Origin of the sequence: Klebsiella grimontii (assembly GCF_042137965.1) — a bacterium.
Classification (GTDB): Bacteria; Pseudomonadota; Gammaproteobacteria; order Enterobacterales; family Enterobacteriaceae; genus Klebsiella; species Klebsiella grimontii.
On record NZ_CP169721.1, the window covers coordinates 566,623 to 622,319 of the forward strand.

58 protein-coding genes and 2 tRNA genes (2 of these 60 only partly in view) are annotated in these 55,697 nt (G+C 55.3%); 27 read left to right on the forward strand and 33 right to left on the reverse strand.

Annotated elements, in window-relative coordinates:
• Positions 1 to 283, reverse strand: the beginning of a protein-coding gene (gene dacB / locus ACE3MN_RS02715) for a serine-type D-Ala-D-Ala carboxypeptidase (RefSeq protein WP_024358753.1). The gene continues 1,151 nt to the left of window position 1, outside the view; the window shows 283 of its 1,434 coding nt (coding positions 1-283); it begins with the start codon at positions 281 to 283; its stop codon lies off the left edge, out of view.
• A 233-nt stretch (positions 284 to 516) separates the two neighbouring features.
• Between dacB and greA the strand changes: the two genes are divergently transcribed.
• Positions 517 to 993 carry a transcription elongation factor GreA gene (greA, locus tag ACE3MN_RS02720; protein WP_004125674.1) on the forward strand — a complete coding sequence of 159 codons (477 nt, stop codon included), beginning with the start codon at positions 517 to 519 and terminating at the stop codon, positions 991 to 993.
• A 152-nt stretch (positions 994 to 1,145) separates the two neighbouring features.
• Here the strand turns inward: greA and yhbY are convergent, their stop codons facing one another.
• Positions 1,146 to 1,439: a ribosome assembly RNA-binding protein YhbY gene (gene yhbY / locus ACE3MN_RS02725; RefSeq protein ID WP_004139797.1), complete on the reverse strand. Its 294-nt coding sequence runs from the start codon at positions 1,437 to 1,439 to the stop codon at positions 1,146 to 1,148.
• A gap of 124 nt (positions 1,440 to 1,563) precedes the next feature.
• Between yhbY and rlmE the strand changes: the two genes are divergently transcribed.
• From rlmE to ACE3MN_RS02755, 6 genes are all read left to right on the forward strand, one after another.
• Entirely contained in the window at positions 1,564 to 2,193 is a 630-nt protein-coding gene (gene rlmE, locus ACE3MN_RS02730) for a 23S rRNA (uridine(2552)-2'-O)-methyltransferase RlmE (protein ID WP_004106110.1), read from the forward strand.
• A gap of 99 nt (positions 2,194 to 2,292) precedes the next feature.
• Positions 2,293 to 4,227 carry an ATP-dependent zinc metalloprotease FtsH gene (gene ftsH / locus ACE3MN_RS02735; protein WP_004139802.1) on the forward strand — a complete coding sequence of 645 codons (1,935 nt, stop codon included), beginning with the start codon at positions 2,293 to 2,295 and terminating at the stop codon, positions 4,225 to 4,227.
• Between the two features lie 97 nt (positions 4,228 to 4,324).
• Positions 4,325 to 5,173, forward strand: a complete 849-nt coding sequence (gene folP, locus ACE3MN_RS02740; protein ID WP_004125673.1) for a dihydropteroate synthase — start codon at positions 4,325 to 4,327, stop codon at positions 5,171 to 5,173.
• On the forward strand, positions 5,166 to 6,503 hold the full coding sequence (gene glmM, locus ACE3MN_RS02745; RefSeq protein WP_024358752.1) for a phosphoglucosamine mutase: 1,338 nt from the start codon (positions 5,166 to 5,168) through the stop codon (positions 6,501 to 6,503). The genes folP and glmM overlap by 8 nt, the downstream gene beginning before the upstream one ends.
• Before the next feature lie 229 nt (positions 6,504 to 6,732).
• Positions 6,733 to 7,062, forward strand: a complete 330-nt coding sequence (secG, locus tag ACE3MN_RS02750; protein WP_004106103.1) for a preprotein translocase subunit SecG — start codon at positions 6,733 to 6,735, stop codon at positions 7,060 to 7,062.
• A 14-nt stretch (positions 7,063 to 7,076) separates the two neighbouring features.
• Positions 7,077 to 7,163: transfer RNA gene (locus ACE3MN_RS02755), tRNA-Leu, on the forward strand.
• A 152-nt stretch (positions 7,164 to 7,315) separates the two neighbouring features.
• Here ACE3MN_RS02755 and argG read toward each other — a convergent pair.
• Positions 7,316 to 8,659, reverse strand: coding sequence for an argininosuccinate synthase (gene argG / locus ACE3MN_RS02760; protein WP_004139807.1), 1,344 nt, complete (start codon positions 8,657 to 8,659; stop codon positions 7,316 to 7,318).
• A 307-nt stretch (positions 8,660 to 8,966) separates the two neighbouring features.
• Between argG and ACE3MN_RS02765 the strand changes: the two genes are divergently transcribed.
• The 13 genes from ACE3MN_RS02765 to ACE3MN_RS02825 all read left to right on the forward strand — a co-directional run bounded on the left by ACE3MN_RS02765 (position 8,967) and on the right by ACE3MN_RS02825 (position 23,722).
• A tRNA-Met gene (locus ACE3MN_RS02765) sits at positions 8,967 to 9,043 on the forward strand.
• Between the two features lie 206 nt (positions 9,044 to 9,249).
• Positions 9,250 to 9,702, forward strand: a complete 453-nt coding sequence (gene rimP / locus ACE3MN_RS02770) for a ribosome maturation factor RimP (RefSeq protein WP_004139810.1) — start codon at positions 9,250 to 9,252, stop codon at positions 9,700 to 9,702.
• Between the two features lie 27 nt (positions 9,703 to 9,729).
• Positions 9,730 to 11,217 (forward strand): transcription termination factor NusA, encoded by a 1,488-nt coding sequence (nusA, locus tag ACE3MN_RS02775; protein ID WP_004125657.1) that lies wholly within the window; start codon positions 9,730 to 9,732, stop codon positions 11,215 to 11,217.
• Positions 11,218 to 11,241: 24 nt separating this feature from the next.
• A complete protein-coding gene (gene infB / locus ACE3MN_RS02780) occupies positions 11,242 to 13,932 on the forward strand; it encodes a translation initiation factor IF-2 (protein WP_004125655.1) in 2,691 nt (896 codons plus the stop codon).
• 91 nt (positions 13,933 to 14,023) lie between these two features.
• Positions 14,024 to 14,425, forward strand: a complete 402-nt coding sequence (gene rbfA / locus ACE3MN_RS02785) for a 30S ribosome-binding factor RbfA (protein ID WP_004106092.1) — start codon at positions 14,024 to 14,026, stop codon at positions 14,423 to 14,425.
• Complete coding sequence (gene truB / locus ACE3MN_RS02790) at positions 14,425 to 15,369, forward strand: tRNA pseudouridine(55) synthase TruB (protein WP_024358750.1); 945 nt, start codon at positions 14,425 to 14,427, stop codon at positions 15,367 to 15,369. Before rbfA ends, truB begins: the two co-directional genes overlap by 1 nt.
• A gap of 147 nt (positions 15,370 to 15,516) precedes the next feature.
• Positions 15,517 to 15,786: a 30S ribosomal protein S15 gene (rpsO, locus tag ACE3MN_RS02795; protein WP_002918244.1), complete on the forward strand. Its 270-nt coding sequence runs from the start codon at positions 15,517 to 15,519 to the stop codon at positions 15,784 to 15,786.
• 241 nt (positions 15,787 to 16,027) lie between these two features.
• The gene (gene pnp, locus ACE3MN_RS02800) at positions 16,028 to 18,166 is read left to right on the forward strand and encodes a polyribonucleotide nucleotidyltransferase (RefSeq protein ID WP_004139819.1); all 2,139 of its coding nucleotides are present in this window, start codon (positions 16,028 to 16,030) and stop codon (positions 18,164 to 18,166) included.
• Positions 18,167 to 18,273: 107 nt separating this feature from the next.
• Positions 18,274 to 19,158, forward strand: a complete 885-nt coding sequence (nlpI, locus tag ACE3MN_RS02805; RefSeq protein WP_004139820.1) for a lipoprotein NlpI — start codon at positions 18,274 to 18,276, stop codon at positions 19,156 to 19,158.
• A 100-nt stretch (positions 19,159 to 19,258) separates the two neighbouring features.
• The gene (gene yrbN / locus ACE3MN_RS02810; protein ID WP_085903200.1) at positions 19,259 to 19,339 is read left to right on the forward strand and encodes a protein YrbN; all 81 of its coding nucleotides are present in this window, start codon (positions 19,259 to 19,261) and stop codon (positions 19,337 to 19,339) included.
• Entirely contained in the window at positions 19,332 to 21,293 is a 1,962-nt protein-coding gene (locus tag ACE3MN_RS02815) for a DEAD/DEAH family ATP-dependent RNA helicase (RefSeq protein WP_024358749.1), read from the forward strand. The genes yrbN and ACE3MN_RS02815 overlap by 8 nt, the downstream gene beginning before the upstream one ends.
• A gap of 144 nt (positions 21,294 to 21,437) precedes the next feature.
• On the forward strand, positions 21,438 to 22,682 hold the full coding sequence (mtr, locus tag ACE3MN_RS02820; RefSeq protein ID WP_004139822.1) for a tryptophan permease: 1,245 nt from the start codon (positions 21,438 to 21,440) through the stop codon (positions 22,680 to 22,682).
• Between the two features lie 98 nt (positions 22,683 to 22,780).
• On the forward strand, positions 22,781 to 23,722 hold the full coding sequence (locus tag ACE3MN_RS02825) for a LysR family transcriptional regulator (RefSeq protein ID WP_102650352.1): 942 nt from the start codon (positions 22,781 to 22,783) through the stop codon (positions 23,720 to 23,722).
• Here ACE3MN_RS02825 and ACE3MN_RS02830 read toward each other — a convergent pair.
• The 15 genes from ACE3MN_RS02830 to ACE3MN_RS02900 all read right to left on the reverse strand — a co-directional run bounded on the left by ACE3MN_RS02830 (position 23,685) and on the right by ACE3MN_RS02900 (position 36,955).
• Positions 23,685 to 24,116, reverse strand: coding sequence for a HutP family protein (locus ACE3MN_RS02830; protein ID WP_098363486.1), 432 nt, complete (start codon positions 24,114 to 24,116; stop codon positions 23,685 to 23,687). The two genes, ACE3MN_RS02825 and ACE3MN_RS02830, sit on opposite strands and share 38 nt — an antisense overlap.
• Positions 24,117 to 24,159: 43 nt before the next feature.
• Complete coding sequence (gene madM / locus ACE3MN_RS02835) at positions 24,160 to 24,930, reverse strand: malonate transporter subunit MadM (RefSeq protein WP_004139827.1); 771 nt, start codon at positions 24,928 to 24,930, stop codon at positions 24,160 to 24,162.
• Entirely contained in the window at positions 24,930 to 25,325 is a 396-nt protein-coding gene (gene madL / locus ACE3MN_RS02840; RefSeq protein WP_024358747.1) for a malonate transporter subunit MadL, read from the reverse strand. The genes madM and madL overlap by 1 nt, the downstream gene beginning before the upstream one ends.
• Before the next feature lie 267 nt (positions 25,326 to 25,592).
• A complete protein-coding gene (locus ACE3MN_RS02845; protein WP_004139836.1) occupies positions 25,593 to 25,811 on the reverse strand; it encodes an acetyl-CoA carboxylase biotin carboxyl carrier protein subunit in 219 nt (72 codons plus the stop codon).
• A gap of 22 nt (positions 25,812 to 25,833) precedes the next feature.
• A complete protein-coding gene (gene mdcG / locus ACE3MN_RS02850; protein WP_024358746.1) occupies positions 25,834 to 26,520 on the reverse strand; it encodes a malonate decarboxylase holo-[acyl-carrier-protein] synthase in 687 nt (228 codons plus the stop codon).
• Positions 26,517 to 27,620 (reverse strand): acyl carrier protein, encoded by a 1,104-nt coding sequence (locus tag ACE3MN_RS02855; protein ID WP_102650353.1) that lies wholly within the window; start codon positions 27,618 to 27,620, stop codon positions 26,517 to 26,519. The genes mdcG and ACE3MN_RS02855 overlap by 4 nt, the downstream gene beginning before the upstream one ends.
• Positions 27,621 to 27,637: 17 nt before the next feature.
• On the reverse strand, positions 27,638 to 28,519 hold the full coding sequence (gene mdcE / locus ACE3MN_RS02860; RefSeq protein WP_102650354.1) for a biotin-independent malonate decarboxylase subunit gamma: 882 nt from the start codon (positions 28,517 to 28,519) through the stop codon (positions 27,638 to 27,640).
• The gene (locus ACE3MN_RS02865) at positions 28,519 to 29,448 is read right to left on the reverse strand and encodes a biotin-independent malonate decarboxylase subunit beta (protein ID WP_102650355.1); all 930 of its coding nucleotides are present in this window, start codon (positions 29,446 to 29,448) and stop codon (positions 28,519 to 28,521) included. Before ACE3MN_RS02865 ends, mdcE begins: the two co-directional genes overlap by 1 nt.
• Entirely contained in the window at positions 29,441 to 29,773 is a 333-nt protein-coding gene (gene mdcC, locus ACE3MN_RS02870) for a malonate decarboxylase acyl carrier protein (RefSeq protein ID WP_024358743.1), read from the reverse strand. The genes ACE3MN_RS02865 and mdcC overlap by 8 nt, the downstream gene beginning before the upstream one ends.
• Before the next feature lie 11 nt (positions 29,774 to 29,784).
• The gene (mdcA, locus tag ACE3MN_RS02875) at positions 29,785 to 31,452 is read right to left on the reverse strand and encodes a malonate decarboxylase subunit alpha (RefSeq protein WP_102650356.1); all 1,668 of its coding nucleotides are present in this window, start codon (positions 31,450 to 31,452) and stop codon (positions 29,785 to 29,787) included.
• 12 nt (positions 31,453 to 31,464) lie between these two features.
• A complete protein-coding gene (madB, locus tag ACE3MN_RS02880) occupies positions 31,465 to 32,673 on the reverse strand; it encodes a Na+-transporting malonate decarboxylase, carboxybiotin decarboxylase subunit (RefSeq protein ID WP_024358741.1) in 1,209 nt (402 codons plus the stop codon).
• Between the two features lie 155 nt (positions 32,674 to 32,828).
• Positions 32,829 to 33,719: a triphosphoribosyl-dephospho-CoA synthase gene (locus tag ACE3MN_RS02885; protein WP_102650357.1), complete on the reverse strand. Its 891-nt coding sequence runs from the start codon at positions 33,717 to 33,719 to the stop codon at positions 32,829 to 32,831.
• A gap of 202 nt (positions 33,720 to 33,921) precedes the next feature.
• The gene (locus tag ACE3MN_RS02890) at positions 33,922 to 34,929 is read right to left on the reverse strand and encodes an LLM class flavin-dependent oxidoreductase (protein WP_004139862.1); all 1,008 of its coding nucleotides are present in this window, start codon (positions 34,927 to 34,929) and stop codon (positions 33,922 to 33,924) included.
• Positions 34,930 to 35,072: 143 nt separating this feature from the next.
• A complete protein-coding gene (locus tag ACE3MN_RS02895) occupies positions 35,073 to 35,951 on the reverse strand; it encodes a U32 family peptidase (protein WP_024358738.1) in 879 nt (292 codons plus the stop codon).
• An 8-nt stretch (positions 35,952 to 35,959) separates the two neighbouring features.
• On the reverse strand, positions 35,960 to 36,955 hold the full coding sequence (locus ACE3MN_RS02900; RefSeq protein WP_004106058.1) for a peptidase U32 family protein: 996 nt from the start codon (positions 36,953 to 36,955) through the stop codon (positions 35,960 to 35,962).
• A gap of 221 nt (positions 36,956 to 37,176) precedes the next feature.
• Here ACE3MN_RS02900 and ACE3MN_RS02905 point away from each other — a divergent pair, with 221 nt between their 5' ends.
• Entirely contained in the window at positions 37,177 to 37,701 is a 525-nt protein-coding gene (locus ACE3MN_RS02905) for an SCP2 domain-containing protein (RefSeq protein WP_004125595.1), read from the forward strand.
• The gene (locus ACE3MN_RS02910) at positions 37,695 to 38,198 is read left to right on the forward strand and encodes a GNAT family N-acetyltransferase (RefSeq protein ID WP_102650358.1); all 504 of its coding nucleotides are present in this window, start codon (positions 37,695 to 37,697) and stop codon (positions 38,196 to 38,198) included. Before ACE3MN_RS02905 ends, ACE3MN_RS02910 begins: the two co-directional genes overlap by 7 nt.
• Here ACE3MN_RS02910 and ACE3MN_RS02915 read toward each other — a convergent pair.
• Complete coding sequence (locus ACE3MN_RS02915; protein WP_004139877.1) at positions 38,185 to 38,469, reverse strand: GIY-YIG nuclease family protein; 285 nt, start codon at positions 38,467 to 38,469, stop codon at positions 38,185 to 38,187. The genes ACE3MN_RS02910 and ACE3MN_RS02915 overlap by 14 nt on opposite strands.
• A 55-nt stretch (positions 38,470 to 38,524) precedes the next feature.
• Here ACE3MN_RS02915 and ACE3MN_RS02920 point away from each other — a divergent pair, with 55 nt between their 5' ends.
• Complete coding sequence (locus ACE3MN_RS02920) at positions 38,525 to 38,968, forward strand: YhbP family protein (RefSeq protein ID WP_102650359.1); 444 nt, start codon at positions 38,525 to 38,527, stop codon at positions 38,966 to 38,968.
• On the opposite strand, the gene ACE3MN_RS02925 is transcribed toward ACE3MN_RS02920, so the two are convergent.
• Positions 38,948 to 39,466, reverse strand: coding sequence for a type 1 glutamine amidotransferase domain-containing protein (locus ACE3MN_RS02925; RefSeq protein WP_024358735.1), 519 nt, complete (start codon positions 39,464 to 39,466; stop codon positions 38,948 to 38,950). The two genes, ACE3MN_RS02920 and ACE3MN_RS02925, sit on opposite strands and share 21 nt — an antisense overlap.
• 128 nt (positions 39,467 to 39,594) lie before the next feature.
• Here ACE3MN_RS02925 and ACE3MN_RS02930 point away from each other — a divergent pair, with 128 nt between their 5' ends.
• Positions 39,595 to 40,242, forward strand: coding sequence for an NAD(P)H-binding protein (locus tag ACE3MN_RS02930; RefSeq protein WP_024358734.1), 648 nt, complete (start codon positions 39,595 to 39,597; stop codon positions 40,240 to 40,242).
• 72 nt (positions 40,243 to 40,314) lie between these two features.
• Positions 40,315 to 41,355, forward strand: coding sequence for a permease (locus ACE3MN_RS02935; RefSeq protein WP_102650360.1), 1,041 nt, complete (start codon positions 40,315 to 40,317; stop codon positions 41,353 to 41,355).
• Between the two features lie 208 nt (positions 41,356 to 41,563).
• Here the strand turns inward: ACE3MN_RS02935 and dolP are convergent, their stop codons facing one another.
• From dolP to ACE3MN_RS02955, 4 genes are read right to left on the reverse strand one after another with little or no spacing between them, the layout of a single operon-like run.
• A complete protein-coding gene (dolP, locus tag ACE3MN_RS02940; RefSeq protein ID WP_004125578.1) occupies positions 41,564 to 42,139 on the reverse strand; it encodes a division/outer membrane stress-associated lipid-binding lipoprotein in 576 nt (191 codons plus the stop codon).
• A gap of 9 nt (positions 42,140 to 42,148) precedes the next feature.
• Positions 42,149 to 42,739, reverse strand: coding sequence for a DnaA initiator-associating protein DiaA (gene diaA / locus ACE3MN_RS02945; RefSeq protein WP_002918211.1), 591 nt, complete (start codon positions 42,737 to 42,739; stop codon positions 42,149 to 42,151).
• Between the two features lie 22 nt (positions 42,740 to 42,761).
• Positions 42,762 to 43,148 carry a YraN family protein gene (locus ACE3MN_RS02950; RefSeq protein WP_024358733.1) on the reverse strand — a complete coding sequence of 129 codons (387 nt, stop codon included), beginning with the start codon at positions 43,146 to 43,148 and terminating at the stop codon, positions 42,762 to 42,764.
• Positions 43,106 to 45,196: a penicillin-binding protein activator gene (locus ACE3MN_RS02955; RefSeq protein WP_024358732.1), complete on the reverse strand. Its 2,091-nt coding sequence runs from the start codon at positions 45,194 to 45,196 to the stop codon at positions 43,106 to 43,108. Before ACE3MN_RS02955 ends, ACE3MN_RS02950 begins: the two co-directional genes overlap by 43 nt.
• Before the next feature lie 63 nt (positions 45,197 to 45,259).
• On the opposite strand from ACE3MN_RS02955, the gene rsmI reads away from it, so the two are divergent.
• Entirely contained in the window at positions 45,260 to 46,123 is an 864-nt protein-coding gene (gene rsmI, locus ACE3MN_RS02960; protein ID WP_004135868.1) for a 16S rRNA (cytidine(1402)-2'-O)-methyltransferase, read from the forward strand.
• A 4-nt stretch (positions 46,124 to 46,127) separates the two neighbouring features.
• The gene (locus ACE3MN_RS02965) at positions 46,128 to 47,129 is read left to right on the forward strand and encodes a Fic family protein (RefSeq protein WP_004135869.1); all 1,002 of its coding nucleotides are present in this window, start codon (positions 46,128 to 46,130) and stop codon (positions 47,127 to 47,129) included.
• Between the two features lie 64 nt (positions 47,130 to 47,193).
• On the opposite strand, the gene ACE3MN_RS02970 is transcribed toward ACE3MN_RS02965, so the two are convergent.
• From ACE3MN_RS02970 to pfkB, 9 genes are all read right to left on the reverse strand, one after another.
• Positions 47,194 to 47,967 carry a DeoR/GlpR family DNA-binding transcription regulator gene (locus tag ACE3MN_RS02970; protein ID WP_024358731.1) on the reverse strand — a complete coding sequence of 258 codons (774 nt, stop codon included), beginning with the start codon at positions 47,965 to 47,967 and terminating at the stop codon, positions 47,194 to 47,196.
• 110 nt (positions 47,968 to 48,077) lie between these two features.
• A complete protein-coding gene (gatD, locus tag ACE3MN_RS02975) occupies positions 48,078 to 49,121 on the reverse strand; it encodes a galactitol-1-phosphate 5-dehydrogenase (protein ID WP_024358730.1) in 1,044 nt (347 codons plus the stop codon).
• Between the two features lie 46 nt (positions 49,122 to 49,167).
• Positions 49,168 to 50,541, reverse strand: coding sequence for a galactitol-specific PTS transporter subunit IIC (locus tag ACE3MN_RS02980; protein WP_024358729.1), 1,374 nt, complete (start codon positions 50,539 to 50,541; stop codon positions 49,168 to 49,170).
• A gap of 5 nt (positions 50,542 to 50,546) precedes the next feature.
• A complete protein-coding gene (gene gatB / locus ACE3MN_RS02985; protein WP_004135876.1) occupies positions 50,547 to 50,831 on the reverse strand; it encodes a PTS galactitol transporter subunit IIB in 285 nt (94 codons plus the stop codon).
• 26 nt (positions 50,832 to 50,857) lie between these two features.
• The gene (gene gatA / locus ACE3MN_RS02990; RefSeq protein ID WP_004135877.1) at positions 50,858 to 51,325 is read right to left on the reverse strand and encodes a PTS galactitol transporter subunit IIA; all 468 of its coding nucleotides are present in this window, start codon (positions 51,323 to 51,325) and stop codon (positions 50,858 to 50,860) included.
• Between the two features lie 13 nt (positions 51,326 to 51,338).
• Positions 51,339 to 52,610, reverse strand: coding sequence for a tagatose-bisphosphate aldolase subunit GatZ (gene gatZ, locus ACE3MN_RS02995; protein ID WP_004135878.1), 1,272 nt, complete (start codon positions 52,608 to 52,610; stop codon positions 51,339 to 51,341).
• Between the two features lie 176 nt (positions 52,611 to 52,786).
• Positions 52,787 to 53,602, reverse strand: coding sequence for an HPr family phosphocarrier protein (locus tag ACE3MN_RS03000; RefSeq protein ID WP_024358728.1), 816 nt, complete (start codon positions 53,600 to 53,602; stop codon positions 52,787 to 52,789).
• 10 nt (positions 53,603 to 53,612) lie between these two features.
• Complete coding sequence (locus ACE3MN_RS03005) at positions 53,613 to 55,025, reverse strand: PTS fructose transporter subunit IIC (protein WP_024358727.1); 1,413 nt, start codon at positions 55,023 to 55,025, stop codon at positions 53,613 to 53,615.
• A 10-nt stretch (positions 55,026 to 55,035) separates the two neighbouring features.
• Positions 55,036 to 55,697, reverse strand: partial view of a 1-phosphofructokinase gene (pfkB, locus tag ACE3MN_RS03010; protein ID WP_024358726.1) — the 3' portion only. It continues 253 nt past the right edge of the window; only the last 662 of its 915 coding nucleotides appear in the window; its start codon lies off the right edge, out of view; it ends in the stop codon at positions 55,036 to 55,038.

The window sequence follows — 55,697 nt, forward strand, 5'->3', positions numbered from 1 at the left end:
CGCCATCGAGACTGCCTTTCGTTTCCAGCGTGGTGGTGAAGCGGAAGTCCGGACCCAGCTGCAGCAGCGCAGCAAGTGCGGTTATCACCTTTTGGGTGCTGGCCGGAAGCGCCATCTGCTGGCTATGATAGTCTATCTCCGGCGTTGGGGATCCCACCTTCTGCGCCATAAAGGCAAGGTTTGCGCCCGCAGGAAGCTGGTTGATGTACTCGTCAATATTCGCCGCCTGAGCGCTAAACGCTATACCGGCGGTCAATCCGATGATAAATCTGGGAAATCGCATAATCTCGCGCTAACAGCCTGAAACCAGTCCGTCATACTACGGTGCATCGCCCTGTAAAGTAAACGATGACCCATAGTGAACTTCAGGGTAAAATACGTATCAAATTGAAAATTGCTGCTGACCTGGGGATGACTTTCCGGGTCGGTTTTCTTTTGCTCCGGCCCTGCTCAAGTCTTGACCGGCTGCGGAGCGGTGTTGTCTGCTCCATGAAGGAATGAAAAGAGGTATAACAAATGCAAGCTATTCCGATGACCTTACGTGGCGCTGAAAAACTGCGCGAAGAACTGGATTTCCTGAAGTCCGTACGTCGTCCTGAAATCATCGCGGCCATCGCTGATGCGCGCGAGCACGGCGATCTGAAAGAAAATGCTGAGTATCATGCTGCCCGCGAACAGCAGGGCTTCTGTGAAGGCCGCATTAAGGATATTGAAGCAAAGCTGTCGAACGCGCAGGTTATCGACATCACTAAAATGCCTAACAATGGCCGGGTGATTTTTGGTTCGACGGTCAGCGTTCTGAATCTCGATACGGATGAAGAGCAAACTTATCGTATCGTCGGCGATGATGAGGCCGATTTTAAGCAAAATCTGATCTCTGTTAACTCACCGATTGCACGTGGTTTAATCGGTAAAGAGCAGGATGATGTTGTGGTAATCCGTACACCGGGCGGTGAAGTCGAATTCGAAATTCTGAAGGTTGAGTACCTTTAATCCGAATTTAACGCTACGATGTTGATGGATTGTAAAGAAAGGAAAAAGGCCGCGTAGCGGCCTTTTATCAGCGTCCGGAGCATGGCATTTTGCTCGTCTACCCGCAGAAAACCCTCGATTTACACAAAGTTGTGTCGATAACCAGGATATTCTTAGCGTGGCAGCGAGATTTTACGCTCTTTAGTCGGGCGGTACAGAACCAGCGTTTTACCGATGACCTGTACATTACAGGCGCCGGTTTCGCGCACGATAGCTTCCACGATCAAGGTTTTAGTTTCGCGATCTTCCGAGGCGATCTTCACCTTGATAAGTTCATGGTGCTCTAACGCTTGTTCAATCTCGGCCAGTACCCCTTCGGTCAAACCATTGTTGCCAAGCATAACTACCGGCTTGAGCGGATGTGCCAGACCTTTCAGGTGCTGTTTTTGTTTAGTACTCAGATTCATCGTATTTTTTTGCTTACGTTGGGATTGAAAACGGTTCATTCTACCGCCATCTCCCATATATCGCCAAACTACCGCGTCGATTTTTACGTCGCGAAGTACGATGAACCCGAAATGGGAATGTTAAATGACAGGTAAAAAGCGTTCTGCCAGCTCAAGTCGTTGGCTTCAGGAACACTTTAGCGATAAATATGTTCAGCAGGCACAGAAAAAGGGGTTACGTTCCCGTGCCTGGTTTAAACTTGATGAAATACAGCAAAGTGACAAGATTTTTAAACCGGGGATGACGATAGTTGACCTCGGCGCTGCACCCGGTGGCTGGTCGCAATACGCGGTTACGCAGATCGGTAACAGCGGCCGCATCATTGCTTGCGATCTTCTACCTATGGATCCAATCGTTGGTGTGGACTTCCTTCAGGGCGACTTTCGTGATGAATTAGTCCTGAAAGCGTTACTTGAGCGTGTAGGTGACAGTAAAGTACAAGTTGTCATGTCCGATATGGCGCCAAATATGTGTGGAACACCGGCGGTGGATATTCCCCGGGCCATGTATCTGGTGGAACTGGCGCTTGGAATGGCTCGTGATGTCTTAGCGCCAGGTGGTAGTTTTGTAGTGAAGGTGTTCCAGGGCGAAGGCTTCGATGAGTATCTAAGAGAGATTCGCTCCCTGTTTACGAAGGTCAAAGTTCGTAAGCCGGACTCTTCTCGCGCCCGTTCGCGTGAAGTGTATATTGTAGCGACCGGGCGTAAACCATAACCGGCAGATTTCAAACGAAAGTTTGAAAGACGCTGGATATAGAGTATCCTGACGCTGTTTTTAACACAGTTGTAATATGAGGTTAATCCCTTGAGTGACATGGCGAAAAACCTAATACTCTGGCTGGTCATTGCCGTTGTGCTGATGTCAGTATTCCAGAGCTTTGGGCCCAGCGAGTCGAATGGCCGCAAGGTGGATTATTCTACCTTCCTGCAGGAGGTCAATCAGGACCAGGTTCGCGAAGCGCGTATCAACGGACGTGAGATAAACGTTACCAAGAAAGATAGTAACCGTTACACGACCTACATCCCGGTGAACGATCCTAAGCTGCTTGATAACCTTCTGACTAAAAACGTCAAGGTGGTTGGTGAGCCGCCAGAAGAGCCGAGCCTGCTGGCTTCTATCTTCATCTCCTGGTTCCCGATGCTGCTTCTTATCGGCGTCTGGATCTTCTTTATGCGCCAGATGCAGGGCGGCGGTGGCAAAGGTGCCATGTCGTTCGGTAAGAGTAAGGCGCGTATGCTGACGGAAGACCAGATCAAAACCACTTTTGCCGACGTCGCCGGTTGTGACGAAGCGAAAGAAGAAGTGGCTGAACTGGTTGAATACCTGCGCGAGCCGAGCCGTTTCCAGAAGCTGGGCGGTAAAATCCCGAAAGGCGTCCTGATGGTCGGCCCTCCGGGTACCGGTAAAACCTTGCTGGCAAAAGCCATCGCGGGTGAAGCTAAGGTTCCATTTTTTACGATTTCCGGTTCTGACTTCGTTGAAATGTTCGTTGGTGTCGGTGCATCCCGCGTGCGTGACATGTTCGAACAGGCCAAGAAAGCGGCTCCGTGCATCATCTTTATCGATGAAATCGACGCCGTGGGCCGCCAGCGTGGTGCGGGCTTAGGTGGCGGTCACGATGAACGTGAACAGACCCTGAACCAGATGCTGGTTGAGATGGACGGCTTTGAGGGTAACGAAGGTATCATCGTTATCGCGGCAACCAACCGCCCGGACGTTCTTGACCCTGCGCTGCTGCGTCCAGGCCGCTTTGACCGTCAGGTTGTGGTAGGTCTGCCGGACGTTCGCGGTCGCGAACAGATTCTGAAAGTGCATATGCGCCGCGTACCGCTGGCGCCGGATATCGACGCGGCAATTATTGCCCGCGGTACGCCGGGCTTCTCCGGTGCTGACCTGGCAAACCTGGTGAACGAAGCGGCGCTGTTTGCGGCTCGTGGCAACAAGCGCGTTGTATCGATGGTTGAATTCGAGAAAGCGAAAGACAAAATCATGATGGGTGCGGAACGTCGCTCCATGGTGATGACGGAAGCGCAGAAAGAGTCCACCGCATATCACGAAGCGGGCCATGCGATTATTGGCCGCCTGGTGCCGGAACACGATCCGGTGCACAAAGTGACGATTATCCCGCGCGGTCGCGCACTGGGTGTCACCTTCTTCCTGCCTGAAGGCGACGCGATCAGCGCCAGCCGTCAGAAGCTGGAAAGCCAGATTTCAACCCTGTACGGCGGTCGTCTGGCGGAAGAGATTATCTACGGCGTAGAGCATGTTTCTACCGGCGCGTCGAACGACATTAAAGTCGCGACTAACCTGGCGCGTAACATGGTCACCCAGTGGGGCTTCTCTGACAAACTCGGCCCGCTGCTGTATGCCGAAGAAGAAGGTGAAGTTTTCCTTGGCCGCAGCGTCGCGAAAGCGAAGCATATGTCCGATGAAACGGCGCGTATTATCGACCAGGAAGTGAAGTCACTGATTGAGCGTAACTACAATCGTGCACGCCAGCTCCTGAACGATAACATGGACATCCTGCACGCGATGAAAGATGCGCTCATGAAATATGAAACCATCGACGCCCCGCAGATTGATGACCTGATGGCTCGCCGCGATGTTCGCCCCCCAGCTGGCTGGGAAGAACCGGGTTCATCCAACAATTCTGACAACAATGGCACCCCTCGTGCTCCGCGTCCGGTCGATGAACCGCGTACGCCAAACCCGGGCAATACCATGTCAGAACAGCTGGGCGACAAATAAGTTAGCCGTTATTGACGCTGTTGTACTTTTTAAAACCCCTGAGCGTATGCTCCGGGGTTTTTCTTTTTCAACCTTTCTCTGACTCAGGGATTTAGCGATGAAACTTGTAGCCCAGGGCTCAACCCTCGATCTCTCTCATCCACATGTGATGGGTATTCTTAACGTTACTCCTGATTCTTTCTCTGACGGCGGGACTCACAACACGCTGGTCGAAGCCGTTAAACACGCCAATCTGATGATCAATGCCGGGGCGACTATCATTGATATCGGTGGGGAGTCGACGCGTCCGGGGGCTGCGGATGTCAGCGTCGAGGAAGAACTGGCGCGAGTCATTCCGACGGTGGAGGCGATTGCCCAGCGCTTTGAGGTCTGGATCTCCGTTGATACCTCAAAACCGGAAGTGATTCGCGAGTCGGCGCGTGTTGGCGCGCATATCATCAATGATATCCGTTCGCTGACCGAACCGGGAGCGCTGGAGGCTGCGGCTGAAACGGGCTTGCCGGTATGTCTGATGCATATGCAGGGTCAGCCGAAGACAATGCAGGACGCGCCGAAGTACGCGGACGTGTTTGCTGACGTTGAGCGCTTTTTTGTCGAACATATTGTGCGCTGCGAACGGGCCGGTATCGCAAAAGATAAATTGTTGCTCGACCCGGGATTCGGTTTCGGTAAAAATCTTTCTCATAATTATGAACTGCTTGCCCGACTTGGAGAGTTCCATCATTTTGGTCTTCCGCTGCTGGTAGGTATGTCGCGTAAGTCGATGGTAGGTCAGTTGCTTAATGTCGGGCCGACGGAGCGCCTGAGTGGCAGCCTGGCCTGTGCTGTCATTGCTGCAATGCAGGGCGCGCAGATAATTCGCGTCCATGATGTCAAAGAAACGGTAGAAGCGCTGCGCGTGGTGGAAGCTACCCTGGCCGCTAAGGAAAATAAACGTTATGAGTAACCGCAAATATTTTGGTACGGATGGTATTCGTGGCCGCGTAGGCGATGCGCCAATAACGCCAGAATTTGTGTTAAAGCTGGGCTGGGCGGCAGGTAAGGTACTGGCAAGGCACGGCTCACGGAAGATTATTATTGGTAAAGATACCCGTATTTCAGGCTATATGCTGGAGTCCGCGCTGGAGGCTGGCCTGGCCGCCGCGGGATTATCCGCTTCTTTTACCGGCCCGATGCCAACGCCGGCAATTGCCTATCTGACGCGCACCTTCCGCGCGGAAGCCGGGATTGTGATTTCCGCTTCGCATAATCCGTTCTATGACAACGGCATCAAATTCTTCTCTATCGAGGGCACGAAGCTTCCTGATGAGGTAGAGGAAGCCATTGAAGCTGAAATGGAAAAAGAACTCACCTGCGTGGATTCCGCCGAGCTGGGTAAAGCCAGCCGTATCGTCGACGCTGCCGGTCGTTATATCGAGTTTTGCAAAGGCACTTTCCCGAACGAGCTGAGCCTCAACTCTTTAAAAGTGGTGGTCGATTGCGCTCACGGGGCGACATATCACATTGCGCCGAACGTTTTCCGCGAGTTGGGCGCTCAGGTCATTGCGATGGGCTGTGAGCCTGATGGTCTCAACATCAATGAAGAAGTCGGGGCGACGGACGTTCGTGCTCTGCAGGCGCGCGTGCTGGCGGAAAAGGCCGATCTGGGCATTGCTTACGATGGCGATGGCGATCGGGTCATTATGGTGGACCATGAAGGCAACAAAGTCGACGGTGACCAGATCCTCTATATCATTGCCCGTGAGGGCCTGCGTCAGGGGCAGCTGCGGGGCGGCGCTGTCGGGACGCTGATGAGCAATATGGGTCTCGAACTGGCGCTCAAACAGCTGGGTATTCCTTTTGTTCGCGCCAAAGTGGGCGACCGCTATGTGCTGGAGAAGCTGCAGGAGAAGGGCTGGCGCATTGGCGCGGAAAACTCCGGTCATGTGATCTTACTGGATAAAACCACTACGGGTGATGGGATTGTCGCCAGCCTGCAGGTTGTGGCGGCAATGGTGCGTAACCATATGAGCCTGCACGACCTGTGCAGCGGAATGAAAATGTTCCCGCAGCTTCTGGTTAACGTTCGCTTTACGGAAGGTAGCGGTAACCCGCTGGAACATGAGCACGTCAAAGCGGTAACGGCAGAAGTGGAAGCGGCGCTGGGGAATCGGGGCCGCGTACTGCTGCGTAAATCAGGCACTGAGCCGCTGATTCGCGTTATGGTGGAAGGCGAGCATGAAGAACAGGTGCACGAATTTGCCCACCGTATCGCTGATGCGGTGAAAAGCGTTTAATCTCTCTTGCTAAGTGACTAAAAAGGCGACGCTTGCCGCCTTTTTAGTCGACAATAAATCGCTTTTTGCTGTTTTTTTCCGCACTTGATACAATGCGCTGAAATTGCCCTTGCGAAGGTCATTCGCTTTGGTTAGTATTCACACCCGCTTCAGTGGGAAACGTTGAAACGTCCCGCTTTATTGGTCGAAGCACTTGGTATGCGGCAAATCCGCAAGGAACAGGTTGATTATGTACGAAGCTCTTTTAGTTGTTTTCCTTATTGTGGCGATTGGCCTTGTTGGTCTGATTATGCTGCAGCAAGGTAAAGGCGCTGATATGGGAGCCTCCTTCGGAGCAGGCGCTTCCGGCACTCTGTTTGGATCCAGCGGTTCAGGTAATTTTATGACCCGCATGACTGGTATCCTGGCTGCGCTGTTCTTCATCATCAGTCTGGCGCTGGGCAATATCAACAGCAACAAGACCAATAAAGGAAGTGAGTGGGATAATCTGAGCGCTCCGAAAACTGAGCAAACTCAGCCGACAGCTCCGGCGCAGCCGAGCAGCGATATCCCGCACTGATAAGTAGTATCCGTACCGAGGTGGTGGAATTGGTAGACACGCTACCTTGAGGTGGTAGTGCCCTAACGGGCTTGTGGGTTCGAGTCCCATCCTCGGTACCAATTTCTTAAAAAAAGACGCTGAAAAGCGTCTTTTTTTCGTCCAGAGAAAGGTGAACGGCAGCATCAGTGCCGGATATTCCACGTCGCTTTGGCGCGGATATTTCTGCATAAAAAAGGCCGCTCGCGCGGCCTTCACTATTTTCTCTGGAACGTTACTTAGATTTACTTTCCAGATTTTCTACCTGCGGCAAGCCGGTGGCGGAAGAGGCGGTCAGCAGTCCGGACTGCGCGTAGCCAAATAGCTTATCGCGGGTATCGGTGATATCCAGGTTGCGCATCGTCAGCTGGCCGATACGGTCCTCGGCGGAGAACATCGAGTCACCTTTTTCCATCGTCAGACGCTCTGCTTTATAGGTCAGATTATCAGAGACGGTATTGAGGATGGAGTAGTCGTTGCCGCGACGCAGTTCAAGCGTCACTTCGCCGGTGATTTGGCTAGCCACCCAGCGCTGCAGTCCGTCGCGCAGCATCAGCGCCTGGGAATCGAACCAGCGCCCCTGATACAGCAGACGACCCAGCTGACGACCGTGCGCATGATATTGCTCGATGGTATCTTCATTGTGAATACCGGTCAGCAGACGCTCGTAGGCGATATGCAGCAGCGCCATGCCCGGGGCTTCATAAATGCCGCGGCTCTTCGCTTCGATGATACGGTTTTCGATCTGATCGCTCATACCCAGACCATGGCGGCCGCCGATGCGGTTAGCTTCCAGCATCAGTTCAACGTCATCGCTAAAGGTTTGTCCGTTCAGCGCAACCGGGTGGCCCTGTTCAAAGCGAACGGTGACTTCTTCCGCCGGGATTTTGACGCTTTCGTCCCAGAACTTGACGCCCATAATCGGGTTCACAATCTTGACGCTGGAGTTCAGGAACTCGAGATCTTTCGCTTCGTGTGTGGCGCCCAGCATATTGGAGTCGGTTGAGTAGGCTTTTTCTACGGACATTTTATAGTCAAATCCGCAGGAAATCATAAACTCTGACATCTCCTGACGGCCGCCCAGCTCGTCGATAAAGTCGCTATCCAGCCATGGTTTGTAAATTTTCAGCTCAGCATTGGTCAGCAGGCCGTAGCGATAGAAACGTTCAATATCGTTACCTTTATAGGTACTGCCATCGCCCCAGATATTGACGCCGTCTTCCTTCATGGCAGCGACCAGCATGGTACCGGTCACCGCGCGGCCCAGCGGGGTGGTGTTAAAGTAGGTTAATCCGCCGGTGGTGTTATGAAATGCTCCGCACTGAATCGCGGCAATGCCTTCGGCAACCAGCTGTTTACGGCAATCGATCAGACGAGCCCCTTCAGCACCATATTCTTTGGCACGACGAGGAATGGCATCGTAATCGTCTTCGTCTGGCTGTCCCAGGTTTGCAGTATATGCATAAGGGACTGCACCCTTTTTACGCATCCACAGCAGCGCGGCGCTGGTATCCAGCCCACCAGAAAAAGCAATACCAATACGTTGGCCTACCGGGAGATGCTTGAGAATCGTCGTCATAAAATAAAACCCTGCTAGATAGACTGTGGTGAGTTCAACTCAACAATCTTTATTGCATGTTTATGCATTAATTGTGAGTTTTCATTTAATCATCTTTTGCTGGCGACAGGAAGAGGCAGAGCCTATTTTTGCCAAAAAAGCCTGAAATACCAGCATGAACCGAAACCTGCAATGTGAAATTCATGTTGACAAAATATATGAAGTATCAATACAATTCACTACGATTTTATGTCCCGTCTCTCGGTACCAAATCCCAGCAGTATTTGCGTCTTTTGCTCAAAACGAGTAAAATATGCCACGTTTCAGGCGCGGGGTGGAGCAGCCTGGTAGCTCGTCGGGCTCATAACCCGAAGGTCGTCGGTTCAAATCCGGCCCCCGCAACCACTTTCCCATTAAGTACTTTTTCAAATATACTGTGAGGACCGGGTCCTTCGTAGACGAATTTGAAAGAATTCTTCTGGAAAGTGTTCCAGATCGCAGTTGCGATCTCAGGGTTCAGTTATCTAAAGCCCCGATTTATCGGGGTTTTTTGTTATCTGACTTCAGAATAACTGGGCTATACGCCCTTTTTTTATGTCTTGGGGGTGGGTTTGTCCACATTAGAGCAAAAATTAACAGAGATGCTCACTGCGCCAGTTGAAGCGCTTGGCTTTGAGCTGGTCGGCATCGAATTTATTCGCGGTCGCACGTCCACACTGCGCATCTATATTGATAGTGACGATGGCATCAATGTTGATGATTGTGCTGATGTGAGCCACCAGGTCAGTGCTGTCATGGACGTCGAAGACCCGATTACAGTCGCTTATAACCTGGAAGTCTCTTCCCCTGGTCTCGATCGTCCCATGTTCACCGCCGAGCACTATGAGCGTTTCATTGGTGAAGAAGTTTCGCTGGTTTTGCGCATGGCGGTACAGAACCGACGCAAATGGCAGGGCCTTATCAAAGCGGTAGACGGTGAGATGATCACGGTAACCGTCGAAGGCAAAGATGAAGTGTTCGCGCTGAGTAACATCCAGAAGGCGAACCTGGTTCCCCACTTTTAACAGTCTGGATTGAGGTGAAAGGCCCCGATGAACAAAGAAATTTTGGCTGTTGTTGAAGCCGTTTCCAACGAAAAGGCGCTGCCGCGTGAGAAAATTTTCGAAGCGTTGGAAAGTGCGTTAGCGACGGCTACCAAGAAAAAATATGAGCAAGAGATCGACGTGCGCGTAGAAATCGATCGCAAAAGCGGTGATTTCGATACTTTCCGTCGCTGGTTGGTAGTTGAAGAAGTCACTCAGCCGACGCGCGAAATCACGCTGGAAGCTGCGCGCTACGAAGATGAAAGCATGAATCCTGGCGATTACGTCGAAGACCAGATTGAATCTGTCACCTTTGACCGTATCACTACGCAGACCGCCAAGCAGGTTATCGTACAAAAAGTACGTGAAGCCGAACGTGCGATGGTCGTCGATCAGTTCCGTGAGCACGAAGGTGAAATCATCACGGGCGTAGTGAAGAAAGTGAACCGCGACAACATTACGCTGGATCTGGGCAACAACGCTGAAGCCGTGATCCTGCGTGAAGATATGCTGCCGCGCGAGAACTTCCGTCCGGGTGACCGTATCCGCGGCGTACTGTACGCAGTTCGTCCGGAAGCGCGCGGCGCGCAGCTGTTCGTGACTCGCTCCAAGCCGGAAATGCTGGTTGAACTGTTCCGCATTGAAGTACCGGAAATTGGTGAAGAAGTTCTCGAAATTAAAGCGGCGGCTCGCGATCCTGGCTCTCGTGCCAAAATCGCCGTTAAAACTAACGACAAGCGTATCGATCCGGTTGGCGCCTGCGTCGGTATGCGCGGCGCGCGCGTTCAGGCTGTCTCGACTGAACTGGGCGGCGAGCGTATCGATATCGTGCTGTGGGACGATAACCCGGCGCAGTTCGTGATTAACGCCATGGCTCCGGCTGACGTCGCATCTATCGTGGTAGATGAAGACAAGCACACCATGGATATCGCAGTCGAAGCGGGCAACCTGGCGCAGGCCATTGGCCGTAACGGTCAGAACGTACGTCTGGCATCTCAGCTCAGCGGCTGGGAACTCAACGTCATGACCGTTGACGACCTCCAGGCTAAGCATCAGGCCGAAGCCCATGCAGCGATTGATACCTTCACTAAATATCTTGATATTGATGAAGATTTCGCCACGCTGCTGGTTGAAGAAGGTTTCGCCACTCTGGAAGAACTGGCCTATGTGCCAATGAAGGAACTGCTGGAAATCGACGGTCTGGATGAAGCAACCGTTGAAGCACTTCGTGAGCGGGCGAAAAACGCGCTGACCACGCTGGCGCTGGCCAAAGAAGAGAGCCTGGGAGACAGCAAACCTGCCGACGATCTTTTGAATCTCGAAGGTATGGATCGCGCTCTGGCATTCACCCTGGCCGCCCGTGGTGTTTGTACGCTGGAAGATCTCGCCGAGCAGGGCATTGATGATCTGGCTGATATCGAAGGCTTGACCGACGAGAAAGCCGGAGAACTTATCATGGCCGCTCGTAATATTTGTTGGTTCGGCGACGAAGCGTAATAAACTGTAGCAGGAAGGAACAGCATGACAGATGTGACCATTAAAGCGCTGGCCTCAGAGATTCAGACCTCTGTGGATCGCCTGATACAGCAGTTTGCTGATGCAGGGATCCGCAAATCGGCTGATGATTCTGTGACCGCGCAAGAGAAGCAAACCTTGTTGACGCACCTGAACCGTGAACACGGCTCGGCGCCCGACAAGCTGACGCTGCAGCGCAAAACGCGCAGCACGTTAAATATTCCGGGTACCGGTGGAAAGAGCAAATCGGTACAAATCGAAGTCCGCAAGAAACGCACCTTTGTGAAACGCGATCCGCAAGAGGCCGAACGCCTTGCCGCGGAAGAGCAGGCGCAGCGTGAAGCGGAAGAGCAAGCCCGTCGTGAAGCTGAAGAATCAGCCAAACGCGAGGCGCAATTAAAAGCTGAACGTGAGGCCGCAGAACAAGCGAAACGTGAACTCGCCGATAAAGCGAAACGTGAAGCCGCGGAAAAAGACAAAGTGAGCAATCAACAAACCGACGATATGACCAAAACCGCCCAGGCTGAAAAGCAACGCCGCGAAAATGAAGCAGCGGAGCTCAAGCGCAAATCGGAAGAAGAAGCACGCCGCAAACTTGAAGAAGAAGCGCGCCGTGTAGCGGAAGAAGCACGCCGTATGGCTCAAGAAAATGAAAAGAACTGGACTGAAGCGCCAGAAACGCCTGAAGAGACCACTGACTATCACGTAACGACTTCTCAGCATGCTCGTCAGGCTGAAGACGACAACGATCGTGAAGTTGAAGGCGGTCGCGGCCGCGGACGTAATGCGAAAGCAGCGCGCCCGGCGAAGAAAGGCAATAAACACGCTGAATCGAAAGCCGATCGTGAAGAAGCCCGTGCGGCCGTTCGCGGCGGTAAAGGCGGTAAGCATCGTAAAGGTTCTGCTCTGCAGCAAGGTTTCCAGAAGCCGGCTCAGGCGGTTAACCGTGATGTCATTATCGGCGAAACCATCACCGTTGGCGATCTGGCCAACAAGATGGCCGTCAAAGGTTCTCAGGTCATCAAAGCGATGATGAAACTGGGCGCCATGGCGACCATCAACCAGGTCATCGACCAGGAAACCGCGCAGCTGGTTGCCGAAGAGATGGGCCACAAGGTTATCCTGCGTCGTGAAAACGAGCTGGAAGAAGCGGTAATGAGCGACCGTGACACCGGCGCAGCGGCTGAACCGCGCGCACCGGTAGTGACCATCATGGGTCACGTTGACCACGGTAAAACCTCTCTGCTGGACTACATTCGTTCAACGAAAGTGGCCTCTGGCGAAGCGGGCGGCATCACCCAGCACATCGGTGCGTACCATGTTGAAACCGACAACGGTATGATCACCTTCCTGGATACCCCGGGCCACGCCGCGTTTACCTCTATGCGTGCTCGTGGTGCGCAGGCGACGGATATCGTGGTTCTGGTTGTGGCGGCAGACGACGGCGTGATGCCGCAGACCATCGAAGCTATCCAGCACGCGAAAGCGGCGCAGGTACCTCTGGTCGTTGCGGTGAACAAAATCGATAAGCCGGAAGCTGACCTGGATCGCGTTAAAAACGAACTGTCTCAGTACGGCGTTATGCCGGAAGAGTGGGGCGGCGAAGCGCAGTTCATCCCTGTATCCGCTAAAGCCGGTACCGGTATTGACGATCTGCTGAATGCTATTCTGCTGCAGGCGGAAGTTCTGGAGCTGAAAGCGGTTCGCAACGGTATGGCGAGCGGCGCGGTGATCGAATCCTTCCTCGATAAAGGTCGTGGTCCGGTTGCAACCGTTCTGGTACGCGAAGGTACGCTGCATAAAGGCGACATCGTCCTGTGCGGTTTCGAATACGGTCGCGTTCGTGCGATGCGTAACGAACTGGGTCTGGAAGTGCTGGAAGCGGGTCCATCCATTCCGGTGGAAATCCTCGGCCTGTCTGGCGTACCGGCTGCCGGTGACGAAGTGACCGTCGTGCGTGACGAGAAGAAAGCGCGTGAAGTTGCGCTGTATCGTCAGGGCAAATTCCGTGAAGTTAAACTGGCTCGTCAGCAGAAATCTAAGCTGGAGAACATGTTCGCCAACATGACTGAAGGCGAAGTTCACGAAGTGAACATCGTCCTCAAAGCGGACGTTCAGGGTTCTGTGGAAGCGATCTCCGACTCCTTGCTGAAACTGTCTACCGACGAAGTGAAAGTGAAGATCATTGGTTCCGGCGTAGGTGGTATCACCGAAACCGACGCAACCCTGGCGGCCGCATCCAACGCGATTCTGGTTGGCTTTAACGTTCGTGCTGACGCATCTGCGCGTAAAGTTATCGACGCGGAAAGCCTGGATCTGCGCTACTACTCCGTCATCTACCATTTGATCGACGAAGTGAAAGCAGCGATGAGCGGCATGCTGTCTCCGGAACTGAAACAGCAGATCATCGGTCTGGCTGAAGTGCGTGATGTGTTCAAATCGCCGAAATTCGGCGCCATCGCGGGCTGTATGGTCACCGAAGGTACGATTAAGCGTCACAACCCAATCCGCGTTCTGCGCGACAACGTGGTTATCTATGAAGGCGAGCTGGAATCCCTGCGCCGCTTTAAAGATGACGTTAACGAAGTCCGTAACGGCATGGAATGTGGTATCGGCGTTAAGAACTACAACGACGTTCGCGTCGGCGATATGATCGAAGTGTTCGAAATCATCGAGATTCAACGTACCATCGATTAATCGTTTAGTAGGCCGGGGAAGCGCAGCGCCACCCGGTTATACAAAATTAAAGGGGGCCGCGTGGCCCCCTTATTTGTCTGGAGAATTTATTATGGCGAAAGAATTTGGTCGCCCGCAGCGTGTGGCCCAGGAGATGCAAAAAGAGATCGCAATCATCCTGCAGCGCGAAATTAAAGACCCGCGTCTGGGCATGATGACCACGGTTTCAGGTGTCGAAATGTCCCGCGATCTGGCCTATGCCAAAGTGTTTGTGACCTTCCTGAACGATAAAGACGAAGCCGCCGTGAAAGCGGGCATCAAGGCTTTGCAGGAAGCGTCTGGTTTTATTCGCTCGCTGCTGGGCAAAGCGATGCGCCTGCGTATCGTGCCTGAACTGACGTTTTTCTACGATAATTCGTTAGTCGAAGGGATGCGCATGTCGAATCTGGTCACCAGCGTGGTGAAACATGACGATGAGCGTCGTGTGAACCCGGACGACAGCAAGGAGGACTAATGAGTCGTCCTCGTCGTCGCGGCCGCGATGTGCACGGCGTTCTGTTGCTGGATAAACCGCAAGGCGCATCCAGCAACGACGTGTTGCAGAAAGTCAAACGGCTTTATAACGCCAACCGGGCAGGGCACACGGGCGCGCTGGATCCGCTGGCGACCGGTATGCTGCCGATTTGCCTCGGGGAAGCGACAAAGTTTTCCCAGTATCTGCTCGATTCTGACAAGCGCTACCGCGTGATTGCAAAGCTCGGCCAGCGCACCGATACCTCTGATGCCGATGGCCAGGTGGTGGAAGAGCGTCCGCTGGCTTTTAGCCCGGAGCAGCTGGCAGCCGCGCTTGACGGCTTCCGCGGCGAAACTCAGCAGATACCGTCGATGTATTCGGCGTTGAAATACCAGGGCAAAAAGCTGTACGAATATGCCCGCCAGGGCATTGAAGTACCGCGTGAATCCCGGCCGATTACGGTATACGAACTGCTATTTATTCGTCATGAGGGTAGCGAGCTTGAGCTGGAAATCCACTGCTCGAAAGGCACCTACATTCGCACGATTATTGATGATTTAGGCGAGAAACTAGGATGCGGCGCGCACGTCACTTTTCTCCGTCGCCTGGCGGTCAGTAAATATCCTGTCGAACGAATGGTGACGCTGGAGCAACTGCAGGCGCTGGTCGAGCAGGCCAATGCGCAGGATATTCCCGCCGCTCAGCTGCTGGACCCGCTGCTGATGCCGATGGACAGTCCGGCTTCGGATTACCCGTTGATTAATATTCCGGAAACCTCAGCCGTCTACTTTAAAAACGGTAACCCGGTTCGTACATCGGGCGCGCCGCTACAGGGGCTGGTTCGCGTCACGGAAGGCGCGGAAGAGAAGTTTCTTGGTATGGGTGAAATTGATGATGAAGGCCGCGTTGCGCCTCGTCGTCTGGTGGTTGAATACCCTGCCTGAGCGCTTTCCTTGCGATAAAAGGCTGCTGCGAGTAGAATATCGCCGCTTAACGCTCGCCAAAGTGATTTAACATTTGCGAGCGTTATATCAGGGGTTGCTGAATTAGAGATCGGCACCCTTTCTTTCTTTTAATTTTGGAGTTCGAAAATGTCTCTAAGCGTTGAAGCTAAAGCAAAAATCGTTTCTGAGTTCGGTCGTGGCGAAAACGACAGCGGTTCTACTGAAGTTCAGGTTGCACTGCTGACTGCACAGATCAACCACCTGCAGGGTCACTTTGCAGAGCACAAAAAAGATCACCACAGCCGTCGTGGTCTGCTGCGCATGGTTTCTCAGCGTCGTAAACTGCTCGACTACCTGAAACGTAAAGATGTTGCACGTTACTCTGCGCTGATCGAGCGTCTGGGTCTGCGTCGCTAATTCTGCGAGTTTCAGAAGAAGGGGCCTCACGGCCCCTTTTTTCGACCGGGCGGCAGCAATTCATTAAAAACTCATGTATTGTTGCTATTAATGATCTTCATGCAGAGGTTCGCGCGGCTAATGAGAGGCTTGACTCGCAGGGGCGGGTAAAGGTTGTCATTAGTCGCGAGGATGCAGAAGATCGGGTCATACGATGTCTTATCGTGGATTTGACATCATCTATAGATATAAGGATAGAATTTTGCTTAATCCGATCGTTCGTAAATTCCAGTACGGCCAACATACCGTAACCCTGGAGACCGGCATGATGGCGCGCCAGGCAACTGCCGCCGTTATGGTTAGCATGGATGACACCGCGGTATTCGTTACCGTTGTGGGCCAGAAAAAAGCGAAACCAGGCCAGGATTTCTTCCCGCTGACCGTTAACTATCAAGAGCGTACCTACGCTGCAGGTAAAATCCCGGGTGGTTTCTTCCGTCGTGAAGGCCGTCCGAGTGAAGGCGAAACCCTGATCGCGCGTCTGATTGACCGCCCGGTTCGCCCGCTGTTCCCGGAAGGTTTTGTCAACGAAGTTCAGGTTATTGCGACCGTGGTTTCCGTTAACCCGCAGGTTAACCCGGATATCGTCGCGATGATTGGCGCTTCCGCAGCCCTGTCCCTATCCGGTATTCCGTTCAACGGCCCAATTGGCGCCGCTCGCGTCGGTTATATTAATGACCAGTACGTGCTGAACCCGACCCAGGAAGAGCTGAAGTCCAGCAAACTGGATCTGGTTGTTGCAGGTACCGAAGCCGCAGTACTGATGGTTGAATCCGAAGCTGAACTGCTGAGCGAAGACCAGATGCTGGGCGCGGTCGTGTTTGGTCACGACCAGCAGCAGATTGTTATTCAGAACATCAACGACCTGGTGAAAGAAGCCGGTAAACCGCGTTGGGACTGGCAGCCGGAAGTGGTTGATGCGGCGCTGAACGCGCGCGTTGCCGCGCTGGCTGAATCTCGCCTGAGCGATGCTTACCGTATCACCGACAAACAGGAGCGTTATGCTCAGGTTGATGCGATCAAATCTGAAACTATCGCGACCCTGGTTGCGGAAGATGAATCCCTGGACGCTAACGAACTGGGTGAAATCCTGCACGCAATCGAGAAAAACGTGGTGCGTAGCCGCGTACTGGCCGGTGAGCCGCGTATCGATGGTCGTGAAAAAGATATGATTCGTGGTCTGGACGTTCGCACCGGCGTTCTGCCGCGTACCCACGGTTCCGCACTCTTTACTCGTGGCGAAACTCAGGCGCTGGTTACCGCGACCCTGGGTACCGCACGCGACGCGCAGAACATCGATGAGCTGATGGGCGAGCGCACGGATTCCTTCCTGTTCCACTATAACTTCCCTCCGTACTCCGTAGGCGAAACGGGAATGGTCGGTTCTCCGAAGCGTCGTGAAATCGGTCACGGTCGTCTGGCTAAGCGCGGCGTCCTGGCCGTTATGCCGACTATCGAAGAGTTCCCGTACACCGTTCGCGTGGTTTCTGAAATCACCGAATCTAACGGTTCCTCCTCCATGGCTTCCGTCTGTGGCGCTTCTCTGGCGCTGATGGACGCAGGCGTGCCGGTGAAAGCCGCCGTTGCGGGTATCGCAATGGGTCTGGTGAAGGAAGGCGACAACTTCGTCGTACTGTCTGACATTCTGGGCGATGAAGATCACCTGGGCGATATGGACTTCAAAGTAGCGGGTTCCCGCGAAGGTATCTCTGCGCTGCAGATGGATATCAAAATTGAAGGTATCACCAAAGAGATCATGCAGGTTGCTCTGAACCAGGCTAAAGGTGCGCGTCTGCACATCCTGGGCGTGATGGAACAGGCGATTAACGCGCCGCGCGGCGATATCTCCGAATTCGCACCGCGTATCCACACGATCAAAATCAGCCCGGACAAAATTAAAGACGTTATCGGTAAGGGCGGCTCCGTTATCCGCGCGCTGACCGAAGAGACCGGCACCACTATCGAAATCGAAGATGACGGTACCGTTAAAATCGCAGCAACCGATGGCGACAAAGCGCAGCACGCGATTCGTCGTATCGAAGAGATCACCGCTGAGATCGAAGTTGGCCGTATCTATAACGGTAAAGTGACCCGCATCGTTGACTTTGGCGCGTTTGTTGCCATTGGCGGCGGTAAAGAAGGCCTGGTTCACATCTCTCAGATCGCCGACAAGCGCGTTGAGAAAGTGACCGACTATCTGCAGATGGGTCAGGAAGTGCCGGTTAAGGTTCTGGAAGTTGACCGTCAGGGCCGTGTCCGTCTGAGCATCAAAGAAGCAACTGAACAAACTCAGCCTGCGGCTGCGCCGGAAGCTCCGGCTGCCGAACAGCAGGGCGAGTAAGGTTGCCGTTTGCCCTCCGCATAGCGGAGGGCGCATTACGGGCAGGACGCCCTGTTTGCAGCCGGGGAACTGGACGTTCATCCAATCGTTGTCTTCGGGAGTGGGAAATGAAGCCTTTTTTGCGCTGGTGTTTCGTGGCGACAGCTCTCACGCTGGCAGGATGCAGCAACTCTGCCTGGCGTAAGGACGCAGTCCTCGCGGTGCCATTGCAACCGACTTTGCAGCAAGAAGTGATTCTGGCGCGCATGGAACAAATTCTTGCCAGTCGGGCTTTAACCGATGACGAACGCGCACAGCTTTTATATGAGCGCGGAGTGTTGTATGATAGTCTCGGTCTGAGGGCATTAGCGCGAAATGATTTTTCACAAGCGCTGGCAATCCGACCGGATATGCCTGAAGTATTCAATTACTTAGGCATTTATTTAACGCAGGCAGGCAATTTTGATGCTGCCTATGAAGCGTTTGATTCTGTACTTGAGCTTGATCCAACTTACAACTACGCGCACTTAAATCGCGGCATCGCCCTGTATTACGGCGGTCGTGCTAAGTTAGCGCAAGATGATCTGCTGGCGTTTTATCAAGACGATCCCAATGATCCTTTCCGAAGCCTGTGGCTTTATCTCGCCGAGCGTCAGCTCGATGAGAAGCAGGCGCTTGAAGCACTGAGACAGCGCTTAGACAAGTCGGATAAAGAACAATGGGGATGGAACATTGTCGGGTTCTACCTTGGCGACATTAGCGAAAAAGAGCTAATGACCCGTCTGAAGGCAGACGCAACGGATAACACCTCGCTCGCTGAGCATCTCAGTGAAACCAACTTCTATTTAGGTAAGTACTACCTAAGTCTGGGGGACAAGGACAGCGCTACGGCACTGTTCAAACTGGCGGTCGCAAACAACGTTCATAACTACGTTGAGCACCGATACGCATTGTTGGAATTATCGCTCTTGGGCCAGGAGCAAGATGACCTGGCAGAATCGGACCAGCAATAGCTGACGAACACATCAGCCCTTTTTTGATTGCCATCACCTTTGCGGGTGAGGGCGTTGTTGTTCGTTAATACACCTACTTTGAGCCGGTTCACACTTTTCAATGAAAATTACCGTAAATTTTCACGATGAGTTATGTAGACTGGCCGCCATTAATTTTGAGGCACACGTACTACATGGCTGAATTCGAAACCACTTTTGCAGATCTGGGCCTGAAGGCTCCCATCCTTGAAGCGCTTAACGATCTGGGTTACGAAAAACCATCTCCGATCCAGGCTGAGTGCATTCCGCATCTGCTGGGCGGCCGCGACGTTCTGGGTATGGCCCAGACGGGTAGCGGTAAAACCGCAGCGTTCTCTTTACCGCTGCTGAACAACCTTGATCCTGAGCTGAGAGCACCGCAGATTCTGGTGCTGGCGCCGACCCGCGAACTGGCGGTACAGGTAGCTGAAGCAATGACGGATTTCTCTAAACATATGCGCGGCGTAAACGTGGTTGCCCTCTACGGCGGCCAGCGTTATGACGTGCAGCTGCGCGCGCTGCGTCAGGGACCGCAAATTGTTGTTGGTACCCCGGGTCGTCTGCTGGACCACCTGAAACGCGGTACGCTGGATCTCTCTAAGCTGAGCGGTCTGGTTCTGGATGAAGCTGACGAAATGCTGCGCATGGGCTTCATCGAAGACGTAGAAACGATTATGGCGCAGATCCCGGAAGGTCATCAGACCGCTCTGTTCTCCGCCACCATGCCGGAAGCGATTCGTCGTATTACCCGCCGCTTTATGAAAGAGCCGCAGGAAGTGCGCATCCAGTCGAGCGTAACGACTCGTCCGGACATCAGCCAGAGCTACTGGACTGCTTACGGTATGCGTAAAAACGAAGCGCTGGTGCGTTTCCTGGAAGCGGAAGATTTTGATGCGGCGATTATCTTCGTTCGTACCAAAAACGCGACCCTGGAAGTGGCCGAAGCGCTGGAGCGTAGCGGCTATAGCAGCGCTGCGCTGAACGGCGATATGAACCAGTCCCTGCGTGAGCAGACTCTGGAGCGTCTGAAAGACGGTCGTCTGGATATCCTGATTGCAACCGACGTTGCGGCCCGTGGCCTGGACGTTGAGCGTATCAGCCTGGTAGTTAACTACGATATCCCGATGGATTCCGAGTCTTATGTTCACCGTATCGGCCGTACCGGTCGTGCGGGTCGTGCTGGTCGTGCGCTGCTGTTCGTTGAGAACCGCGAGCGTCGTCTGCTGCGCAACATCGAACGTACGATGAAGCTGACCATTCCGGAAGTTGAACTGCCGAACGCAGAACTGCTGGGCAAACGTCGCCTGGAAAAATTTGCCGCGAAAGTTCAGCAGCAGCTGGAAAGCAGCGATCTGGATCAGTACCGCGCGCTGCTGGCGAAAATCCAGCCGTCTGCCGAAGGCGAAGAGCTGGATGTGGAAACACTGGCCGCCGCGCTGCTGAAAATGGCTCAGGGCGAACGTCCGCTGATCCTGCCGCCGGATGCGCCAATGCGTCCTAAGCGCGAGTTCCGCGACCGTGACGATCGTTTTGAGCGTCGTGGCGACCGTAACGACCGTGGCCCGCGCGGCGACCGTCCTGAACGCAGCGGCGAAGATCGTCCTAAGCGTGAACGTCGTGACGTTGGCGATATGGAACTGTACCGCATTGAAGTGGGCCGTGATGACGGCGTTGAAGTACGTCATATCGTTGGCGCAATCGCCAACGAAGGCGACATCAGCAGCCGTTACATTGGTAACATCAAGCTGTTTGGTTCTCACTCCACTATCGAACTGCCGAAAGGCATGCCGGGCGAAGTGCTGCAGCACTTTACGCGTACCCGCATCCTGAACAAGCCGATGAACATGCAGCTGCTGGGTGATGCTCAGCCGCGTCCTGAGCGCAGCGGCGAACGTCGTGGCGGCGGTGAGCGTCGTGAAGGCGGTCGTAGCTTCGGCGGCGGTGAACGTCGTGAAGGTCGTGGTTTCGGCGGCGAGCGTCGCGAAGGCGGCCGTAGTGAAGGTCGTCGTTTCAGCGGCGAACGTCGTGAAGGCGGCCGCGCGCCGCGCCGCGATGATGCTTCAGCTCCGCGTCGCGATGACTCCGCAGGTCGTCGTCGTTTCGGTGGCGATGCATAATTAGCGCTTTCCGCTAACGTAAAGTAAACGATACAGCCCCGATCTTAACGATTGGGGCTTTTTTTATTTCCTTTGTACTCGTGTACTGGTACAGTGCGTCACGTTGATAACAACAAAAGTATTTTCGACTGGAGATTTCGGCAAATGGCGACACTTACCACTACGGCAACCCGACCGTCCTTGTTTGGCGGCGTAGTGATTATTGGCGGGACGATTATTGGGGCGGGGATGTTCTCACTGCCGGTTGTGATGTCCGGCGCGTGGTTCTTCTGGTCTCTGGCGGCGCTGGTTTTTACCTGGTTTTGTATGCTTCACTCCGGGTTAATGATCCTCGAAGCGAACCTGAATTATCGCATTGGCTCCAGCTTCGATACCATTACCAAAGATTTGCTCGGTAAGGGCTGGAATCTGCTTAACGGCGTGTCGATCGCCTTTGTGCTTTATATTCTGACTTACGCCTATATCTCCGCCAGCGGCTCGATCCTGCACCATACGTTTAGCGAAATGTCGCTGAACGTCCCGGCAAGGGCGGCAGGTTTTGGTTTTGCCCTGCTGGTGGCGTTTATCGTCTGGCTGAGTACCAAAGCGGTGAGCCGCATGACGGCCATTGTGCTCGGGGCGAAGGTTATTACTTTCTTTCTGACCTTTGGCAGCCTGTTGGGACACGTTCAGCCGACCACCCTGTTTAACGTTGCTGAAAAGAATGCCTCGTATCTGCCCTACCTGCTGATGACGCTGCCGTTCTGCCTCGCGTCCTTCGGCTATCACGGCAATGTGCCGAGCCTGATGAAGTACTACGGCAAAGATCCGCGCACAATCGTTAAGTGCCTGGTTTACGGTACGCTGCTGGCGCTGGGTCTGTACGTGGTGTGGCTGCTGGTGACGATGGGCAATATCCCTCGTCCGGAGTTTATCGGTATCGCGCAGAAGGGGGGCAATATTGATGTCCTGGTCCAGGCGCTCAGCGGGGTACTGAATAGCCGGAGTCTGGATCTGCTGTTAGTGATCTTCTCAAACTTTGCCGTAGCCAGCTCATTCCTTGGCGTCACTCTCGGCCTGTTTGATTATCTGGCGGATCTTTTCGGTTTCGACGACTCCGCGCTGGGACGCTTTAAAACCGCGATTTTCACCTTTGTCCCGCCAATGGTGGGCGGCCTGCTGTGGCCGAACGGGTTCCTCTACGCGATCGGCTATGCGGGTCTGGCGGCGACCATCTGGGCGGCAATCGTACCGGCGCTGCTGGCTCGCGCATCGCGTAAACGCTTTGGCAGCCCATTGTTTCGCGTTTGGGGCGGAAAGCCGATGATTGCTTTGGTCCTGCTGTTTGGTCTGGGCAACGTGATTGTGCATTTCCTGTCGAGCTTTAATGTATTACCCACCTATCAATAATTGAATTTTCCGCTGAGCCAGATTTAACGATCTGGCTCAAAAAATATTTTCTTTATTTCTCTTACTATGAATATTGTCTTGAATAAGGGAATATTTATATGCTGAATAACGATATTACTCTGCGGAAGCTCGAGATTTTCCTTAGCTATATGGAGTCGATGAATATATCAAAAACTGCAGAGCTAATGAACATTTCATCCGTTAGCGTTCATCGCGCGCTTCATTCGCTGGAAGATAATTTACGCTGTCCTTTGTTTACCCATAATGGCCGCAATCTTTATCCTTTACCTGGCGCATGGGTTATGCAAAAGGAAGCGCGGGAAGTCATTAATGCACTGGAACGCTGTATTTATCTTACCCGCAAGGCTTCGGGGTATCATTCTCAGGTTTTACGTTTAGGGCTACTTTATTCGCTAGTGTTAAAAACCGCACCGCAAATTGTTCAGGGATTGAAAAAACGCTGCCCGGAACTGTCCATTGAATTTATCATGAACTCTAATAAGAAATTATTAGAAGCGCTTAATGAAGAGAAGATTGATGCGGTTCTGATATCGACTCCTGATGATTATAACGCCCAGTTATTTGAGACATGGACCATATTCTCTGATTCCATCTACCTTGCAGTTCCGGTAACCGAAGCGGATAGCTTATCGACCCCCGTAGATTTACGGCATCTGCAAAATAAAAAGTTTATTGCCTTGAGCGAAGGCTTCGCGACCTGGCGAGGATTTCAGGAGGCCTTTCAGATTGCTGGATTTACGCCCGACATTACCGTCCGGGTACATGATATTTTTTCACTGATGAGTATGGTGAATGCCGGCATGGGCTATACCTTAATTCCGGGGCGGATGCGCGGCCTGTTCAGTAACGGCATTCGCCTGCTGCCGCTGCAGGAGCCCTATCGAATGGAACAGGAAATTTCGCTGGTCTTCCCGCGTAGCCAGGAAAATCAGCCGGGTCTGCTGTCCTTACTAGCCGAGTGCCGTATGTACGCCAGACAGCTTATGATGGAGAAAAGCGAGACAGAGAAAACCCCGTAAGCTCATGACTCAATCGCTGATAGAACACGCTTTCGCCGTAGATAGCGACGGCAAGCCACTTTGGATTACTGACTAAGGCTATTTTTATTCTCATCCGATCGCCATTGATGCTGTTCGCTAAAGCATGGGTCAGCGCCTGATGGCTGACCTGACATAACGTAAAAATGGCCGATTCCTGGCGCGTAATTATCTGATGCTTAAACGCGCAGCCGATGATACAGCGCTGTAGTTTATTTTTTATTTCATCCGATGTCCCGGTCATAAAAACAAAACCCACCTTATGTTCGGGCTTATCCGCTAATAGCTTCTGGCGAAAATTATCTTCGTCTTCTTGCGTACAAAGTGAGGCCAGAAGCGCGATTTGCCCAGGTTTCATGCGCTGAAATGAGTACATTGAACATCCCTTGCGCCTGCTGCATCACAGCAGGCGTCCGTCATTAAAAGAAGGGGGTTAAAGAGAGATAGAGGGCCGAAGGGGCCAGCAGACAGCCAAGGCCGGTATAAAAGGTTGCCGTCATTGCGCCATAGGGAACGAGTTTCGGGTCCGTGGCCGCCAGACCCGCGGCGACTCCGCTGGTGGAGCCCATTAGCCCGCCGTAGACGATAGCGGCGGCAGGCGAGTTCAGGCCCGCGGCTTTCGCTACCAGCGGCGTTAAGATCATGACGGCAATAGACTTAATCACGCCGGCGGCGATGCTCAGCGCGATAACATCCGAGCTTGCGCCAAGCGCTGCGCCGGTTACCGGGCCGACGATGAAGGTTACGGCCCCCGCGCCAATGGTCGCCATGCTGATGGCGTCGGTATAGCCAAAAGCCCAGGCGACAATCGCCCCGAGATAAAAAGAGAGCACCGTCGAGATAACCAGCGCCAGCGCGCCAGCCATGCCGGCTTTTTTCAGTTCTTCAAGCTTAACGCCGAAGGCGGTGGAAATGATGGCGAAATCGCGGAACATACCGCCGCCCATCAGCGCAATACCGCTGAACAAGCTGATATCGGCCAGACCTTTTTTACCGCCGGTCAGTTCCCCGCCAAGCCAGGCCAGCAGCAATCCGGCGACGATGGCAATAGCTGAGCTGTGGATCTTGCCGCGAAGCAGATGCGTTGAGATCCAGCTTGCGGCCCAGCATACGATACCCACCACGACAAAAGCGGTAATCAAACCGTTGCTGGTGAAGCTACCGGTTAGAATCTTTGTCAGCTGTTCCATTATTTACACTCCTCGCTAACGGCGGAGCTTTCCTGATGGTCGCGACCGCCGATTTTGCTCAAAGGCTTAATCAGCAGAAAACCAATAAAAACGGCGCCAACGCCGGCAATCAAGGCAACCGGACCGCCTTTAAGGGCGGCGATAACGTTCTGGTTTGCCGACATAGCGACGACAATCGGGATATACATTGCATTCCAGAAACCTACCCCCTGTTCCGCAGGCTTGGAGAGCAATCCTTTATCCACTAATTTTTGTGACACGATAACTAAAAACAGCATCGCGAAGCCGATGCCGCCGATATTGGCGGAAATACCCAAGACCAGGCCAAGAAGATCGCCCACGATTAGCCCGGCGAACATGCACAGTCCCATTAACATCAATCCGTAAATAATCATGATGTTTCTCTTTGTCTATCCATACTAAAAGCGAATTACACAACGCGGGTTGATAATGCCCGCGTTGGAGAAATGACAAAAAATTAATCAGCGGCTTTTAGCATAGTGCGTTTTTATTTGCGGACATTCGTAAGAATACAGGTTTGCTCAGTCACTATGATTTATCATATCAGCAAGCAAAATGCTTACTGATATGACATTAACATAGAAATAATCTCACAATAGAATGTCGCATTGTTTTTTTAATTAAATGCGTGTTAACTCACTTTACTCTGCAATAATTTCAAATAACACCATGCCTGGGTTGACGCGGTCTCCGGTATTGAGTGACAGCGTTTTTAATATACCCGTCTCCGGCGAGGCGACCGGCATTTTCATTTTCATGGCTTCGAGCACAATCACCACCTGGCCTTTTTCGATTTTATCTCCGGCAGCGGCTTTTACTTCATCGACCACACCCGGGACTTTTGATTTAACTTCAGACATATTAGATTCCTTTTTGATGTATTTAACAGAGATATGTTCTCATTGCTGCCGTGACCTGCTGTCGCGATCTTAATTGAACATCATCCTCTCCTTTAGCCAGCAGAGTTGCGCTTCCGCTGAACCACTCTTTGATATTGATTGCGTATCCGTCAGCTAAACCAATCTCGCCATCAATACGTAACTGAAATTGCTCTTCGGTATGACGTAAACAGGCCCAGCATGCGTTGAGTTCGCCTGGCGCGGTGGGGATAACGCGAATATCCAGATCCGAGTGGGCATCGCTCCATCGCCACGGCGTGGCCATTTCCAGCCCTACCGAACCCCAGACCCCGAGCTGGAGCCCGGGCCAGCGCCATGCCTGGCGCAAGGCATGAAATGCGCCTATCGCATTAGTGCGCTCTGCAATGGAGAGCGATGCCGTTTGCTCTGGGGTTGAGTAACGTGTTATCGCTGATAACGCCGCTTCAGTGGCCAGACGCACTCGCTGCCCTTGCCAGCGCAGTGGGAAAGAGAACCCAAGCGGAACACTATTCTCACTCCGCAGGCCGCGACGTACGATGCCCGGTAGCGATCCGCTGAGCAGATATTCCCGCGCTTGCTGCCGCAATACGGCAGGAAGGTGGCCGAATTCATCCTCCAGCTGCGCCGCGATTTCATCCAGCGTCGAAGGCTCCAGCCAGCACAGGGTATGTCGTTGCAGGGCGGTCATCGCGCTTTACACCAGGCAGGATCGTTTTTCGCCTGCCGCTGTAAATCCCGCTGGGACTGCAGCAGAGCGTCAAACTGGGCCGTTGCCTGCGGACCGATAATATCGATGGGCGCAACGCCTGCGGTACATTCGCCGGGAACCGCCTTTGGCCAGAGGCGAATATGGGTGGCCGTGGCCTCGGTTATCAGCTGCGTTGACACGTGGCAAACGCGTCCCTTAATACGCAAAATCGTCCGTGCGGTGCGCTCCACGATCTCCCGATGCCGCGCGGTGGTCGCCATGACCACCATGTCGTATTCCGGCGTGGTGCGCTGGCGCTTCCAGGTCTGGATTTTTCCCTGCGGATTGCAGAGATGTCCGCCGGCGGCGACGGGAAAGCTGTCGCCGGTTGGTAAACCGCCAACGATCGCTTCCCGCCAGTCTCCGCCCTGCGGAGCGGGAACCAGCGAAATATCTTCGCGTAGCGGGATGCCATCAAGCGTCAGCCAGCCGAATTCCTGACAGCCATACATATCGTGCAGCGCATAACCCAGAGAAGCCGCCAGCGGAACCAGCGCTTCATCCAGCGGCGTTCCGGCCGTTATCAGCGTCAGCTTTTTCGGCAGCCTGTCCGCCAGCTCCATCTTCAGCGCCTGCTCCAGGGTGGCGCGTAAAAAAGAGGACTCGCCCACCACCGCGTCCGGCGGCTGCCGGCACAGGGCGATCAGCAGCGCGTCCCGGCAGGAGCGGGATAAAAACGACCAGCGAAGGCCGCTCTCATCCAGCGCCTGGCGGGTAAACACGTTGACCAGCGGCGCGTAGGTCACCAGCATCTGCTGCCCTGCGGTTACGCCACATGCCGCCAGCGCGCGCTTTCCGGCGGCGGTGCGCAGCGCCAGTTCATCGTGCGTGACGCCGACGATATTTTGAAACGCGCTGCTGCCGGTGGTGAAGGTGACCAGCGCCAGGTTAAGCGGCGTATGGATCTCTTCAATCACGTGCGCCGCCGTTGGGCCGGCAATGCCTTTGTCCTCCAGCGTCCGGCGCGGCATTTCCTCAAATAAGGGAATTCCGGGCTGCGCCTGGGCCAACCATTCGAGCGTGGCGATGGGATCGTTCATCTCACTTTTCCCCTGGATCAGCCGGGCTGATAACGCGCCGCGACGTGCTGATACTCTTCGCGCATCTGCGCCAGAATCACGCCGCGCGCTTTTCTGCCGCCGCGTTCCTCGCCAGAGATGCCGCGCCCCTGCGGACCGGTGGCCTGAATACCCGCAGCCTGTTTCTGATGGCGTACTTCAGCGATATGTCGAACGATCGCCTCTTTCATCGCCGGGATGGTTTTGATTAACTCTTCCACGCCGCCAAGCTGCCAGAAAAACTCCGGACCTGCCGCAAAGACCGGGTTGCTACGGGAGAGTTCGCTCAGCCGCTCGACGTCCTGACGGGTAATGCGCGCGATGCTGCTCAGCGGCATCACGTGGATCATGGTGCCGAATTCCGAGGTCAGACTGAGGATATGGTCGGCCTGCAGTCCGTGGCACAGGAACGCGCCGCTGATGGCGCGGCCAATCACCATGGCGATAATCGGGTGCCCGGCATGGCGCGCTTCGGCCAGCGCCAGCTGGTATGCGCCGGTCGCTTTATTCATGCCGATAATCTCTTCCAGCTTGCCCGGCCCGTTCCCCGGCGTGTCGACAATCAGCACCAGCGGACGCTTCTCGCTCGCAGGTTTGTCTTTATCCATCGCCAGCGTGCGGTAGACCGCCAGCGCCATTTTATAGCCCTCTTCGAGACCGATTATCCCGGCGTAAACCACCGGAAAACGCGGGTTGAAGGTCATGGCGTCGTTGGCGATCACCGTGCAGGTTTCGCCGTTGATCCGCGCGCTGCCGACGACCGCGCCGGGGCCGTAGTCGTCGCAGGGGAGGTTAAGTTGCTCAAGGGCGTTTTCGGCAAAACTACCTTCATCGACAATCAGGTCGATGGCTGCGCGCCCCTGACCGAGTAAATTTTCCATCATGCTTCCTCCACGGACAGGCGTTGGACATTGCTCAGAAAGGTCTCCAGGCTCATATCAACCAGCGATTGCGGTACTGAATTTCCCGCCGCAGCCCAGACATCGCGCGCGTCGGTTGGCGCAAGTTCGTTGATTTTTTGCGTCAGCGCCATCTGTGCGCGGACTTTCGCCTCGCTGCCGATCCGGCGCATCGCTTCAATCTCAGGCCACGGCAGGTCGGCAATCAGTGAAGCCTGCTGGTGGAAGGCCGCCAGCGAATCGGCAATCAGGTAGTTGCAGTCGGCGACGATATATTTGTGCTTGCCGCCGGTAGTGCGGAACACCAGGGCGCGATCCGAGGCGTCAAATTCGCTACGACCCATCTCCTGCTCAATGACTTCCGGGCCGGTGAGTCCGAGACGGCCCGACTCGCTCATGACGATCAGATCGGTGGCGGCGGCGACAAAGCCCATACCGCCGAAGCAGCCGATCTTGCTGCCGATCAGCGCCACCACAGGTACGCGGCCGCGCAGGATTTGCAGCATATCCATGCACTCGGCGTGCGCCAGCAGCCCGGCGTTGGCCTCGTGCAGGCGTACGCCGCCGGTTTCAAACGAGATGAGCACGATGGGACGGCGGGCCGGATCGTTAGTTTGCGCCGCCAGCTCGTCGGCCAGCATCAGCGCGCCGACCATCTTTGCGCCGCCAACCTCACCAACGGAGCCGCCGATAAAACGTCCTTCCTGCGAGATAACGATGGTCGGATGCTGGCCGAGCAAGCCAATACCGGTCACCACGCCGTCATCAAACTCTACCGCTTCGCCCAGTACCGGCAGATGCGGACTAATCCATTTTGCCGCCGGGCCGATCAGCTCGGTAAACGTGCCTTTATCCACCAGCCCTTCGGCGCGAACGCGGGCGCTGGCTTCCAGAAAACGCAGATCACTCATGATGGTTTTCCCCCGGAATTGCCTGTTGTAATGCTTGCTGAAGGCGTAATGCCACCACGGCAGGCGTCGCGTTGTTATCATTGATGCTGACCTGCATATCGCCCAGCGGACCGTTGTCTAAAAAGCGGGTGAGGACGATTTTCCAGATGGCGTCGAACCCGGTGACCGGCGTACAAATGCTGATGTCGATTCCGCCTGCCAGGGCTTTAGGTTCCAGCAACACTTCCAGATCGCCTGAGCCCACGATGCCGCAGTGCACGGTTTGCGGCAGAGACGGACGGTCGCTTTTACCGCTGAAATGATGTGATATTTGATGTAGAGCCATTTGCTATTCCCTTACCAGTTACGGAATCGAGCAGGAGGGTTGTACAGGCCGCCGGACCACTCGACCAAATCGCGAATACTCTTCGCCGCCAGCATCTGGCGGTTGGCGCGGCGTCTGTCGATGCCTAAATCTTCCGGCGTTTGCACAATGCCCACATCGCGTAGCGCTTGCGTTTGCGCCGGGTCGGCGGCGAGGCCGATATCGGTGTAGCCCGCCACGGCGCGAATTGCCGCCATCCGCTGCTCCAGCCCTTCGCAGCGGTGCAGGTGGGCAATACCTTCTTCGGTGAGCACGTGGGTGACGTCGTCGGCGTAAACCATTACCGGCGGCAGGGCGAGACCGGCTTTTTCCGCCAGTTCCCAGGCGTCCAGTTTGTCGACGAAGGCGGGCTGGCGCTTCTCGCGGAAGGTCTCCTGCATCTGGACCACCAGGCGTTTGCCGCGCGGCATATCGCCGATTAACTGCTGCTGAGTCGCATTGAACTCTTCGCCGCATTTGAGCCAGGATTGAGTGACGTGGCGGCGGCCTTTGGCATCGCAGCCCATATTCGGCGCGCCGCCAAAACCGGAAACGCGGCTGGCGGTAGCGGTGCTGCTGTTGCCGTACTTATCGATTTGCAGCGTGCCGCCGATAAACATATCCAGCGCATAGTGTCCGGCGGCCTGGGCGAAGGCGCGGTTTGAGCGCAGAGTGCCGTCCTGGCCGATGTAAAACACATCCGGGCGCTCGGCGACGTATTTTTCCATTCCCAGCTCGCCGCCGAAGCAGTGAACGGACTGGATCCATCCGCTCTCGATCGCCGGGATCAGCGTCGGATGCGGGTTCAGCACCATGTGGGTACACACTTTGCCTTTCAGCCCCAGCTCTTCGCCGTAGGTGGGCAGCAGCAGTTCAATGGCGGCGGTGAAGAAGCCGATGCCGTGGTTAATGCGCTCGACGCCGTATTCGGCGTAGATCCCTTTGAGCGCCATCATCGCCATCAGCACGTGGGTATCGGTGATCAGCGCCGGATCGCGAGTGAACAGGGGTTCAACGTAGAACGGGCGCGGCGCTTCAATAACCGCGTTCACCCAGTCGCCGGGAATATCGACGCGCGGCACTTTATCGACGATCTTGTTCACCTGGGCTATCACGATCCCCTGGCGGAAGTGGGTCGCTTCAGCGATTACCGGCGTGTCTTCGGTGTTAAAGCCGGTGTAGAGGTTGCCGTCTTTGTCGGCGGCAAAGGCGGTGATCAGCGAGACTCGCGGAGTGAGATCGACAAAGTAGCGGCTGAACAGCTCAAGGTAGGTATGGATCGCCCCGAGCTTGATCTTACCCTGCTGAATAAGCTGCGCGAGGCGGCCATCCTGCGGCCCGGCGTAGGCGAAGTCGAGCTTTTCGGCAATGCCCTTCTCGAACAGATCGAGGTGCGTACTGAGCGGCACGGAAGACTGCACCATATGCAGGCCGGAAATTTTTTCCAGGTCCACTTTGCACAGGCATTCGGCGAGAAAATCCGCCTGCTTCTGGTTGTTGCCCTCAATATTGACGCGATCAAAGCGGCGGATCGCCGCCTCCAGCACCGCGACGGTATCTTTAGCATCAATAATCTTGCCATCGCGGAAATACGGCGCCAGCAGCTTCAGGCGCTGCGCCGTATCATCCTTAAGTTGATGCCAGTTGTGCTCTTTAAGCATGTTTTTACTCCCTTATTTCAGCAGGAATAGCGTGGAGATAAAGACCCCGGTGGCGATGGCCGAAACGATCAGGCCACTGACGCCAGCGCCCATGGCCAGCGGCAGAATGACGGCGTAGGGGTTTTCATGGCTGACTTCTTTCTGCGCGATTTTGGCGGTGGTCGGCAGGCACGAAACCCCGGCGATGCCAATGGCCGGGTTGTAGCGTCCTTTCGAGATAAGCCAGATAAACCAGCCGCCGAGCAGGGCGCCGATTGCCGAGATAGCCAGCGCGCCAATACCGAGAATCAGAATGATGCCGACTTTCGGGTCAAGAATGGTTTGCGCTTCGCACAGCGTGCCGAGCAGCAGGCCGAGAAACAGCGTCGCGGTATAAGTCAGGGTGGTCTCCAGCAGCTTCTGGAACGGTTCGATCTCCGCTTCTTTAATCGCGATCCCGAGGAAGAATGAGAGGATCAGCGGCGCGGCGACCGGCAACAGCAGGCACAGCAGCAGGCAGGCGCAGATGGTGAAGATGAACTTCGCTTTTTTTGATACGGTGGGATATTCGATATCCACTTCCATCCCGCGGTACTTTTTCGGTACCAGCAGGCGCACCAGATACGGATAGCCGGCGTAGGTCAGGCTCAGATACAGGTAGGCGATAATGGCGATGGGGACAAACAGATTCGGCGCCAGAATCAAGGAGGCGAAGAGCACCATCGGGCCGTCGGCGCCGCCGATGGTCGCAATAGAAGCCGCTTCGTTAGCCGGGAGGCCAAATACTTCTATTCCCAGCAGCAGCGCGGCGAAGGTACCCGCTTCGGCGAACAGCGCAACGATGATGCTGGCCCAGGGGCGGAGCAGAATAAAGCTGATATCGCTCATCGCGCCGATGCCGAAGAAAACGATACAGGCTATCAGGCCGTTACTGAAGGTCAGGTTATAAACCGGCTGCAGGAAGTTTATCTGCATAATGTTAACCAGCTCGGTAGGGTCGCTGATCATCGGGTCGAGAATTAAGGTGCCGGTTTGCCCGCCCGCGAGAAAGAGCACCCCGGCGTTAACGGCAATCATGCCTAAGCCCATCGGCACCATAATCAGCGGTTCGAGGGTGCGGCGAAAACCCATCCACGCCAGGACAAAACCCAGAATAATTAATAATATTCGCGCAATGGCTATTGTGGGATCTTCAATAAAAAAGGTACCAATGCCCGAAAAGAGCTTAATAAAGATATCCATAAAATATATTCCTGATAACGCATAAAAAGAGGCGTATTAGTCGTCGGTAATATTCAGCTTATTCATGACTCTATTAACGCCAACAATGACTCCGACCACGGCAAAAGAAATAACAATCGTCATGGCATAAGTTAATAATGTATATAAATAGATACTCATATCTCTTCCTCGTTAGGGTCCTCTTGCAATTGATGGCAAAGAAAGTACATCGCCAGGGTCAGCGCTAATAAATCTGCCGACCCGCCCGGACTGACCCATTTGTCCACGCACCAGGCATTAAATTCGTTGAGCTCATGTTCTATGCCGGGGTGGCTCATTCCTCCCAGGTTGACCAGGCGCTGCGCGCGCTGTTTCATTTCGTGCAGCGCAGGGGGACCTGCGCGCGAAAGTACCGTCGTATCATCGCAGTGCGCCATTAGCGCGAGCAGCGTATGTACCAGTGCTTCACGCCAGCTAAATCTCAGCGAGAGCGCCTGGCGCAGGGCTGGGAGACCAATATGGCAGACCAGCGGAAAGCCCCGTTCGGCCTCGCCGCGCACGCCGGTGATACCAAATTGCAGATACAGTTTTTCACCGTGAGTTTGCGCGGAACGATGGGCGAGCGCGGCGAAATCGTTGCGGCAGAGATCGAGGCACAGCCCGGCGACGCACTGGCTTAATGACTCGCTGGAAAGCGGCTGTCTCCGACCTTTTAGCCAGCCGGCGGCGGCGGCCAGAACGGCTCCGGCAAAGAGTATGCCGCGCTGAGTATTTATCTCGCGGGTGGATTGCAGCAGCCTGGATTCGTATTCAATACCGATAAGACGTATTTGGGGAAATAAATCTGCCAGCTCGCCCTGATGATATTCACCGGCCTGCGCGCAAGCATAAAAACAGGGCGCTATGGCAGAGCTACTGGTAATAAAAAGCCATATATCCATATCGTCATGCGCGCCCTGCGAGTGCGGCGTCACCAGGCCGGGTTTCGGCCAGGCGCAAACTTCCATTAATAGCGCTTTTAATAAACACTCACTGATCCTTATTGCATTGGCGGTTGGTTGGCTCATGGCGATTCTCTTTGACGCGTGCATTTATGAAAAGTAAAACAAGAGAGAAAGTAACATCGCTTTTTTTAGAGAACAATTACGCTCGGGGTAACGTAATTACGCTTAACGTAACCAGATGAGGGAAAAGGCGTGAGAAGAATGAGGTGGGTCACAGATTGTCATTCAGGCGGAAAAAAATGCGGCAAAAATGCCGCATTGCTCACTATCCGAGAAGCGCTTCTTTCACCTGCATCGCCAAATCAAATGAATGCAGGCGGGCCTGATGATCGAAGATTTGACCGTTAACCATGATTTCATCGGCCTGGGTTTCCCGCAGGATCGATTCCAGCCCGTGGCGGATTTTGGTTTTATCGCCGACCAGCGACATGCTCAGCGCCTTTTGCACGCCGTACTGCTCTGAAGCGGACCACAGCTGATGCATATTTTGCACCGGCGGCGGCAGCTGCCCGGTTTCGCCGCGGCGCAGTTTGACGAACGCCTGCTGCACGGAGGTAAACAGAAATTCCGCATCTCTGTCGCTGTCGGCGGCAATAATATTAATGCACACCATCGCGTACGGCTTCTCTAACCGTTCTGACGGCTGGAAGTGGGTGCGGTAGAGGTGCAGGGCCTGGAAAAGCATATCCGGGGCGAAGTGCGAGGCAAAGGCGAACGGCAGCCCAAGCTGCGCCGCCAGCTGGGCGCTGTACAGGCTTGAGCCGAGCAGCCAGACCGGGATCTTCTCGCCATAGCCGGGAACCGGGCGCACGTGCGGATTAGGATCGCGGGCGTCGAACCAGTCCACCAGCTCCGCGACATCGCGCGGGAAGTTATCGACATCGCCGCTCATATGGCGACGCAGCGCGCGCATGGTCGGCTGATCGCTGCCCGGCGCGCGGCCAAGGCCGAGATCGATTCGTCCTGGGTACAGCGTATTGAGCGTGCCGAACTGCTCGGCAATCACCAGCGGCGAATGGTTTGGCAGCATCACGCCGCCGGAGCCAAGATGCAGAGTGGTGGTATTCGCGGCAAGGTAGCCAATCAGCACCGAAGTCGCGGCGCTGGCGATACCGACCATATTATGGTGCTCGGCCAGCCAGTAGCGGTGATAGCCGCGCTTTTCCGCCAGCTGCGCCAGGTCTAAAGAGTGGGAGAAGGCTTCCTTTGCGGAAGACCCCTGCGGGATCGGCGCCAGATCGAGCACCGAGAACGAAACAGGTTTGTCAGTCATAAAGGCTCACTTTGCTACAGCATCGTCATCAGATTGAAGGTCTTCTTCCAGCCTGGCGTATCCAGGATACGCCTGCCAGAAAAGCTGCATCTTTAATAGTGCATTAAAAAGCAGCGATAGCCATTAACAAAGTGAGCGGTTAATCAGCTCTGCAATTCCAGTCCGGCCAGCCGTCGCCAGTAGCCGTTGCAGTCGCTGTTCGCCGTCAGCGACAGCGGCGCTGCGCCGTTTTCATTGGCGCGGAAGGCGTCCAGCATCGCAAAGGTCTCGCTGCCCAACGGCGACAGGCGAACCATATCCACCAGCCCGTTCATGGTGTTGAGCTCATTCCCGAGGTTATAGACGTAGCCGCTCATGGTCTGAATGCCGTTGAGGACGAACACCTGCTGGTTCTCCTGTGAGAGCACGTCGCGCCCGTTAGGGTATTTAATGCAGCAGGTTTCACACTCATCTTTTGGCCGGTCTTCCGAGCGGGCGGTAAAGCAGCGGGCGGAGTAAGCCAGCGGCAGGTGGCCGTAGCTGAGCACCTCCACTTCAAACTGATGGCGGATGCCCAGGTCGTCACACTGGGTCAGCAAGTTCGCCAGCCAGTCGCGGGAAAGCTCAACTGGCATACACCAGCGCACCATGCCTTGCTTGAGCAGCAGGCGCAGGGTGACGGCGTTGTAGCAGTTGAGCGCATGGCCGGCGACGAACGGCAGCTTACGTTCCGCGCACAGGTTGACGACCCCGAGATCGCTGGCTTCAATCAGAAACTCTCCGTTATCGACATAGCGTTTAAGTTCGCCCAGCTCAGAGGAGGCCTGCACCAGCGCGAGGGTGGAAAGCACCACCTGTTTACCGCTTCCCGCCAGCGCTTTCGCCATCTCGATCCAGTCGCCGACTTTGGTGGCGCGGCGTTTGCTGCATACCGCTTCGCCGAGGTAAATCGTATCCGCGCTGCAGTTTGCCGCCTGCTGGTAAAAATCTTCCAGCGTCTCTTTTGGCCAGTAATAAAGCACCGGCCCTAATGAATATTTCATTGCTGTTCTCACTGCCATTTACGGTGATAAGCGCCAAGGGTGGTTTGCGTTCCTTCGGACATGGAACCGAGGGTTTCCATCCACGCGGACTGCGGCACGAAGTTTTGCGGATCGGCTTTGCAGCGATCGATCGCCTGACGCCAGACCTTCGCCACCTGGGTGACGTAGGCCGGGCTGCGCTGGCGGCCTTCAATTTTCACCGAGGCAATATTTGCCGCCATCAGTTCCGGCAGCAGCTCCAGGGTGTTCAGGCTGGTGGGCTCTTCCAGCGCGTGGTAGCGCTCGCCGTCGACCAGATAACGCCCCTTGCAGAGGGTGGGATAACCGGCGTTTTCACCATCCCGGTAGCGGTCGATCAACACTTCGTTAAGGCGTGATTCCAGGCCCTGCGGCGTTTGCTGCCAGCGCACGAAGCGCGCCGGCGAACAGGCGCCAACGGTATTCGGCGATTCGCCGGTGAGGTAGGAGGAAAGGTAGCAGCGTCCTTCCGCCATAATGCACAGGCTGCCGAAGGCGAAAACCTCCAGCGGCACAGGCGTGGCGCGCGCCAGCTGTTTGACCTGGTGAATCGACAGCACGCGCGGCAGCACCACGCGGGCGACGTCGAAATTGCGATGATAAAACTTCACCGCCTCTTCGTTGGTGGCCGAAGCCTGAACGGAAACGTGACGCTCAATATGCGGGTAACGCTCGGCGGCGTATTCCAGCATCGCGATATCGGCGAGGATTAGCGCATCGGCGCCCAGCTGCGCCGCCATGTCGACCGCGCGCTGCCAGCGGGCATAACCATCAGGATGGGCGAAGGTGTTAATGGCAATATGCAGTTTGCGACGATGCTGATGCACAAAGCTGACGGCTTCCTGCAGTTTCTTTTCGGTGAAATTAAGGCCGGCAAAGTGGCGGGCGTTGGTGTCATCTTTCAGCCCGATATAGACGGCATCGGCGCCGTTTTCGATGGCCGCCTTAAGCGCCGGAAGGTTACCGGCTGGGCAGAGCAGCTCCATAATTTTTCCTGAAAAACGCGGCCCGTCAGGGACGCTGGATGGTTAATGAGCTGGGATTTTAGTTAACCTTCTGGTGACAATTTTTGATTTGAGGCAGTTAAAAGCGTATTGGCGGAATCAAGACCAGCGGCCCGGCATCGTGATTTTGTTGATTTACGCCGCTATGTCGTTTATTTGATATGGCACAATAGAGGAACTATTGCATTCATGGAGTAAAGCTTGTGTTGGATAAACTGCGTTCCAAACTGGTTCACTTTGGCCCGTCGATGATGAGCGTGCCGGTTAAGCTGGCGCCATTTGCCCTCAAGCGCCAGGTGCTGGAACAAGTATTAAGCTGGCAATTTCGCCAGGCGCTGGCGGATGGGGAACTGGATTTTCTCGAGGGGCGCTGGTTAAGTATTCATGTGCGCGACATCGGTCTGCTGTGGTATACCTCGGTGGTTGATGGGCGTCTGGTGGTCAGCCCTGCGGCCGAAGCGGACGTCAGCTTCAGCGCCGACGCCAGCGACCTGCTGATGATTGCGGCGCGTAAGCAGGATCCGGATACGCTGTTCTTCCAGCGTCGCCTGGTTATCGAAGGCGATACCGAGCTGGGACTGTATGTAAAAAACCTGATGGATGCCATTGAGCTGGAGCAGATGCCGAAGGCGCTGCGCATCATGCTGCTGCAGCTGGCGGACTTTGTTGAAGCTGGCCTGAAAGGCCCGCAGAAACCTGAACAGACATCGGTAGGTGAGGCATGCTGATTCGAGTAGAGATTGGGATTGATGCGCCGGGAATCGATGCTTTATTGCGTCGTACCTTTAGCGGCGACGCGGAAGCGCAGCTGGTGCACAGTCTACGTGAAGATGGCCTGATCACGCTGGGCGTGGTGGCGACGGATGACGAAGGTCAGGTCGTAGGCTACGTGGCCTTTAGCCCGGTCGCCGTCGAAGGCGAAGAGCTGCAGTGGGTCGGACTGGCTCCGCTGGCGGTCGATGAAAGCTACCGCGGTCAGGGCATCGGGCGTCAGCTGGTCTATGAAGGGCTTGATTCCCTGAACGAGTTTGGCTATGCCGCCGTCGTGACGCTTGGCGATCCGGCGCTCTATGGCCGTCTGGGCTTTGAACCGGCGGCGCGTTTCGATCTGCGCTGCCGCTGGCCCAATAGCGCCGAGGCTTTCCAGGTTCATCGTCTGGCCGATGACGCGCTGAACGGCGTGAGCGGGCTGGTCGAATATAGCGACCACTTTAATCGCTTCTGAGGCTTTCCAGCAGCGCCTCAAATGAACCGTCCCCGGCAACGAGGCGCTCTTTCTGGCGCTTCGTTAGCTGCTTGATACGATATTCAAGACGCAACGCTAGTGAGCGTTCACCAACTTCCTTGCTAAAGGCCAGTTGAAGCTCTCCTTTGCCACGCAGCGCTTTCGCGCCCCTGCCGTCCTGGTGCTGGCAAAAGCGGCGTGCGACATCGGTGGTAATCCCGGTATAGAGGCGATTATCGGCGGTACGAATCAGATAGAGAAACCAGCACACGGTACAGAGATCGCTATGTTAAGGTGTGAGCACCATAACATACTGGAGAGTAAAGATGGATACGCTCGCTGCTATCAGCCGCTGGCTGGGCAAACAGCACGTCGTCACCTGGTGCGTCGCCCGCGATGACGAGCTATGGTGCGCCAACGCCTTTTACGTCTATGACCCGCAGCAGGTCGCATTTTATCTGCTCAGCGATGAAAAAACGCGCCACGGCCAAATGACCGGGGAAGGCACCAACGTAGCCGGGACGGTCAACGGGCAGCCGAAAACCGTCGCGCTGATCCGCGGCGTGCAGTTTAAAGGCAAAATTCGCCGCCTGGCCGGGGAAGAAGAGGCGGCGATGCGTAAGCGCTACGTTAGCCGTTTTCCGGTGGCCCGCATGCTATCGGCGCCCGTCTGGGAGATTCGACCCGATGAGATCAAGTTCACCGATAACACGCTGGGCTTTGGTAAAAAGCTGCACTGGCTGCGTGAGTCAGGCGCCGAGCAGGCGTAAGGCTTCACGATTAAACGCCGGCAGGTCGTCCGGGGTTCGGCTGGTCACCAGCTGCTCGTTGTCGATAACCACTTCCTGGTCATAGAATTCGCCGCCGGCGTTTTTCACGTCGATAATGATAGGTTTCACGGCCGTCAGCTTACGCCCGCGAATCACATCGGCGCTAATCAACAGCTGCGGACCGTGGCAGATGGCGAAGACCGGTTTGCCGCTGTTGACAAAATCGCGGGTGAAGGTGACAAAGCGTTCGTCGCCGCGCAGCGAGTCCGGTGAATATCCGCCCGGCAGCAGTAAGGCGTCAAAGTCCGCAGGACTGACGTCATCAATGGCTTTATCGATAACGACTTCGGCTTCCCCTTTTTTCCCTTTTACCTTCTTCCCCGCCTGTTTTTCAATCGTGACCACCTCGTGGCCGGCAAGACGGTAGGCGTCAGCCGGTGAGGTAAATTCTGAATCTTCAAAGTCGTCGGTAATTAATACGGCTATCTTCTTACTCATTCTTCCTCCAGTGTTTCGGTGTGGAATGAGGCATTTCCCTGATGATGATGGATAATTACCTCGTAGAGTATTAAGCCTGGAACATGAGCCGGGGATCGCAAGGCAGAAAAGTCTGCAAAGGAGTTTCGATGAGTCAGGTACTGTTAACGGGAGCGACCGGGTTAGTTGGCGGTCACTTACTACGAATGCTGCTTAACGCGCCGGCGATTAAATCCATTGCCGCGCCCACGCGTCGGCCGCTGGCCGATATCGCCGGCGTATTTAACCCGCACGATCCGCAGCTTACGGATGCCCTGGCGCAGGTGGTCGATCCGATCGATATCGTTTTCTGCTGCCTGGGAACTACCCGCCGGGAAGCGGGGAGCAAAGAGGCGTTTGTGCATGCCGATTATACGCTGGTCATTGATACCGCGCTGGTGGGGAAAAGGCTGGGCGCGCAGCATATGCTGGTGGTCAGCGCGATGGGGGCGAACGCTCATTCGCCCTTTTTCTACAATCGGGTAAAAGGCGAGATGGAAGAGGCGCTGATTGCGCAGCAGTGGCCGCGGTTGACCATTGCTCGCCCGTCCATGCTGATAGGCGAACGGGAAAAGCAGCGGACCAGTGAGACCCTGTTTGCGCCGCTCTTCCGCCTCCTGCCGGGGAACCTGAAATCGATAGACGCGCGGGACGTAGCGAGCGCACTGCTCGCGGAGTCGCTATCGCCAACACATGAAGGCGTACAGATTCTCTCGTCATCGCAGCTTCGTGAGAGAGCGGCGCGGTCAGGGGATTAATAATTTCCAAAATTTCCCTGAAAGCGTAGTATTCATGGCCTCAATTTAACATGACACTCCCTGGGGAATGCTATGGCTGGTCAGTCTTCATCTCAGGCGGCAGCACCGTTTCAATGGTGGAAGCCCGCGCTCTTTTTTCTCGTTGTTATCGTCGGCCTGTGGTTCGTCAAATGGCAGCCCTACTACGGCAAAGCTTTTACCGCCGCCGAGACGCACAGTATCGGTAAATCTATCCTCGCTAACGCTGACGCGAACCCTTTAGCCGCGGCCTGGGATTACGCGCTGGTCTATTTCCTGGCGGTATGGAAAGCGGCGGTATTAGGCGTGCTGCTGGGATCGCTTATTCAGGTGCTGATCCCGCGTGACTGGCTGCTGCGCACGTTGGGGCAGTCGCGCTTTCGCGGCACGCTGCTGGGGGCCGCGTTCTCTCTGCCGGGGATGATGTGTACCTGCTGCGCCGCGCCGGTGGCGGCGGGCATGCGTAAACAGCAGGTCTCCATGGGCGGCGCGCTGGCATTCTGGCTGGGCAATCCGCTGCTCAACCCGGCGACGCTGGTATTCATGGGCTTTGTGCTGGGCTGGCAGTTCGCGCTGATTCGCCTGCTGGCCGGACTGGCGACCGTACTGGTGGTCGCCACGCTGGTGCAGAAATGGGTGAAAGAAGCGGCGACGCAGCCCGCAGATGTGCCTGAATTGCTGGCGGAAACCGCGCAGGGCGGCTTCTTCAGCCGCTGGCTACGCGCGCTGTGGACGCTGTTCTGGAATACCATCCCGGTTTATATTCTGGCGGTTCTGGTGCTGGGCGCCGCGCGGGTGTGGCTATTCCCTCACGCCGATGGCGTGGTGGATAATACGTTGTTCTGGGTGATTGCCATGGCGATTGCCGGCTGCCTGTTTGTCATACCGACGGCGGCGGAGATCCCGATTGTGCAGACCATGATGCTGGCTGGAATGGGCGTGGCGCCCGCGCTGGCGCTGCTGATTACGCTGCCTGCTGTTAGCGTACCGTCGCTGATTATGCTGCGTAAAGCGTTCCCGGCGAAGGCGCTGTGGCTGACCGGCGGACTGGTGGCGCTGTGCGGCGCGGTAGCAGGCGGGTTGGCTTTAATCTGATATTTTCCCGGGTTGCGGCGTAAACGCCTTACCCAGGCTACGGGTTCGCCGTCGGCTGTGGGCCGGTAGCCCGGACAGGCGAGCAGCGCCGCCTCCGGGATAAAGGGGCAGAGGGCGGCGTCAGCTAAAAGAGTTGCGGGATCTACAAATGCAGACCGCGTGGCTTTGTCGCCCGGCTCAGCGTAGCGCAAGCCGGGAGGCAGAGCGCTTACTTGATATAGGTAAAGGCGGTGGTCACGCGAGACACGCCGCTCACCCGGCTGGCGATATCCGCCGCCGCGCGTCCTTCACGGTCGGTGACCAGACCCATCAGGAACACTTCGCCGTTTTCGGTTGTCACCTTCACGTTGGAGGATTTCACCTGGTCGGTACCCAGCAGCTGAGAGCGGACTTTGGTGGTGATCCAGGTATCCGAAGACGCGGTGCCTAAGCCGATCGGCTGGCCCTGACGCACTTCGTTAAACACTTCCGTTGTCCCTTCTACGCCCATAGCGATTTGCTTCGCGCGCGCGGAGAGATCGGAGGTTGGAGACTGCCCGGTCAGCAGGACTTTACCCTGGTAGGCGGTCACGTTGATACGGGCCTGTTTCTTGATTTGTTCATCTTTCGACAGCGCGCTGTTGACGCGCAGCTCCAGCGTGCTGTCGTCCACCTGAGTACCTACCGTACGCGGGTCCGTCGCGGCTTTAGTGCCGACTGCTGCCGTTCCGACTACCGCGGCGGCAACGCATCCCTGAAGCAGTAGCGCAGACAGCAGAATGGCGAGGGGCGAGAGAGCCTTCATGTGTTCTCCTTAATCGTCCTGGTGTGGAAAAAGCGTGTTATCGATCAAATCGCACAGACAGTTGACGGTGAGCATGTGCATTTCCTGAATTCGCGCGCTGCGATGTGAGGGAATGCGGATTTCGACGTCCTGCTGCCCTAACAGGCCAGCCAGTTCACCGCCGTCATAACCGGTTAACGCCACGATAGTCATATCGCGGGTGACCGCCGCTTCCACGGCTTTCACAATGTCCCGGCTGTTGCCGCGCGTAGAAATCGCCAGCAGCACGTCGCCGGCGTGTCCCAACGCACGCACCTGCTTAGCATAGATTTCGTCATGCAGGCGATCGTTGGCAATTGCGGTTAAGACCACATTATCGGTATTTAGTGCAATGGCGGGTAAACCAGGACGCTCTGTTTCAAAACGATTAATCATACTGGCAGCAAAATGCTGTGCGTTGGCGGCGGAAGTGCCATTACCACAACAGAGGATTTTGTTGCCGTTCAGCAGCGACTGAACGAGCGTCATCGCCGCACGGGAGATGGCGTCCGGGAGTGCTTCCGCTGCTGCAATTTGGGTTTGAATGCTTTCGGTGAAGCAGGCTTTGATTCTGTCGAGCACGGGATCCCTTAATTCATTTACGCTATTCGCCAAAGGCGTTTTTTAGCCACTGGATGTCGTTTCCGGTGAAGGCTACCACATCGAAACGGCAATCCACAGTCTCAAAGCTCCCATTCTGTCGGCAGAGCCACAGACGCGCGGCTTTGAGCAGTCGTTGTTGCTTTTGCGGCGTGACGCTGGAGGCGGCATCGCCGTAGTTTGCGCTGCGACGATAGCGCACTTCGACAAACACGGTAACGCTGCCGTCGCGCATAATGAGGTCAATCTCGCCGCCGCGCTCGCGGACGTTGGCGGCGATAAAATGCAGACCCTGGCTCTCCAGCCAGCGGCGCGCCTGGATTTCCCAGGCGTCGCCGGTCTGTTTACTTAGTTGGCCGCGACGATTTGCCCACCCTGGTATTTGAGCCATGACAGTTTCCTGTTGATCACGCAATCCTGCGTGGCCGTAAGATCGCCGGTATTGCCGTTCAGCTCAAAGCCGGGAACCTGGCGCATCTGCGAGAAATGGTTGGCCAGTGACCAGGCGTCGGCGCCCATGGCGTACAGACGCGCCAGCGAGTAATCGTTACGAACGGCCGCCAGCGCCTGCTGCTGCAGGGCAGGGTTACTTCCCGCCAGCATCGGGATCTCGCTATATTGCAGGCCTTCCATTTCCAGGCGGAAGTCCGGGCCGGAAGTCCCCTGGGCGCTGCGGGAGCTGGCGTACAACGTCACACCGCTCTGGCTACCGTTACGCAGGGCGATCATCGGCTTGATGTAGGCAATTTGTTCTGGCGTGGCCAGGATATACGCGGCGTCGACGCCGCCGGTGCTGCTGACCGGCACATCGCTCGGGCTGCCCAGGGCGCTGTCCTGACCTGACGGCAGGGTTGAGACCGGCGTACCGCTTAACGAGATACCGCTGTTAACGCTGCCGCGCAGCTCGGCGGTGGAGCCCAGGCGCTGTTGCAGCACCGTACCGCCACCCAGCTTCAGCCACTCGTTGGCGAAGGCGGTAACTACCCGATCGCCAAGGGCGCCGCGCGGCACCAGCAGCAGCGGAGTCTGTTTGCCCTGATCGTGAATGTGATGCGCCGCGTCGCGGGCTTCATCTTCCGGCGAGAGGGCGAAATAGCAGATATTGGCCCGGCTTTCGATTTTCTCCGGCTGATTGAGCGCCAGCACGTTCAGCGAGGTATTGCTCTTGATGACATCTTCGACGTTATCTTTCAGCAGCGGACCGACAACGAGGGTCGCGCCGTCCTGCTGCACCTGGGCCAGCAGCTGGCTCATTGGCTGAGTGGTCGTGTCGTAGATTTTCAGTTCTGCCGAAGGGTTGGCTGGCGTTGCGGCGACCGCCTGAGCCTGTGGCGCTTCCGCCGGCTGGCTGGTGGCCTCCGGCGTCGAGGCTTGTACTGCCGCCGGCGCGGTGACCGGCGCCGCGGGTTGCGCCTGGTCGGCCGCTGGCGTCTGTACCGGGGGCTGGGCGTTATTGGTTGTCGTCAGATCGGTGACCTCCGCCTGCGATGGGCTGACCACCGCGCTTTCGGCAACATTCGCCGCCTGGGCGACCTGGGCGACCTGGGCGGGCACCGCGCTTCCTGCAACGGCAGGCGCGCCGTTCTTCGCCGCTTCAAAGCCCTGCTGGATGGTACGGCCAAAAATCGCCGCCTGGCCGTTTAACGGCAGCAGCAGGGCGATTTTATTGGTCGATGCGGCCTGGTAGTTCTGCATATTCACTAACTGCGTCGGCAGCATTTTCGCCCCCGGGTTTTGCGGGTAGCGGGTCTGCCAGTCTTTCACCCCCGCCTTGAGCATCGTCGGGTCGTTGCGGTTATCAAACCACATGCGCTGCAGATCCAGCCAGCCCTGCAGGACGTTCTCGTCGGCGTTAATGACCAGCGCGTTGGCCTGATCTTTGGTCATGGCGGTGAGCGCTTTCCAGGTCGCGTCGATGTTTTTCTGCTTTTGCGCAGGCAGGCTTAACAGCGGCTGCTGGGCAATCAGGGCCCGCAGCAGGTTCAGCGAGGGTTGACCCTGGCTGGCGTCAATTTGCGCCTGCCAGTAGCGGGGCTGCTGATTCTGCTCAAGGCTTGCCGGGTCGAGCTTGCTGAGCAGCGTCTGCGCGCCCTGGAAATCGTTCTGCGCCAGCTTCACTTCAACCGCCAGCAGCGACCTTTCGCGACTTTGCGCGGCGTTGAGGTTAGACGGCAGCTGATTGAACAGATCGACCGCCTGCGGTTTCTTACCTTCCTTCAGCAGTGCACGAATGGCGAGTAATTGCCAGTTGGTCTTGCTATCATTCGCGCTTTGCTGCATCTGTTGCAGATAGTAACTGGAGTCTGCCTGGGCCGTACCCTGCAAATACGCCGTGCTTTGGTCCGGGGTATGGGTACCGCAGCCGGCAAAGATCAGAGCGGCCAGCAGTACGGGCAGACAACGCACGGGTTTAGAACGAAGAAATGTTGACGGTACCATATGTGTCCAGTGATATTTTTTTGGCTCAATGCTCAATATTAATTCGGCAATACGGACGAGACAATGAAACAACACGAATCAGCAGATAATTCTCAGGGACAGCTCTTTATTGTGCCCACTCCGATAGGGAATCTGTCTGATATCACGCAGCGCGCGCTGGAAGTGCTGCAAGCCGTTGATTTAGTTGCGGCGGAAGATACCCGCCATACCGGTTTGCTGCTGCAGCATTTTGCGATCAATGCCCGTTTATTCGCGCTTCACGACCACAACGAGCAGCAAAAGGCGGAAACGCTGGTCGCGAAGCTTAAAGCGGGGCAAAACATCGCGCTGGTTTCCGACGCCGGAACGCCGCTGATTAACGACCCCGGCTATCATCTGGTGCGCACCTGCCGCGAGGCCAATATCCGCGTGGTGCCGCTGCCCGGACCCTGTGCGGCGATTGCGGCGCTGAGCGCAGCCGGCCTGCCTTCGGATCGTTTTTGCTATGAAGGCTTTTTACCCGCCAAATCCAAAGGCCGTCGCGATACGCTGAAGGCGCTGGAAGAAGAGCCGCGGACGATTATTTTTTATGAATCCACCCACCGCCTGCTGGAAAGCCTGGAAGATATTTGTACCGTGCTGGGCGAGTCCCGCTACGTGGTGCTGGCGCGCGAGCTGACCAAAACCTGGGAATCGATTCACGGGGCGCCGATCGGCGAGCTGCTGGCGTGGGTGAAAGAGGACGAAAATCGCCGTAAAGGCGAGATGGTGCTGATCGTAGAAGGTTTTAAAGCGCAGGAAGAGGCGCTGCCGGCGGTAGCGCTGCGTACGCTGGCCCTGCTGCAGGCCGAGCTGCCGCTGAAAAAAGCCGCCGCGCTGGCCGCGGAAATCCACGGCGTGAAGAAAAATGCGCTGTATAAGTATGCCCTGGAGCAGCAGGGAGACTAACCTCATGAGTCATTACCAGCCGCCGTTTAGCATTACTCCTGCCATTCTCAATCTGGTTGTTGAGATTGGTGAGCTGTTAGGGCACTGGTCGGCTCAAACGGGACGAGCCTCCCCCCTTCTGCGAAAAGAGAATCGTATTCGTACGATTCAGGCGTCGCTGGCGATAGAGCATAACAGCCTGAGTACCGATCAGGTCACTGCGCTAGTGGAGGGTAAACGTGTTCTTGCGCCAGCAAAAGATATTCAGGAAGTGAGAAACGCTATTCTGGCATATGAAAAAATGCCTGCATGGAAAAGCCACCGGTTAACCGATCTTTTGACCGCCCACCGGACGCTGATGATAGGGCTGGTTGATAACCCTGGCCAGCTGCGTGACGGAGATGTAGGGATCTACCGGGATACCCGACTGGTTCATATGGCTCCCCCCGCCTCTCAGGTCGAGCGTTTGATAAACGAGTTGCTGCTATGGCTGAAAGTCACTGACATTCATCCGCTTATCGCTGGAGCTGTCTTCCACTACGAATTTGAGTTTATCCATCCATTTGCCGATGGTAATGGCCGAATGGGACGCCTGTGGCAAACCTTAATTCTTAGCCAGTGGCGCGCGGAGCTTGCCTGGCTACCAGTTGAAACGTTGATGCATTATCAGCAGGAGCGCTATTACCAGGTTTTAGGGATGTGTGATAGCCAGAGTGACAGCACGCCGTTTATTGAATTTATGCTGGAAAATATGGTTATCGCGTTGAAAGATGGCATGGGACAAACCGCTTCTCTGTCGGAAGAAATGTCGGAAAAAATGTCGGAAGAAAAAGTGGAAATGCTGGCGGCCGTTGAGGAACGGATCCTCAAGCTTTTGTCCAAAGAACCCACGCGTACCGCGAAAGACATGGCTCAGGAAATGGATGTTTCTGCCAGAACCGTTGAGCGGTATCTGAAGACGCTGCAGCAAAAGGGAAGATTACAGCGGACCGGCGCAAAAAAAAGGGGAGCCTGGCGCATTCTTTAGCGGGTTATCAGCGTACAAAACGTGATGGTCAATAGGGCAGATGTCACCGCATCTGCCTTATTTTCTATACGATGTGTAACTCAATCCGGGTACTTTTTAATGCCTTCCGATACTCATCGTTTATTCCGCTGTCGGTAATGACGCAGTTTATTTTCTCCATCGGCAGAACCTGGTTGAACCCGCGACGATTAAATTTGCTGGCATCCAGCACTGCTACCACCTTATGCGCCGCGGCGGCCATGACGCCGCTGATGGAGTAGCCTTCGTTGAAGGTCGTGATGCCGTTGATGGTGTCGATACCGTCCGCGCCGACGAACATCAAATCGGCACTGATACCCTGAAGCGAGCGTTCAGCGATGGTGCCGTGCATCGAGTGCGTTTTATGGCGCACGGTGCCACCGCACACGACCAGCGTGATATCTTTGTTTTCTGATAGCGTAAACGCCGCGGGCAGACTGTTGGTAATTACCGTAATATTGGTCATACGTACCAGCGCCTCGGCAATCAGCAGAGTAGTGCTGCCGCTATCCAGGATCACCGTCATGCCTTCGCTAATCATCGCTACCGCCGCCTGAGCGATCCGCTTTTTCGGATCGCTGGCCAGCTGATAACGGTCTTCAAGTACCACTTCCAGATTATCTCCTTCGGTCAAATTACTGCCAGGCCTCGCGGCGCCGCCATGAAAGCGGGTGAGTAACCCCTTTTCCTCCAGCAAACGGAGATCGGCCCGAATAGTCACTTCGGAGATGCCAAAGAGATTCGAAAGGTCCAGTACCAATACGCTACCCTGCGCATTAACCATTTCGACGATTTTGTTCCTTCGCTCAAATGAGTTCATATTAATTTGCCTGATAATTAACTGATCTTAGTGTAATCGAAGGGTAATGAAAGTTGAACGATAATTTTCGAAAGGTTATGTGAGCCAGCTCTGATTGCTGGCTCAGTCGATCAGGAAAGTTTTAGCAGAATTTTCCCCTGCATCGGCGCGCCGTTCAGCGCCTGAACTTCGCGGGCAAAGCTTTCTGCATTGCCGATATGGGCGATAAGCGGAGCAAGCTGAATGCGTTTTTCCGTCAGCAGGCGAACCGCCGTTTGCCACTCTTTTCCCGGCCACGGACCTGAGTAGTTCATCCAACTGCCGACGATAGTCAGCTCTTTACGCAGAATCTGGCCAAAGGTGGCGGAGAGCAGCGTCAAATCGTGGTGCAGCGTGCCCACCAGCGCCAGCTGCGCTCGCGGTCCGGCGACCTCAATACCCAGCGCCACGGTTTGCGGCGTACCGGCGGTTTCCAGCACCAATTGGTCGAACTGAATCTCTTCCAGCGCCGTTTGAATCTCTTTGCTGCTCATCTCTTTGCTGTTAAAGACGTACGTTGCGCCGAGCGTTTTTGCCAGCGCCAGCCTCTGCGGATTGATATCGATTGCCGTAATGCTTTTGGCGCCCAGTTCGCGGGCGCACTGCAGCGCCAGCAGACCAATCGTGCCTGCGCCAATAATAATGACGTTTTTTCCTTCGCAGCCCTGAGCCAGATGGAAGGCGTGCAGGCCGACGGTCATCGGTTCAATAAACGCGCCGTCATCAATCGGCATCCGATCCGGCAGACGGAACAGGTTGGCGCGCTTAACCACCACATACTCCGCATTGCCGCCTTCGCTACGCGAACCGACAAACTGGTACTGCTTGCAAAGAGAGAAATATTCACGCTGGCACTGCGGGCAGTTAAAGCAGGGAAGCAGAGGCACGCAGGCCACTGCGTCGCCAGGCTGCAGATCGGTCACCGCGGAGCCGTAAGATTCAACGTAACCGCTGAACTCATGACCCAGGGTGATGGGGTAGTAGTGTGCGCCTTTGGCGAAGATGCGCGGAATATCAGAACCGCACAATCCGGAGCTGACGACTTTGACCAGGACATCGTTTTCCGTTTGCAGAGTCGGTATCGGGCGTTCTTCAACACGCACTGTCCCCTCAGCATGGATTACCACTGATTGCATATAATTCTCCAGAAATGTCCGGGGGAGCGGATGCTCCCCCTTGAGGTTAAGAAATGCTTGGGCTTTGTTGCGCGGTGGCCGCTTTCTCTGCGGCGGCAAAGTTGCGAGCCCGGCGCCACGTCAGCAGCACGCCGGCAACATAGATGACACCGATAACCGCAAAACCCACCACGTTTTGCCAGGTGAAGAGCTGAATGAGTAGCCAGGTAATCGGCGAACCGCCCTGGTCCATGGAGGCCACAAGGCCTCCCGCCTTCAGAGCGCCAGCGTTAGCCGCCAGTTGGGTATGCAGGCCGATGGTTTGCGTCGCAATCCATAGCGTGATCCCCATCAGGATGATCCCGGAAATTAGCGTACGGAACAGGTTCCCCTGGTGCACTGCAACCGCCATGGCGACGAAGAATCCAATGGTTGCGAGGTCGCCGAACGGCAGGACCTGGTTGCCTGGCACCACGACCGCGATCAGAATACTGAGCGGAATAAAGATCAGACTGGCGGACACGACCGAGGTATGGCCAAGCAGCAGCGCAGGATCGAGGCCAATCAGGAAATCCTGGCCGCCGAATTTTGCCTGAAGGCGTTTACGCGCCTGTTTGGCAATCGGGTTCAGGCCGTCCATGATAGGTTTGATAACGCGCGGCATCAGCAGCATTACGGCGGCGGTTTTCACCGCCAGCTGGAGGATACCCTTCAGGTCGTAGCCCGCCAGCGCGCCGATGACCAGACCCATCACGAAACCAACGGTGACCGGCTCGCCGAACGGGCCGAAGCGCTTCTGGATATCGTCAGCGCTGAAGTGAATGCGGTTCAGGCCGGGGATTTTCTCAATAATCGTATCGACCAGCACGGCTATTGGCCCTAGATACGCCGAGCTACCGTGCGGAATAGCGATACCCTCAAGGCCGAAAAAGTCGCGGGTATCCTTCGCAAACCAGTCGCCGAGCTTGTAGACGAAAGCCGCATGTACCACCACGCCGAGAATACCGATCCAGTAAGAGCCGGTGGCGATATGCAGCATTGCACCGGTAAAGGTCATATGCCAAATGTTCCAGATATCGACGTTCACAACGCGAGTCATCCGGGTCACCAGCATGAAGATGTTGACTGCGATAGCGATAGGAATCGCCACCAGTGCGATTTGCGATGCCCAGGTCATCGGCGACGACCCTGGCCAACCAATATCAATCACGTGCAGGTTAATCTGGAAATGCTCCGCCATCGCTTTCGCCGCCGGGCCGATAGAGTCGAGCATCAGGCCGATGACCAGGCCGATACCGACGAAACCAATCCCGATATGAAGGCCTGATTTAAAACAGTCCCCGAGCTTCATCCCCAGTATTTTGGAGAAGATGATGATCACGATCGGCAGCATCACCGTTGGACCAAGATCGAGGATATAACGCATGATTTCGCTAAACATGAGCGTTACTCCGTCAGGATGTTCAGGATTTTTTGCTGCAGCTCTTCAATACCTACGCCGGATATGAAAGGCATACCGTGAACCACTGGAATATCGCCAAAGGTTCTGTCGACCCGGGCGGTGGTGCAGATGAGGTGCGCGCCGTCCATATAGGTTTCGATTTCATTCACCCGACACTGCACCAGGTCCAGTTCAATGCTATGGTCCGTGCACAGATCTTTGATCTCTTCTGCGGCCATGGTCGAGGTGGCGACAGCGCCTCCACAGGCGACAATTACTTTACGTTTCATAGGGTACCCCTTTTATTATCAGTCTGTTATAAAGCCTGAACGCTGGGTTCTGACTCAAGGATAGAGTGCCGAAACAGCTCGGGCAGCTGCTCTTGCGAGGCAGCCAATAATGCTTCAAGCGTGGTCGGATTCTGTAGCTCACTAAATAACCGGCGCAGCAGCTGCAGCTGTGCGGTCGGATTTTCTACAATCAGCGCGATGATTAACGAAACGTCGATTTCTCCGTCGTCGTCAGCGCGTTGAAAAGGGACCGGATTGTCCGGGCGAATCAGATAGATAGCCGGAGACTTTGCATGTACTGCCTCGCAGTGGGGAATAGCGACCGCGTGCTGCTCCAGCGCAATGCCGGTTGGGAAAGTTGCTTCTCGTTCGAGCAGCGCCAGTGGGTAGCTATCGTGCACGACGCCGCGCGCCAGCATCTCTTCGCCAATATGCTCCAACGCCTGCTGGCTGGAGCTAAAATGAATGCCGGTACGAACAAACAATTGACTCATAAATCCTCTTTACTCAGGCGATTTCAGATGAACAGCCGTAACGGTAAGCTCGCAGCACATCCTGAATCTTGTCGAGGATGAGGTCGTGCGGCACGGCGGCAAGTTCGTTTAACGACAGTCGTTCAAACTGCACGGGCATATACTGGCTGATAAGGCCCAGCGGTAGCTTAGTTTCGGTCAGGTTTGCAATTAACTTTTCCACGCTCTGGCGAATACGTGGATGCGGCCAGTAGTAGCGAATGCGGTCGGACAGGCTGAAGTGAATATCCACCATTGCCTGGCTCCAGGTCGGGCGGTAGTACTTTTTCCAGTAGCCCGGCTCGTTAAGCATCACTTCATCAATCACTTCCATTACGCGGCTGCGGGACTCCGGAGCGACCAGCTCATTTTCCATTTGCGCGAGGGCAAAAATGGCTTCACGCAGCGCGAAGGTCAGCGCCGGGCCCACTTTCAGGATGGCGTAATGGTCGCGCACCAGTGCCCGGTAGGCCTGACGAGACTGGTAATCAGTTGAGTGCGCTTCGTAGACCATCGGCGTGCCTTCGATCCACGCGGAGAGCGCTTTGGCGGCCTCCGGCTGGTAATGAATAATTTGCGTATGGTCGAACTCAACGCCGGGCTGCACCACGATAGCAATGACGCGCTCCAGCGCTGCGTTAAGACCCAGTTTGCGGAAGGCGGCTTCATGGGTTTCCAGCGTTGCCGCCGCATCCTGGGCGCGGGTCACGTGGACGCTGCCGATGGTGCTGGCTTCGCCGCCGGGAACCGGAACCTCGGTGCCGATGACATAGGTCAGATGGCGTTTCTGTTCGTCGGTTGCCGTCTCTTCCGCGGCCTGGCACAGGCGAGCGGCACGTTCGGCGACGATGGCCGGGTCCAGCGGTACCGGATCGTCAGCGCAGGACATGGAGGCATCGAGATGGATTTTGCTGAAGCCCGCGGCGACGTAGGCTTTAATCAGATCGACCGATTTCTCCATCGCTTCGGCGGCGGGTTCGCCCTGCCAGCAGTTCGGCCCGAGATGGTCGCCGCCGAGAATAATACGCTCTGACGGGAAACCGACTTCGCGGGCAATTTTATTCACGAAATCACGAAAGTCCGCAGGCTGCATTCCGGTGTAGCCGCCAAACTGGTTAACCTGATTAGAGGTTGCTTCGATAAGAACCTTGTTGTTGGTATGCAGATCGAAACGTAGCGCGGCTTCGATAACCAGCGGATGCGCGGAACAAACTGAGCAGATGCCGATGTGTTCGCCAGCTTTGTGGCGGGAAATAATATCTTTCATTTCAATCCTCCGTTTTCTTTCGAATATATTCGTTATGTTTTGTTTTGCTCGCAAACTCCTTTGTTTTGATTTGTGATCAATCTCGAAAAAAAGAAAGATAAAACGTAATGTTTCGAAAATTAAAGATAAAAAAACGCTCTGGCGATAACGGCAGAGCGTTTTTAATTTATTGAAATTTAACTAAATATTCGTGAAAGCCAGCTCCGTTTAGGCTTTTCTGCTGGCTGAACGACCCGCTGCGGCTGTGCGGCAATTTCGCCTAATCCGGCATTAAAGGCCGTACCGATAGCCTCCAGCGCCTGATGGGCATCTTCCCCGCTGGCCATAAAATGCAGCCGATGCCCCTGCTTTGCGCCGAGAGAAACGACCCGCATCAGATTTTTGGCGTCAACAATAGCGGAACGGGTGTCGAGATTTTCCACCCGAATTTGCGATCGCCACTGCTTCACCGCTTTCACCAGGACCGCGCTTGGCCGCGCGTGCAGTCCGTGGGGATTGCGAAGGGTAAACGTCGCCTCTTCATCGAACACCGGAGGCGGTTCCATATCTTCCCCTTCGGCAGGAAAGATATTTCCGGCCAGAATCTCCAGCACCGCCTGCGGACTCTCGGCGCGCGAGAGCGCTTCAGGCACGCGCTCGTCGCTCATGGCATGGGTAAGCTGGCGTAGAATATCGAGGTGTTCGCTATCCTGTGCGGCGATACCCACAATCAGATAAGCCGTTTGTTGCTCTCCCCAATCTACCCCCTGCGGGCAGGCCAGCACTTTCACTCCGGTTTTCAGTACCGCATCGCGACTCTGCGGCGTGCCGTGAGGAATGGCGATACCGTTGCCAAGGTACGTGCTGATTTGCCCTTCGCGATCGCGCATACCGTTCAGATAAGCGGCCGTGGTATGCCCGGCTTCGGTTAATCTGCCAACGACGCGTTGCAGCGCTTCATCTTTCGTTTTAATCTCGCGATCGAAATGGATATCTGCGCAACTCAGTTGCATAAATAGCTCCTTATTTAATGGCACCGGCAAGCGTTGTCGCTTCCTGGTTCCGTTTTTGCCATAGCCTCCAGCATCCCAGCATGACCGCGCCGCAGGCGGAACCGGCGAGAATACACAGTACCCACATCAGCGGTTTGCTTACCAGCGGCAGGATCAGGAAGCCGCCGTGCGGAGCAGGAACCTGGATTTGCAGGCTATAGCTGAGAACCGCAGAGATGGAAGAGGCGATCATCATCATAGGGATGACGCGTAAAGGATCTTTCGCGGCGAACGGAATAGCGCCTTCAGTAATATGGGTACAGCCGAGGATATAATTAACCATTCCGGCGGCGCGCTCTTCTTCACTGAAGCCTTTCGGGAAGAAGGTAGTCGCCAGCGCGATAACCAGCGGCGGCGTGATGCAGGCGGCGGAAACCCCGGCCATAAAGAAGTAGTTACCCTGGCCAAGCAGCAGCGTACCGGTGACGTAGGCGGCTTTATTCACCGGGCCGCCAAAGTCGAAGGAGCACATCGCGCCTACCACAATACCCAGCAGAATTGGGTTTGCTTCCTGCAATGAGCTCAGCCAGTTCATCATCGCGTTGTTGATAGCGGCGACGGGTTGACCCAGCAGCACCATCATCACGCCAATCACCAGTACGCCAACGAGCGGCATAATAAAGATCGATTTCAGCCCTTCATACTGGCGCGGCAGGCCGTTGAGCATATTGCGGATCAGCAGCATAAAATAACCGGCGGCGAAACCGGCGATAATCCCGCCGAGAAAGCCTGCGCCGGTTGCGTTGGCTAATAGCCCACCGACAAAGCCCGCGACCATACCGGGACGCCCGGAAATAGACCAGGCAATATAAGCGGTGAAAATCGGCACCATGATTGAGAAGGCCTGTTGACCCACTTTCATTAGCGTGGCGGCGATAACGTTATATTGCGGCGAGTTTGGATCGGCGGAGTAGATGCCCCACAGGAAGGAGATGGCAATCAAAATCCCTCCGGCGACAACAAACGGCAGCATGTTAGAGACGCCGCTCATCAGGTGCTTATATACCTGGCGCCCGAAAGACTCCCGCTCGTATTTCTCCGTTGAATCGTCGGAGGCAGAAATACCCTGACGACGCGCCGCCTGGCCGCTGATAACTTTATTAATTAAGTCGGCCGGATGGTGAATGGCTTCTTTAACCGGAACTTCAATGACCGGCAGACCATTAAATCGCTCGGCGTTAACGTCTTTATCAGCGGCAATAATAACACCATAAATATCTTTTAAATCCGCGGGCGTAATCGCATTTTCAACACCTGAAGCGCCGTTGGTTTCGACTTTAATTTCAATATTTAATTTCTTTGCTGCGGTTTTTAAGGCCTCTTCAGCCATAAAAGTATGCGCAATACCCGTAGGGCAACCGGTAACTGCAATGATTTTTTTCATAATCGGACCTTTATAATTGGACGACCTGAATTTGCTGTAATAATTCTTCTGTGCGTTGTAATTTTCCTAATCCGGCGGAGCCGGCGACGTCGGCGCCGGTCGCACTGGCTAGTGCCAGGGCGTGAGCAACATCTTCTTTATTAAGCCATTTACTAAGAAAAGCGCCCAGGGCGGCATCACCGGCGCAGGCGGAGCTGACCAGCGCAATTTTCGGTGCGGAGCAAAACCACACGCCTTCGCCATCAGAAAAGTAGAGTCCTTCCGCCCCCATCGTCAGCAGCACGTTGCGAGCGCCCAGCTGATGCAGGGTTCGCATTGCCTCGCGTACCTGCTGGTGGTTGCTGACGTCGAGACCAAAGATTTCCCGCAGCTCGTCATCGTTGGGTTTGATCAACAAAGGCCGTAATTCAAGCAGCTGGCGCAGGACCGGATGGCTGATATCGAGGATAACTTCACAGCCTTTCTGCTGGCATAATTCAATAATTTCAGCATATAATCGGCTTTCAATCCCCGGGGGCAGGCTGCCGCTAATCGCTAAATAATCACCAGAGGCGACGCATTGCAGATGATGCATAACCTGCTGTTTACACTCATCATCAATTTTTGCTCCAGGATTAACGAGCTTATATTCCTCAGCGCCGTCATTAATAAAAATATTAATTCTGGTTGGCT

Bases quoted from the DNA above. Each gene is read 5' to 3' on its own strand.
- greA (WP_004125674.1), top strand. From the start codon at position 517: ATGCAAGCTATTCCGATGACCTTACGTGGCGCTGAAAAACTGCGCGAA.
- yhbY (WP_004139797.1), bottom strand. From the start codon at position 1,439: ATGAATCTGAGTACTAAACAAAAACAGCACCTGAAAGGTCTGGCACAT.
- rlmE (WP_004106110.1), top strand. From the start codon at position 1,564: ATGACAGGTAAAAAGCGTTCTGCCAGCTCAAGTCGTTGGCTTCAGGAA.
- ftsH (WP_004139802.1), top strand. From the start codon at position 2,293: ATGGCGAAAAACCTAATACTCTGGCTGGTCATTGCCGTTGTGCTGATG.
- folP (WP_004125673.1), top strand. From the start codon at position 4,325: ATGAAACTTGTAGCCCAGGGCTCAACCCTCGATCTCTCTCATCCACAT.
- glmM (WP_024358752.1), top strand. From the start codon at position 5,166: ATGAGTAACCGCAAATATTTTGGTACGGATGGTATTCGTGGCCGCGTA.
- secG (WP_004106103.1), top strand. From the start codon at position 6,733: ATGTACGAAGCTCTTTTAGTTGTTTTCCTTATTGTGGCGATTGGCCTT.
- argG (WP_004139807.1), bottom strand. From the start codon at position 8,659: ATGACGACGATTCTCAAGCATCTCCCGGTAGGCCAACGTATTGGTATT.
- nusA (WP_004125657.1), top strand. From the start codon at position 9,730: ATGAACAAAGAAATTTTGGCTGTTGTTGAAGCCGTTTCCAACGAAAAG.
- infB (WP_004125655.1), top strand. From the start codon at position 11,242: ATGACAGATGTGACCATTAAAGCGCTGGCCTCAGAGATTCAGACCTCT.
- rbfA (WP_004106092.1), top strand. From the start codon at position 14,024: ATGGCGAAAGAATTTGGTCGCCCGCAGCGTGTGGCCCAGGAGATGCAA.
- truB (WP_024358750.1), top strand. From the start codon at position 14,425: ATGAGTCGTCCTCGTCGTCGCGGCCGCGATGTGCACGGCGTTCTGTTG.
- rpsO (WP_002918244.1), top strand. From the start codon at position 15,517: ATGTCTCTAAGCGTTGAAGCTAAAGCAAAAATCGTTTCTGAGTTCGGT.
- nlpI (WP_004139820.1), top strand. From the start codon at position 18,274: ATGAAGCCTTTTTTGCGCTGGTGTTTCGTGGCGACAGCTCTCACGCTG.
- yrbN (WP_085903200.1), top strand. From the start codon at position 19,259: ATGAAAATTACCGTAAATTTTCACGATGAGTTATGTAGACTGGCCGCC.
- ACE3MN_RS02815 (WP_024358749.1), top strand. From the start codon at position 19,332: ATGGCTGAATTCGAAACCACTTTTGCAGATCTGGGCCTGAAGGCTCCC.
- mtr (WP_004139822.1), top strand. From the start codon at position 21,438: ATGGCGACACTTACCACTACGGCAACCCGACCGTCCTTGTTTGGCGGC.
- ACE3MN_RS02825 (WP_102650352.1), top strand. From the start codon at position 22,781: ATGCTGAATAACGATATTACTCTGCGGAAGCTCGAGATTTTCCTTAGC.
- ACE3MN_RS02830 (WP_098363486.1), bottom strand. From the start codon at position 24,116: ATGTACTCATTTCAGCGCATGAAACCTGGGCAAATCGCGCTTCTGGCC.
- madM (WP_004139827.1), bottom strand. From the start codon at position 24,930: ATGGAACAGCTGACAAAGATTCTAACCGGTAGCTTCACCAGCAACGGT.
- madL (WP_024358747.1), bottom strand. From the start codon at position 25,325: ATGATTATTTACGGATTGATGTTAATGGGACTGTGCATGTTCGCCGGG.
- ACE3MN_RS02845 (WP_004139836.1), bottom strand. From the start codon at position 25,811: ATGTCTGAAGTTAAATCAAAAGTCCCGGGTGTGGTCGATGAAGTAAAA.
- mdcG (WP_024358746.1), bottom strand. From the start codon at position 26,520: ATGACCGCCCTGCAACGACATACCCTGTGCTGGCTGGAGCCTTCGACG.
- ACE3MN_RS02855 (WP_102650353.1), bottom strand. From the start codon at position 27,620: ATGAACGATCCCATCGCCACGCTCGAATGGTTGGCCCAGGCGCAGCCC.
- mdcE (WP_102650354.1), bottom strand. From the start codon at position 28,519: ATGGAAAATTTACTCGGTCAGGGGCGCGCAGCCATCGACCTGATTGTC.
- ACE3MN_RS02865 (WP_102650355.1), bottom strand. From the start codon at position 29,448: ATGAGTGATCTGCGTTTTCTGGAAGCCAGCGCCCGCGTTCGCGCCGAA.
- mdcC (WP_024358743.1), bottom strand. From the start codon at position 29,773: ATGGCTCTACATCAAATATCACATCATTTCAGCGGTAAAAGCGACCGT.
- mdcA (WP_102650356.1), bottom strand. From the start codon at position 31,452: ATGCTTAAAGAGCACAACTGGCATCAACTTAAGGATGATACGGCGCAG.
- madB (WP_024358741.1), bottom strand. From the start codon at position 32,673: ATGGATATCTTTATTAAGCTCTTTTCGGGCATTGGTACCTTTTTTATT.
- ACE3MN_RS02885 (WP_102650357.1), bottom strand. From the start codon at position 33,719: ATGAGCCAACCAACCGCCAATGCAATAAGGATCAGTGAGTGTTTATTA.
- ACE3MN_RS02890 (WP_004139862.1), bottom strand. From the start codon at position 34,929: ATGACTGACAAACCTGTTTCGTTCTCGGTGCTCGATCTGGCGCCGATC.
- ACE3MN_RS02895 (WP_024358738.1), bottom strand. From the start codon at position 35,951: ATGAAATATTCATTAGGGCCGGTGCTTTATTACTGGCCAAAAGAGACG.
- ACE3MN_RS02900 (WP_004106058.1), bottom strand. From the start codon at position 36,955: ATGGAGCTGCTCTGCCCAGCCGGTAACCTTCCGGCGCTTAAGGCGGCC.
- ACE3MN_RS02910 (WP_102650358.1), top strand. From the start codon at position 37,695: ATGCTGATTCGAGTAGAGATTGGGATTGATGCGCCGGGAATCGATGCT.
- ACE3MN_RS02920 (WP_102650359.1), top strand. From the start codon at position 38,525: ATGGATACGCTCGCTGCTATCAGCCGCTGGCTGGGCAAACAGCACGTC.
- ACE3MN_RS02925 (WP_024358735.1), bottom strand. From the start codon at position 39,466: ATGAGTAAGAAGATAGCCGTATTAATTACCGACGACTTTGAAGATTCA.
- ACE3MN_RS02930 (WP_024358734.1), top strand. From the start codon at position 39,595: ATGAGTCAGGTACTGTTAACGGGAGCGACCGGGTTAGTTGGCGGTCAC.
- ACE3MN_RS02935 (WP_102650360.1), top strand. From the start codon at position 40,315: ATGGCTGGTCAGTCTTCATCTCAGGCGGCAGCACCGTTTCAATGGTGG.
- dolP (WP_004125578.1), bottom strand. From the start codon at position 42,139: ATGAAGGCTCTCTCGCCCCTCGCCATTCTGCTGTCTGCGCTACTGCTT.
- ACE3MN_RS02950 (WP_024358733.1), bottom strand. From the start codon at position 43,148: ATGGCTCAAATACCAGGGTGGGCAAATCGTCGCGGCCAACTAAGTAAA.
- ACE3MN_RS02955 (WP_024358732.1), bottom strand. From the start codon at position 45,196: ATGGTACCGTCAACATTTCTTCGTTCTAAACCCGTGCGTTGTCTGCCC.
- rsmI (WP_004135868.1), top strand. From the start codon at position 45,260: ATGAAACAACACGAATCAGCAGATAATTCTCAGGGACAGCTCTTTATT.
- ACE3MN_RS02965 (WP_004135869.1), top strand. From the start codon at position 46,128: ATGAGTCATTACCAGCCGCCGTTTAGCATTACTCCTGCCATTCTCAAT.
- ACE3MN_RS02970 (WP_024358731.1), bottom strand. From the start codon at position 47,967: ATGAACTCATTTGAGCGAAGGAACAAAATCGTCGAAATGGTTAATGCG.
- gatD (WP_024358730.1), bottom strand. From the start codon at position 49,121: ATGCAATCAGTGGTAATCCATGCTGAGGGGACAGTGCGTGTTGAAGAA.
- ACE3MN_RS02980 (WP_024358729.1), bottom strand. From the start codon at position 50,541: ATGTTTAGCGAAATCATGCGTTATATCCTCGATCTTGGTCCAACGGTG.
- gatB (WP_004135876.1), bottom strand. From the start codon at position 50,831: ATGAAACGTAAAGTAATTGTCGCCTGTGGAGGCGCTGTCGCCACCTCG.
- gatA (WP_004135877.1), bottom strand. From the start codon at position 51,325: ATGAGTCAATTGTTTGTTCGTACCGGCATTCATTTTAGCTCCAGCCAG.
- gatZ (WP_004135878.1), bottom strand. From the start codon at position 52,610: ATGAAAGATATTATTTCCCGCCACAAAGCTGGCGAACACATCGGCATC.
- ACE3MN_RS03000 (WP_024358728.1), bottom strand. From the start codon at position 53,602: ATGCAACTGAGTTGCGCAGATATCCATTTCGATCGCGAGATTAAAACG.
- ACE3MN_RS03005 (WP_024358727.1), bottom strand. From the start codon at position 55,025: ATGAAAAAAATCATTGCAGTTACCGGTTGCCCTACGGGTATTGCGCAT.